Genomic DNA, 57,671 nt, shown 5'->3' with positions numbered 1-57,671 from the left:
ATTGAAAGAAAAAGGAGAAGATGTCATTGGATTAGGGGCAGGGGAACCTGACTTTAATACGCCCCAGCACATTTTAGATGCAGCTGCAAAATCGATGAACGAGGGGCATACAAAGTACACTCCTTCGGCGGGCCTTCCTGCCTTAAAAAAGGCCATCATTAATAAGTTTGAGGCAGACCAAGGATTAAGCTATAAACTTAATGAAGTTATCGTAGGTAATGGAGCAAAACACATCCTTTATACATTGTTCCAGGTTATCTTAAACGATGGTGATGAAGTAATTATTCCAACACCTTATTGGGTCAGCTATCCCGAACAAGTAAAGCTCGCAGGTGGTGTACCTGTTTATGTCGAAGGGTTGGAACAAAATAATTTCAAAATTACTCCCCAACAATTAAAAGAAGCAATAACTGATAAAACAAAAGCTGTAATCATTAATTCACCAAGCAATCCCACAGGAGTTTTATATACGGACCAAGAACTTATAGAGCTAGGAAAGATTTGTTTGGCAGAAGATATTTTAATTGTCTCAGATGAAATATATGAGAAGCTTGTCTACTCTGGTGCCAAACATGTTTCCATTGCACAGCTTTCTCCAGAATTGAAGGAGCAAACTATTGTCATCAATGGTGTATCAAAATCACATTCTATGACAGGCTGGAGAATTGGTTATGCTGCGGGTAATAAACAAATCGTTGAGGCCATGACGAATCTTGCCAGCCATAGTACCTCCAATCCAACCACAACTGCCCAATATGCTGCGATTGCGGCTTACAATGGTTCACAGGAACCTGTTGAGGAAATGAGACAAGCGTTTGAGAAAAGATTAGAAATTATCTATAAAAAGTTAGTTGCTATCCCTGGATTTACCTGTGTGAAACCGCAGGGTGCTTTTTACCTTTATCCAAATGTCAAGGGTGCTGCGGAGATGACTGGATTTAGTAACGTTGATGACTTCGTCGAAGCATTGCTTGTAGAAGCTAAGGTAGCCGTTATTCCAGGTTCAGGCTTTGGAACTCCAGATAATATTCGTCTATCTTATGCAACATCACTTGAACAATTAGAAAAAGCCGTGGAACGAATTGATCAATTCGTTACAGCGAAGGTGAAGAACTGACCTTGGTCTTTTTGCCTAGCACTTAAAAGTCTGCATGATGCAGGCTTTTTGTTTTTCCTTTCCAAAGATGGATTCCTAATACTCTTACTCGAATTGGTGGTTCATGTTATACTAATCTAGAGGTGTAGAAAGATGAAATCAAATATAGTAGCCTGGTTACAGGAAGGGAATATTACGATTCCTTTAATGTTATTTTCAGAATATCGAAATCTGAACTTAAATGAGACGGAACTTGTTCTTTTATTAAATATTATTACTTTTATCGAAAAAGGAAACGAATTTCCTACTCCAGAAGAACTTTCAGCCAGAATGACAGTATCAATTGCTGATTGTCATGACATGCTTAGAAGGCTGATTCAAAGAGGATTTATTGAGATAATGGATCAATATAGTGATGAAGGCATCCGGTTTGAAAAATATTCCGTAAAGCCCTTATGGGAAAAACTAGTTGATCAGTTTTTATTAAATAGTCAAGTAACGAGACAACTTGAACAGAAAACGGAAGAAACAGATGTCTATACTTGTTTCGAAAAAGAATTTGGCCGTCCGCTTTCACCATTTGAATGTGAATCGCTTGGGATGTGGATGGACGATGATCACCATGATCCAATCATCATAAAAGCTGCACTTCGTGAGGCTGTCATGTCAGGAAAATTAAACTTTCGTTATATTGATCGGATCCTTTTTGAGTGGAAGAAAAATGGGATTAAAACAATCGAACAAGCTAAAAATCATGGACGTAAGTTTCGGCAAAAACAAACGGAAAAGACACATAGTAAAAACGATGACCATCAGCCATCAGTTCCCTTTTATAACTGGTTAGAGCAATAATAATTGTAAATAAACGAGGGAAACTTCTCTCGTTTTCTTTTATTTTATAAGTAGGTGATTTCTATGCTAAATAATACTCAAATTCGATATTGCTTAGATGAAATGGGTAAAATGTTCCCAGAAGCACATTGTGAATTGAACCACTCAAATCCTTTTGAACTTGTTATTGCTGTTTCATTATCGGCACAATGTACAGATGCCCTTGTTAATAAAGTAACCAAGGGTTTATTTGAAAAATACAAATCCCCTGAAGATTACCTGAAGGTTTCACTCGAAGAACTTCAAAACGATATCCGCTCCATTGGCCTATATCGAAATAAAGCAAAAAATATTCAGAGTTTATGTCGACTTTTATTGGATGAATATAACGGTGTTCTTCCTATGGATAGAGATGAGCTGACAAAGTTTCCTGGAGTGGGCAGGAAAACCGCCAATGTTGTCGTTTCAGTAGCCTTTAATATTCCGGCCATTGCCGTAGATACCCATGTGGAAAGGGTAAGTAAACGCCTTGGTATTTGCCGTTGGAAGGATTCTGTTCTCGAGGTGGAGAAAACGTTAATGAAGAAGGTCCCTAAGGATGAGTGGTCGCTAACACATCATCGATTAATCTTTTTTGGACGTTATCATTGCAAAGCTCAAAATCCACAATGTCCAAGCTGTCCATTACTAGAACTTTGTCGGGAAGGTAAAAAGAGAATGAAGGGAAAGGCTCCAGTAAATGAATAATCGTGGAGAAGCAGTAGCTGCGATTCTAGCAGAGTGGGAAGGTATCCAAAAACAACTTGCACCATTATTTCGTGCCCGTGATTCAAAAAATACAAAAAAATGGATGGAAAGGGGAATTAACCTATATCTTCAATTTTTATATCTTACCAATCATGAAACATACCCTCCAATTAATCGAAAAAGATATGATCAGTTTTTATTTAAGCCGGTTAATCTGGAAGAGAGAATAGAATTTATTAAGTCAAGACCCGAATTTTACCCTTCATATCGACAGCTTACTGAATTAATGAATGAGCAGGAAAAGCAATTTGCAAAGAGTAACATAAAAAAAAAATCGTCTAGGCAATAACCTAGACGATTTTTTTGTCCTTATTGAGTTGTTTTAGTTTCCCCTTGGTTACCATTTCCAGTGTTTGCACTGCTCGGAGGGGTTACTGGGGTTGTAACTGGTGGGGGAGTATTTCCACCGTTGTTGCTGCCGTTCCTATTGCCATTACCGTTATCGGTACCAGTGTCAGTCCCAGTCCCAGTCCCAGAACCATTTCCAATCCCAGTACCTGTGCCAGTTCCAGTCCCATTGTTAGTCCCTGTGCCAGTGTCAGTACCTGTGTCAGTTCCAGTCCCACTACCTGTGCCAGTCCCACTACCTGTGCCAGTCCCAGTATCTGTGCCAGTTCCAGTGTCAGTACCTGTATCAGTACCGTTTCCCGTGCCTTGGTCAGTTTGTTCTTCGGCTTGTGGAATATCAATTGTAGTATGAACTGCATCACTTTTATTATTTCCACTAAGGGCAAAGACGGAGATAGTATATTTTTCTCCCGGATTCGCCTTAAAGGTAAAGCTATTTCCGTCCTGAACAGAATGATTTGTAGTGGTACCATTTATTGTAATATCAAACTGTACATCTTTGCTTGCGCTATAATTCCATGATACTCCGACATTGCCACTTGTATTATCATATTTAGCAATTAGATTTGACGGAGCTGAAAGTTTGTTATATTTTTCAGACACCTTTTTAGGTGCATGCCCCTTTACCGCGTATTCAATTGAGACCTGACTGCTAGGGGTATATTGACTAGCCAATACAGCCGGCATACTGCCTTTCTCAACCCTGACCTTTTGAACACTATTTGGCATTGTAAAATCAGGGGTTTCAATGTCCTTAGATACATAAGCCATTAAATTTTTAAAAAGAAGCTGAGCAATTCGTTGATTGCTTCCTTCCGCTGTTATTGGGGTTTTCCGGCTCGCATATCCTGTCCAAATGGATGCAGTATAATTTGTTGTATAACCGGTAAACCACGCATCCGGGACAGAACTGCTATCTATATTCCATTCTTGCATTTCCTCATCTGTATAATTGGTTGTTCCTGTTTTACCGGCAATGGGAAGTCCAGGTACTTTGGCCCTTGTTCCGGTACCAGGATATACAAGTACACTTTTTAACATATCCGTAACTATAAAAGCAGTAGAGTCCTTCATGACAACTTTTGGTTTAGGTGAAGTATCAATCATCGTTCCGTCACGCAGTTTTATTTTTCTAACCGCATGTGGTTTGGTATAGAAGCCATTATTGCCAAATGCAGCATATGCTCCGGCCATTTGAAGTGGTGATACTCCTGTTTCAAATCCGCCAATCGCATATGATTCGTAGATTTCTTTTAAAGGGATCCCAAGATTAACAGCAAAGTCCTTCGCTTTATCTAACCCAACCTGTTGTAATGCTTGAACAGCAGGACTATTACGCGATAATTGGAGGGCTGTTCTTATGGTCATTGGTCCTTTATATTTTTGATCCCAGTTACCAAATTTCTTACCGGAAGAATACGTAATGGGCTTATCGTTAATCATTTCATAGGTGCCCCAGTTTAAATATTCAATTGCAGGGCCGTAATCAAGAATAGGCTTGATTGTGGAACCAGGCTGTCGTCTCGTATCGGTGGCATAATTAAAGCCGCGTTGTACCTGTTGGTTTCTTCCTCCGCCAATCGCTCGAATTTCTGAGGTCTTTGTATCAAGGAGGACGATACCGGCCTGAAATTTATCATCGGGGTAAGGGATGATGTTAGCATCCTTGTCATTTAGGATTTCATTTACGTGTAATTGAGCATCTCTGTCTAGTGATGTATAGATCGATAGCCCATCCGTATAAATATCAAAATCAGTTGTATTGTCGACTTCATTAATAACGGCATCCACAAATGAGTCATAAGTTTTATTATCTTTAACCTGACGTTTTTCAATTGGCAGCACATCTTTTGCTACAGAAACCTTTTTAGCTTCTTCCATTTGCTGCTTTGAAATATATCCATGTTCATACATTAATGATAATACGATATTACGTCTTTCTTCTGCTTTATCAGGATAATTAAATGGATTATAGTTATTAGGACTCTGTGGCATTCCGGCAATTTGCGCGGCTTCTGCCAATGTAAGGTCCTTTAACTCTTTCCCATAATAGATTTTTGCTGCAGTTGCAAGTCCGTGACTATTTTCTGAAACATATACTTTATTCACATACATTTCAAATATCTGATGTTTTGTGTATTGCTGTTCTAGTTCATAAGCAAGCCAAGCTTCTTGAACCTTTCGTTTTAAAGTCTTTTCTTGAGTGAGAAATGTATTTTTCACAACTTGTTGTGTGATTGTACTGCCGCCTTCAGCACCAAAACCATGTTGGAAATTGGCTAAAATGGCGCCGCCGAGACGAATCGGATCGATTCCATGGTGCTTATAGAAACGGTAATCCTCCGTCGCTAAAACAGCGTCTTCGACAACTGCAGGTATGTCTTTATAGTTTACGTATTCCCTATTTACAGCGCCTACTTCAGTTATCAATTTATCATTTTTATCAAAAATCTTTGAAGGGATAGGATCTTTTAATAATTTCGGATCAAGTTTGGGAGCATCTTTCACTAAATAGGCAAAAGTCCCAACTCCAGTAAGTATTCCAATGATTCCGAGGACAACAAGACTTAGAAAAATTTTCTTGAAAAGTCCACGTGGTTTTTTCTGCTTTTTTTTCTTACCTTTGGATTGGAGTTGCTTCCTGCGCTCCTCTCTTGATTGGTATTGTTCAGACATAATGATTTCCTTCCTTTCTACCCTCTATGAAAAATGAAGTTTTCTATAGTTGCTCTATTATTTTAATATAGTCAATTCTTGGTTGAAATCCAAGCGGTATGTGGTACCCCTTTTGTTCTATCTCTTCTTTCGTAATGGATTTTCTTCCTCCATTCCTCATTCGATCCCAAAAATTTAATAAGTGCTGAGCTTCGAGTAGATAAACCTGTTCAAATTTTGTAAAACGGAGAATAACAAAACAAATAGCTCCTTGACCCATTACTTCTTCCATATGTTCGATTTGGTGTTGATGGAAATTCTTTAATGGAAAGGAGGTGGGATTTTGCGTTTCTTTTGCTTCAAAATCAATATATCTACCTTTATATACCCCATTATAATCAGTTGTAGATGCTAGTTTAAAGTATGCCTCTTTTATTACGGCAGCACTTCTATTTGGATAATCCACCTGAACAATTTGAACCGGAGTAGGCTTTTTATGTATCACTGCAATTTTTCTTTCCCGGTAATATTGATTGGTTTCATTTAAATCTTCCTCAAGTGTCATACCCCGATTACTATAAGATCCATTTTTTCTTTTTCTCAAGGAAGTGTCGATCGGAAGTTCCTGTGGCTTGTACTTTTTTCCATTTGGATAGTTAAGATTCATCGTTTTGCACCTCTCAAGCTAATCCTTATCATACCAAATATTAGCGCTTTTTTGGGGTGTATAAAATAATTTTGCTTACACATTCTAATAATAATTGTATAGTGAAGTTTACATAGATATGGTTCATTTTTGCAAAAGATTGACACGTAAATTAAAACTCTATTAAAAAATAAGGGAAGATGAATATGAATCATCTTACAATACAGGAACAATCAATCATCCGTCAAATTGTAAGTGAAACAAAAAAGAAAAATGTTGATAATATTTCGAGAACGGATGCCTATTTTTCATATTTTAAACAGCATCCTGATATTACTTGGTCTTTTCTTGCAAGTATGGTTTCCCGGAACGGCGGCTGGAATATGTGTGACCTCGAAGGTGACATTTTCCCAGAAATTTTAGAGCCGAAAATGAGAAAACAGCTTTTTTTGACTTATGAGCGTGCTAATTGGCTTATCTTTCATGATGTCTATCCCCAGCTTTTGCTCTATCAATATTCGACGAAATACAATCGGCCAATGTTTCACTTGCTTCCCTTTTTCAATGTCTCAGGATTTATTCAAAGAGAGTGGGATCGCTACTGGAAGGAAACAGATAAGAAAAGATTAACAACAGCTTTAATTATTAATGAACAAAATGTGATTCAAAGCCCTGTCATAGAACACCCTATATATAAGAATAAGGTTTTTCACTCCTTACTCTTTTCTTTTCAAGATTGGCTTCACTTCAGCAGTGTTCTTTTTCCTACTTGTGGTGGAGAGGTTTATGGGGCTAGTGTAAATGGTTTTAGATCTCTATCCAAGCGAATCAATTTAGGGAAGAGATTGGCGAGTATTCTTTTTCATCCCCGGCTGTTTCCTTATTTTTTTGAGTTTGCTGAAAAGACCCCGCATACTGGTTCAAGACACGATTATGAACAATATTTTAAAATAAAGACTGGTCGGAAAACGCCACTGCTAAGAACAACTTTTCCAGTAATTGCCCATCATCAAGATAAATATCAGGATTGGAGCAAACAGCGAATCATTTCCCCAGCATGGTTGTATTCTCCAGCCCGCCATCATCATCCCATTCATCTTACAGACTGGTATTATAATAAATCCAATCAGCTTCATTTACTTCTTTCTCTTCAAAAGTCGCTGAAGTTAAAAAAGTGGAAATGAAAAAGCAAGGATTCCTCCTTGCTTTTTGTAGTAAATTACAGATTTATTACTAAATACAACTTTATCGGAGTGAGATACGTCCAGCTCCAGCACCAAGGGACTCGGGGTCATAAGCTTATCCAGTTGCGGCTCCTTGGAACTCGAGTCATAAGCCACCAAGCGCCTTTTCGCCGGCTCGTCTGTAGCCTTGAGCCCCTGATCAAGGCGCTTCCGCTTTTGGTTTTATTCAGCAGGACGATTTGGTCCTTCAAGCTTTTTATCCCCATAGCCTGTTTTTTGTTCTGTGACAGTTTTTGATTGTTTGCTTGTTGGGTTATTTTTTTTCGCCATTAAAAACACCTCCATTTACTAGCATGTGCGCTTCTGCGATTTTTCATGCGAACTTATGATTATGTCGAAAAAGAATATCTTTATGCTGTATTAACACTTTCTTTGCCGAATTGCTTCTAGTTTTGTCAAGCTGGAAGGAGGCTGGCAAGGGAAGGAGAATAATACGTAATAGATATTCGTGAGGAGGGATTTGTAAATGACAATACCAATGTCCGAAAAAGAAAAAATGCTTACAATGCTAACTGAAATATATGATCAATTAGAAGAATTGGAGTCTGTTTTAGAAGCCTCTTTTTCCGACCACCGCTTTCATATGAATAGTGAAGAACAAGAAAAATTAACGGTAACACTCCATCGCCTTTCAGATATCGGGGTAAAATCAGCACAAGTGAACCCAATGTCTCACGAAGAATTCCTTGATTCCAACCTTGGTGCCGTTCCTAAATCCTTAAAGCTTGAATTAGGTTTTTAAGTAACGCTAAAATAATAATATGGTTAAAAGTAGCATGACTACACTTGCTACTTTTTTATTTTGTACAATAAAAAGGGGACAAAGAGAAACATGTCAGAAGAAATCCTTGATTTAACGGAAAAACTTTTACATTATAATGAATTATTCTTAAAGAACTATCGTGAAGGTAGAGAAACAGGAGTTACTCAGGATTTCCATGGTGTTATAAAACCATTTGCAGATGAGGTAAAGGCGATGAATGATAAATGGAATAAGGCTATGAAGATATGGCTCTCCACAGCAAATACGCAATATCTCCATTTGAAGCAAATTGATACAACATCTGCCCATATTGATCAGCTTTCAGTGCAGTCCTTTTTTCCAGAGACAAGTAAATCAAGGTTTTTAAATACACATCGGGCAATTGAATTTATTCTCTCGGAAGTAGAAAAAGAGGTTAAAAAATAGAAAGAGATGCAATTTTTCGCATCTCTTTTATGATCAAATGATTTAAATTAAGATCTGCCAGCTGCTCATTTACCGCAGATAAACGGCACTGATATGAGCTGCAGCTGATTATCTATGAATGTTCGATGAGGGAGTCTTCATGTATAGCTTCAGGTATAACCGCACCTTGATTTTCAAGCTCGCGGACAAGAACGCGATATTCTTTAATATTAATTTCATTATGAATATACGCTCTCTTTGCAAAATCCAATAAGGCATTAACGTCATCTGTGTTGTAATCCCGACTTTGAATAAATTTGCTTTTTAATTCGTGAATGTCCATATATAGCTCCTCCTTCACCCTTTTAATTATCGTATCATGAAAACATAGGATTCCTAGTTTTTAAAATATTTAAACTTTAGACAAAATTCCTGTGATTATGACATTGACAAACAGACTAGAAGAATCACCATTCATCTCTAACCTTCATAATGTGTAATAGAGAATTATAAAGAGGAGATGTTTGCCCATGTTTGGTAAACCAAGACCAAATCATTTTGCTCATCATGGATACTCGGGGCAAATGATGCACCAAGTACCGATGACACAACAACAATTGAACCCCCAAGCAGATATGAGCCGAAACCAGCCGAGTGCGTATCAAAATCAACCCCAGAACTATAATATGATGCCCTATTACCCGCCCAACCCTTATTACCCGCAGCAAATGCAGACATTTGGTCAAACCTATCAACCGGGCTTTGTACCGCAAAATATGAATTATCAAGCTCAATATACGAAAAAGGATAACCAGTTTCTATTTCAAAACCCGCTTCAGCCGAAGGATGACATGGTTCAACAGTCATTTATGCCGATGAATGGATATCCGGTAATGAATCCCTATCCCAAAAACAGTTTCATGCCAAAACAACCAGGTGGAATGAAATCGCTAATCAATTCCTTCAAATCACAAGATGGATCCGTTGACATTAATAAAATGGTGAATACAGCAGGGCAAATGATGAATGCAGTAAACCAAGTGTCCTCGCTTGTTAAAGGATTTGGAGGAATATTTAAAAGTTAACCCATTTTAGAGGAAAAAAAAGACGGCTATTGGCAGCCGTCTTTTCATATATAAGGAAGCTAAAAAAAATCGGTTATTCTTCTATATCTATTATTTTCCCTTTTTCCTGAGGAATGCGGATTTGCAATAAGCCGTTACGGTACGAAGCCTTAACCAAATTCTCATTGATATCATGTGGCAGGGCGATCGTTCTAGAAGCTTGCTGCCGAACATATTTTCGACGATAAACGTGGGTAAGGTCGTTTTCTTCCGTTTCTAATTCCTTATTTTCGACGGAGATGGTTAAATAGTTTCCTGAAATATTTAATTGGATTTGCTCCTTTTGCACACCAGGGAGCTCTGCTGAAATAATATATTCCGATCCTGTTTCAACTGTATCAACTTGAAAACCTGTACCAACCGGAAAAGGAGATTTGAAAAAATCATCAATAGATTGTAAAAATCCCCGCATTGGTTTATCAGTGAAAAAGTCATTCATTAATTTAAATAAATCCTTGAAAGGTTCTGGCAGCTGGGGTTTATGGTTGTTTTTATCACTCGGAAGCATGGATGACATGATAATTCCCTCTCTTTCCATTAGTTTACTCCATATCATATGCGGAGAAAAATAGGTAGGTGTCGACATAAGTTCGTCACAAGTTATTGAACATTCTGTTACAAACTCAATTGATGTGATTTGAATCACACTAATCATGTGAATAAATTTGTAGTCTAGTTAAGAAGACTTGATGAAAGCGGGGAAGTTACATGTTCTGTTATCAATGTGAACAAACACCTTCTGGCGGATGTAAGGTTATTGGTGTTTGTGGTAAAGATGAAACCATCGCCAGCTTACAAGATACAATTATTTTTGGATTAAAAGGAATCGCGGCCTACAGAACACATGCCAATCAACTGGGGTATACAGACCCATTTGTGGATGCGACAACACATGAAGCACTTTACATGACATTAACCAATTCAAACTTTAACGTACAAGAACATATTGATATGGCTATGAAGGTAGGCAAATCTGCTGTCCGTGTAATGGAAATGCTCGATGAGGCCCATACGAAACGGTTAGGAATTCCAGAACCAATTCGCGTTAGTCAAAATAAAATTGAAGGCAAGTGTATTGTTGTTACGGGGCATAACCTATTCGCCTTAGAAGAATTATTAAAACAAACAGAAGGAAAAGGAATTAATATTTACACCCACTCTGAAATGCTGCCTGCTCATGGCTATCCTGCCCTGAAAAAATATGCGCATTTAAAAGGTAATATAGGTAAAGCTTGGTACGACCAACGCCGTCTATTTGAAAAGTTCCCAGGAGCTATTCTTGCTACAACTAACTGTGTAATGCCAATTAAGGGTACATATGCTGACCGGATGTTCTCCTATGAAGTTGCTGGTCTTGAGAATGTTGAAAAAATTGTGAGTGATGATTTTACCCCATTAATTAACAGAGCATTGGAGCTTCCTGAAGCAGCGATAGAATCTGAAGAAACATTACTCACTGGATTCCACCATGAGACTGTTTTAGGTTTAGCACCAGAGGTGATTGATGCAGTGAAAGCAGGTAAGATTAAACGCTTCTTTGTTATTGCAGGATGTGACGCACCTGGAAAAGGCGGGGAATACTACCGAGAGCTTGCTACATCACTTCCTCCAGAGACAGTTATATTAACGACTTCCTGCGGTAAATTCCGCTTTAACGATGTTGATTATGGTGTTGTACCGGGAACAAACATCCCTAGGTATATTGATTTAGGTCAATGTAATAATTCCGGCTCGACTGTGAAAATCGCTTTAGCATTAGCAGATGCGTTCGGATGTGAAGTCAATGAATTACCAGTAAGTATCGTCTTGTCTTGGTTTGAGCAAAAAGCAGTAGCGATTTTGTTAGGACTATTCAGTTTAGGAATTAAAGATATCAGAATTGGGCCAAAGCCGCCTGAATTTATCTCAGAAGGAGTTCTTCAAGTTCTTCAGGATACATTTAATCTTAAATTAATTGGTACAGCGAAAGAAGATATGGAAGACATGCTTCAGCTTCATACTAATTAACAGAAACACCGCAGCTTACAAAAGCTGCGGTGTTTTTATTATATTAAATTCAATTCCTGCATTAAAATAGTGATATCAAGAATCATGTTCCCTTCAGGATCCACTTCGATTAATTCGTCTTTTTTCATTTTAGTTAATGTCCGGCTAATGGTTTCTCTTGTTGTACCAATCATATTGGCAAGATCTTTGTTAGTAAACTCTGATTTTAGAAGAATCGTCCCATTTGCCTGTTCAACTCCATGTTTCTGAGCCAGACGAATAAGAAGTTTAACGATTTGTTCATATGTATTGTTTAGAATTTGTTCCTCCAAGCGATTTTGTAAATCGACGATTTTCTCTCCAAGTACCTTAAACACTTTAATACAAAGCTCAGGATTTTCAATCAATACCTTTTCAAATTTTGAAATAGGAACTGCAATCAGTGTAGAGGGTTCTAGCACTTCAGCATAGGCAGGATAATCCCCTTTTCTAAAGAACCCGACATGAGGGAACATTTCTCCTTTTTTTGCAATCGCAACGATTTGTTCTTTACCACTAATATCACTTTTATAAATTTTTATTCTTCCATCGAAGATAAAATAGACGTTTTCGAGCGGATCACCTTGGAGAAAGACATGACTATGTTTCTTCCACTCTCTGGCGATCGAAATATTAGCTATTTTAGTTAATTCAAAATCGTTTAATTCGCGGAAGAGGGTAAAATCACCTAGTACCCGTTTAATATCATCAATTTTCATATAGACCCCTTTCAAGTCCAGTGAATTTTTTATATTGTAACAAATTTTGCTCCTATCGTTTACTCTATCATAATGGAAAAAGGTTTCAATCTTGTTAATGTATTAAATTTTGTTTTATATCTTTAATAACGAACGTTTATTCGGTAAAATAGGAGTAATGAGGTGAGAACATGAAGCTGAAAAAAAACCTGCAGGAAATCCTTTCTGATCTAAAAATAAATCATGAGTTTAAAGAAAATATTGTCACATGGCATACAATTGAGAAGCAGCCTGCCCAAACTGTAGAATTGCCAGAGAATCTACATCCCGTTTTAAAGAAATCGCTAAATACCAGAGGAATTGATCATCTTTATACACATCAAAAATCAGCTTATGAGGAAATTAACTTGGGTCATAGTATTGTGGCAGTTACTCCTACTGCCTCTGGGAAGACACTTTGCTACAATTTACCGGTATTACAAACCGTTTTTGAAAATCCAAGTGTAAGAGCACTTTATATCTTTCCAACTAAAGCACTTGCACAAGACCAAAAAAGTGAGATAAATGAAATAATTGAAGCTTCCGGCGCTGATATTAACAGTTATACGTATGACGGGGATACACCAGCAAACATTCGGCAAAAGGTAAGAAAAGCAGGGCATGTGGTGATTACCAACCCAGATATGCTGCATTCCGCTATTCTGCCGCATCATACAAAATGGGTTTCATTGTTTGAAAATCTTAAATTTGTTGTCATCGATGAGCTCCATACCTATCGGGGTGTTTTTGGCAGTCATGTTGCCAATGTAATCAGAAGGTTAAAGAGAATTTGCCATTATTACGGAAGCAGTCCTGTATTTATTTGCACCTCTGCTACTATCGCCAATCCTCTAGAGCTTGCGGAGAGATTAACGGAAGAGAAAATGACCCTGATCAATAATAATGGTGCTCCAAGTGGAACCAAGCATTTTCTCTTCTATAACCCTCCTATTGTTAATAAGCCATTAAATATTCGTAGAAGTGCAACACTTGAAGTTCGTAAAATAGCCGGCGAGCTCTTGAAAAATAAGATCCAAACCATCGTATTTGCTAGAAGTAGAGTGAGAGTGGAAATCATCTTAACTTACTTGCAGGAATTAGTTAAAAATGAGTTGGGAGCAAAATCGATTATGGGGTATCGCGGCGGATACTTGCCAACAGAACGAAGGAAAATCGAAAAGGGCTTGCGATCAGGGGACATTTATGGAGTTGTCAGCACGAATGCGCTTGAACTGGGAGTCGATATTGGACAGCTGCAGGTTTGTATTATGACTGGTTATCCCGGGACAATATCGAGTGCATGGCAGCAAGCAGGAAGAGCTGGCAGGAGACATGGCGAGGCATTAGTGATAATGGTTGCTAGTTCCAGCCCGCTTGATCAATATATTATCCAAAACCCTGATTACTTTTTTAATAAAAGCCCTGAAACCGCTAGAATCAATCCTGATAATCTTATTATTTTAATCGATCATATGAAATGTGCCGCCTATGAACTACCATTTAAGACGGGTGATAGATTTGGAAATGTAGAAACAGATGAGTTACTCGAATACTTGTCAGAGGAACGTGTTCTTTACCGAAATGGGGATAAATTTTTTTGGATGAATGATTCTTTTCCCGCTCATAATATTAGTTTACGTTCGGCTTCACAAGAAAACGTAATAATCGTCGATCAATCTGATATATCTCATGTTAAGGTCATTGGTGAGATGGATCGTTTTTCTGCAATGACGCTGCTTCATGATGAAGCCATATATTTGCATCAAGGGACACAATTTCAAGTTGAAAAGCTTGATTGGGATGAGAAAAAGGCATTTGTTCGGGAGGTTGACGTAGACTATTTTACGGATGCCAACCTGGCAGTTCAATTAAAGGTTTTAGAAGTAGATAAACTTCAAACACTCCCTGAGGCAGAAATAGGCTATGGCGATGTCAGTGTCAGGGCGATGGCTACTATTTTTAAAAAAATAAAATTTGAGACACATGAAAATATTGGATCCGGTCCGATTCACCTCCCTGAGGAGGAGCTTCATACGAATGCTGCCTGGATGTCATTAAATAAACCATTAGCTGAAATGGGACAGGAACGTCTCGAGCAAGGTCTGATTGGCGCTGCGCATGCTCTAAATCATATTGCTCCCTTATTTGTCATGGCTGATCCTTCGGATATCCACGTTATTCCACAAGTTAAGGCAGATCATAATGAAAAACCGACTATTTTCTTTTATGATCGTTATCCGGGCGGGATTGGTTTGAGTGAAAAAATATATACAGGAATGTCAGAGGTTTTTCATGAGTCATTAAAAATGATTCATCAATGTCAATGTCAGTCAGGATGTCCATCGTGTATTGGCGCTGATACTGTTGGTCAAACGGTCAAAAAAGATACAGTTAACATTCTTGAGACGTTCCTGTACACTCCACTTTCAGGTGAGGAAGTGGAGTCATGTCTTTAAAAAATAAATTGAACCGTTTAAAACCGCATCTTTCAATTAGTACTCATTCTGAAGAACCAAAACTTCTTTCGGAAGTAACTGCCATTGAAATCCCATTTCTTGATAAATGGGAACAAGAGAATGTCACTCCGTATTTTTTAGATGGAAATTATTGTTTCATTCGAGAAGTAAGATACCCTCTTGCATATCAGCATGGTCTTTATTGTTTTGATGAATTTCGAACTGCGGTCAATAGCTGGAATGAAAGCGAAATTATCCATCCATTATCATCTAAAGGGCATAGAGTAGAAGAACTATTCTTTTTTGACACAGAAACGACCGGGCTTGGCGGCGGGGTAGGAAATACTATCTTTATCCTCGGTTATGCTAGTGTTTTAGGTGATGAGCTTATATTAAGGCAGCACATTTTGCCGAATCCAGGTGCTGAGGTCCCTCTTTATCAAAGTTTTTTGGAAAAAGTGAACTATCGAACCCTTGTCACATATAATGGCAAATCGTTTGATTGGCCGCAAGTAAAAACACGACATACGCTAGTTAGAGAACATGTCCCAAAACTGCCTGCGTTCGGCCACTTTGATCTTTTTCACGCGGCTAGAAGACTTTGGAAGCATAAATTAGACAGATTGAAGTTGTCCATTGTTGAAAAAGAGGTATTAGGGGTAGAAAGGTTGGATGATATTCCTGGATATCTGGCTCCTATCATATATTTTGACTTTATAGAAAGCAAACGACCTGATGGAATGATTGGTATCCTTAAACATAATGAAATCGACATCTTATCGCTTGTAACGTTATATACTCATCTGACATTCCAGATCACCGGAACGGACCGGAATCAATCACGCCCTGAAACGTATGAAGTAGGACGTTGGTTTGCCAGTTTAGGAGAAACGGAACAAGCGAAAAAGGTTTTAACGAGCTTAACTAAAGAACAGGATATAACATCAACAAAGGCAAAACTAATTTTAGCTTATCAGCAAAAAAAGGAACGTAATTGGAAACTCGCGAAAGAATTGTTTTTGGAGGTTGTTGAATCCGAGGATCTACAAATCAGGACAGAAGCTTGTGTAGAGCTGTCCAAAATATTTGAGCATAGGCTCAAAGACCTTTCAAAAGCAATCAGGTATTGCCAAGAAGCCATTAACTCAGTCACTGTTGACCCAATAAACATGCACAAACCTATATTTGACCAGCTCAAGACTCGGCTTAGGCGCTTGGAACAAAAATATGCAAAATATCATAGATAAACGCATCGTTCGCACATTTCAATTTAGTCATTTCATGATTTTAGAATATTTGATTTTGTGACACAAAATTTTAACATATTTATTAAGAAAACCAGCATTTCCATATTGTTTATCATAGTTGAAAAAGGTAAAATTGAAAATTGAGTTGAGAAAAAAAACGACTATAAATCATATGGAGCTGGTAGTATGTATAAAGCAATTCTTTTCTTATTTTTTATTGTCGTCTGTTTGACTGCCGTTGTGTTTACAAGCCTAAAAGACAGTTTTTATACTATGTTATAAGAAATATAGCTTCCATAACGAAAAATAGGTATTTTCATTAGTACAAGAGTAGCTCCTTTTACATAGGCTGTTAATGTAAACAGAATATTTGAAGGGAGATTATTATATGTATCTAGGAACTAATTTTTTACCTCCAGTCATTCATCCGACACAACAAATCGTGAACCATACGTTTTCAACAACGGTGGTGCCGCATATTCATCCGGTTCATACAACCACAGTGAACCACCACATGTATCAACATAAACATTACTGTCCACAAACCGCATCATGTGCAGAAGAGTGCTGCAATCAGCACATCAACTGCTGTAACACATGTGCACCTGCTGCGGTGCCGCCAGTTATGCCTGTGTCAAATGCACTGCCTAATGCAGTACCAAATGCGCCAGGTTTTGGCGGAATGGGAGGCCCCGGCTTTGGTGGAATGGGAGGTCCTGGCTTTGGCCCAGGCGCACCAGGATTTGGCCCTGGACCTGGACCATATATGGGCCGCAGACGATAGTATTAGGGATGTCATCGCAAGGGCTTCTTAGCCCTTGTTTTTTATTTCTTTTTATTATATGTTATGTTCTTTATAATAAAATGTTTGTCCCATTTTTAAAATTTATTTAAAAGGAGAACTAGTTTGCTAAAAGTTTTAGCCATTTCAGGTTATAAACCTTTTGAATTAGGTATATTTAATAAGGATCATACATCTGTTCTATATATCAAGGCAGCCATAAAGAAGGCTCTATTGCCAATGATTGAAGAAGAAGAATTAGAGTGGATATTAATCAGTGGTCAACTAGGTGTAGAACTTTGGGCGGCCGAAGTGGTCTTTGATTTACAATCTGAATACCCCAAATTAAAGCTTGCAGTGATTACTCCGTTTTTAGAACAGGAATCGAAATGGAATGAAACTAATAAAGAGTGGTATGAAACGATTTTAATGCAAGCGGACTTTGTTGATTCTGTAACCAAAAAAGTCTATGAAAAGCCATGGCAATTCCGCTTGAAAAATCAATTCTTTGTTGAAAAAAGTGACGGCTTACTAATCATGTATGATCATGAAAAAGAGGGAAGTCCTAAATATTTATACGAATTAGCATTACAGTACAAAAAAAAGCACGACTATCGAGTAGAATTAATAACTTTTTACGATTTGCAAATGATTGTTGAGGAAGAGCAGTTCAAGCACTCTGACTTTTAAGGAATATTTATAGTCTCTCCCCATAGTATAAAATGACTTCAAAAATCCTGAATGTAAAAGAAAATTGACAAAAGGACATATTTTTGGAAAAATAAAAGGTAATGATTGGCTAAACTTGAGGTGATTTGAATGTTGGCTGATAAGGTCAAATTAACAGCTAAGGATATTTTAGAAAAAGAGTTTAAAACAGGTGTTCGGGGTTATAGGCAAGAAGATGTGGATAAATTTTTAGATTTAATTATTAAAGATTATGAAACGTTCCATCAAGAAATTGAGGATCTACAGCAGGAGAACCTAAGGCTTCGTAAGCAGCTTGAAGACACTTCCAAAAGGCAGCCGGTGGCGCAGCCAGCTGGTACGACCAATTTTGATATTTTAAAAAGATTGTCTAATCTAGAAAAGCATGTATTTGGTAATAAACTTTACGATTAACATTTTGTACCGCTGTTTCCTAATAAAAACCATTGTATAATGAACAAGAAATACATATAATAAAAAGGTATCATTAATAACGTTCGGGTAATCGCTGCGATGAGCGTTTCGCAAATCGTTGAGGAAAGTCCATGCTCGCACGAGCTGCGATGCTCGTAGTGTTCGTGCCTAGTGAATTCATAAGCTAGGGCAGCTGAGTCTAGCATTCAGTTGACGGCCGGGAAAATACCTAAGTCCCATGCGGATATGGTATGAATACCTATAAAAGTGCCACAGTGACGTAGCCTTTCTGGAAACAGAAAGGGTGGAACGGGTAAACCCCACGAGCGAGAAACCCAAATTATGGTAGGGGCGTTTTCTCTGAGGAATTGAACAAGGAGAAAGACAGGTTCTTTCTGAATCTGTAGATAGATGATTACCACCTAAGTACGAGACCTAACAGTCGCTTGCAGTACTATGGTACAGAACATGGCTTACAGAACGTTATTAATGTCAAGAAATGCTGGATATTAAGGGCTCTCCTAATATGGGGAGCTTTTTTATTGCAAATTACTGCATTCGTTTCCTTGATTTTGTCAATAATGTAAGCGACAAGTTGAACGATTAGCATGATTTTACATACATATGAAATATTTAAGGGTGAAGACATGGGAAAATATCAATTAATAGCAACTGCAGCGATGGGATTAGAAGCCTTAGTAGCTAATGAGGTTCGATCACTTGGCTATAAATGTGAAGTGGAAAACGGTAAAGTAACTTATACAGGTGATGAGGCAGCCATTGCACGTAGTAATTTGTGGCTGCGAACAGCCGACCGCATTAAGATAAAGGTTGGAGAATTTAAGGCCTTTACCTTTGATGAACTATTTGAAAAAACAAAGGCGCTTCCTTGGGAACAATTTTTGCCTGAAGATGCAGAATTTCCAGTAATAGGAAAGTCTGTTAAATCAAAGTTGTTTAGTGTATCTGACTGTCAGGCTATTGTTAAAAAAGCTGTGGTTGAACGTTTGAAAAAACATTATAATCGTAATTCTTGGTTTGAGGAAAATGGTGCTCTATACCGGATTGAAGTGGCATTGTTAAAGGACGTTGCGACCATTACCATTGATGCGAGTGGCAGAGGTCTTCATAAACGAGGATATCGAGTTGATCAAGGTGAGGCACCGTTGAAGGAAACATTGGCGGCTGCACTCGTAATGCTTACGAATTGGCAGGCGGACCGACCCTTTATTGACCCTTTTTGTGGATCAGGAACTATTCCGATTGAAGCAGCTATGATTGGGCAAAACATTGCACCCGGATTTAACAGAGAATTTGTTTCTGAAGCTTGGAAATGGATGCCGGAAAAAGTGTGGCATGATGCACGAATGGAAGCGGAGGATCTGGCAAAATATGACCAGCCGTTAGACATTACCGGCTCTGACATCGATCATCGCATGGTTAGAATTGCGGAAGGCAACGCTGTAGAAGCTGGTTTTGGAGATCTAATTAATTTTAAACAAATGCAGGTTCGAGACATATCCTCTAATAAGGAGTTTGGTGTCATTGTAGGAAACCCTCCATATGGTGAGCGGCTAGGGGATAAAAAGGCAGTAGAGCAAATGTACAAGGAAATGGGACAGGCTTTTAGTAAGCTCGATACCTGGTCCATTTATATCATGACTTCGAATGAAGATTTTGAGCAACTTTACGGTAAACCTGCAACCAAGAAACGGAAGCTGTTTAATGGATTTATTCGAACGGACTTATATCAATATTGGGGTAAAAAACCCCCGCGGCAATAATGTTTTGAAGTAGATAATGGGGGAGGGGTTTTCATGCAAAATCGGATGCCGTTTGAAATTTCCAAAACTGAGTCTTTTTATGACAAGTTAGGGGAATGGATTGGCGACCTATTTTATGATATTTTACCTGAAGCGGGTTTTGAACTGCGAGATGAGCAGATTTATATGGCTTTTCAATTAGAAAAAGCCTTTAAAGAGAAAAAAGTAATGTTTGCAGAGGCAGGAGTAGGAACGGGGAAAACGATTGTTTATTTACTTTATGCCATAATGTATGCCCGTTATACGAATAGGCCTGCAATAATTGCTTGTGCTGACGAGACCTTAATAGAACAGTTGGTAAAAAAAGAAGGCGACATTGCAAAACTAGAGGGTATTTTAGACTTACAGATTGATGTTCGTTTGGCAAAATCGAGGGACCAATATCTCTGTCTAAAAAAGCTTGATCAGGTTAAAAATAATGATTTTTCAGATGAGATTTCAGAGGTGTTTCAAAAACTTCCTGATTTCGTTCATTCTGTTGGATCAATGCAATCTTTTGAAAGATATGGTGATAGACGGGATTTTCCTTCTTTGTCTGATGAAGTATGGGGTAATGTGAATTGGGATGAACTGCAGGATTGCTTTTCTTGTGATAAACGTCATCGTTGCGGCTTAACATTACACCGTGATTTTTATCGACATGCAACAGATTTAATTATCTGTTCACATGATTTTTATATGGAACATATCTGGACTAAGGAGTCACGAAAGAGAGAAGGCCAGCTTCCTCTTTTGCCGGATCATTCTTCAGTCGTGTTTGATGAAGGCCACCTGCTCGAATATGCTGCACAGAAAGCTTTAAGCTACCGTTTTACAGATTATACATTAGATACCTTATTAACAAGATTAATGGAAAATGAAGTACGCGAAAAAACGTTGTATACGATTGAAGAGGCACTTTTAGCAAATGAGGCATTTTTCGATGCCATCTCTCAATTCTCTTCTCAATCAAAAGGTTCAGAAAAACAAGTCATTACCAAGCATCCGCTAGTGATGAAAACCTGCCGAAAGCTGTTGTCAATGCTACAGGCACTTGAAGAAGAACTTGTCTTTGAGAGTGAGTTATATGTTATTAATGAGTATGATTTAAAGATCGTTGAGGAGTATTTAGAACAAATAACGTATTCACTATCTTTATTTCTTCAAGAACTAAACGGGATCACCTGGTTTGAAGAAAAGGGTGGAGAACGTACCCTAGTTATCATGCCTAAAATGGTTGAGGAAGTCATGCGGGAAGAAGTATTCTCACAGAAGAAGCCTTTTATTTTTTCCTCAGCGACACTTTCAAATCATAAGTCCTTTGATTATATGGCAAATAGTCTTGGTGTTAGCGAATACTTATCCTTTTCAGTTGCCTCTCCGTTTGATTATGATGAAAAGATGAAAATATATTTGCCTCGTTTTCCGCAAGAAAGCCTTGAAGAGAGAGTTAAATATGTAATCAGCAAAATTCACCAATCAGAGGGTCGGGCGTTAATCCTCCTTAATAACAATGAAGAAATGTTATACCTAAAGAAACGGCTGCCAGATTTAATTCCTTACCAGGTCTATTTTGAAGGGGATGAGGAGATTAGCACGCTAGTTTCGAAATTCCAAAATGAGGAACATGCTGTGCTTTGTTCGATCCATTTATGGGAGGGGCTTGATATACCAGGCAGGTCGTTAGAAAATGTAATTATTTTTTCTCTTCCGTTTCCGCCCAATGATCCAGTCTTTACCGCAAAAAAGAATGGGCTTAACAATCCATTCTTGGAAGTAGACTTACCCTATATGCTTCTTCGGCTTCGTCAAGGAATTGGGCGGTTAATTAGGTCTGAAAAGGACGAAGGAACCGTTTATATTCTTCTTGATAGCGATATTGAATTAAATGTATTACAAGAAATAAAAGCTGTTTTGCCGACTGAGCCAATTGAAAATTAAAGAAAAGTAAGTGGAAGATATGTTTTCTTCCACTTACTTTTTTAATTGAATAATTCCTGTTCGAGAGCTTCTCGATTTATTAAGTAACACCCATCCTCATCTTGGGAAACAAAAGATTTCTTCTTTACTTGAGTAACCGTTCTGCTGACGGACTCTCTTGAGGTTCCAATCATATTGGCCAATTCCCGATTGGTAAATTGAGTAGTTAATTTATAGAGTCCTCCAACCTTTTCCCCGTTAATTTACATAACCTGATAAGCAATAATATAATTTGTTCATAAGTATTATGAAGTACCTGCGCTTCAAGCCTTCCTTGCAGGTCCACAATCTTTTCGCCTAATACCTTAAAAAGCTTAATACATAATTCCGGATAAGATATTAATATTTTTTCAAATCCAACAATAGGAATTACAATAAGCTGGGCATCCTCCAATACTTCTGCATACGCAGGGAAATTTCCCTTCCTAAAAAAACCTGCATGAGGGAACATTTCACCTGGCTCTAAAACAGAAATTAATTGTTCCTTCCCCATAAAATCTGATTTATAGATTTTAATTTTACGAGAATGAATAAAGAACACCCGATCCAGAGGGTCATCCTGCATAAAGACATACATTTTATGTTTATAGAAACGCGTTTGGGTAATTTTTACGATTGAATCAAGTTCTTTAGCAGATAACTCTTTAAAAATCGGCACTCTTGATAATCTTCTTATAATATCTTCATGTTCCATTAATTTCACCTCATAAGAAATTCATTTCAATTAGTTACATTTTAGCAGTATTTATTTAGCGATTATGTGACCTCCATCATAGTAGCTGAAATTATTGAAAGCCATTCTCATTAGTGTGGGAAAAATCACTTTGAGTTGATGAGGTACTTCACTTTAAAAGTTAGCTTTCAACGTTACAATACGAAATGTGAAGAAACAAGAGAGGATGAATAGAAATGGAAATACAACGGGGGACCACATTGAATAAAGTGATAAAGACCAATCGGAATGGTCTATTAAAATCAATTTTAATGGTTACTATTCTTTTAAGCTTTACTGTCTTGCTTGCCGGAGGTTATTGGATTTTTAAGGAACAGGCGCCGAGACCATTAAAGGTAACAAATGAAAAGGGTGAGGTTCTTTTTACAAAAGAGTCGATAATGGGGGGGCAAGCCGTTTTTCAAAAGTACGGTTTAATGGATTATGGAACAGTACTGGGACATGGTTCATATATGGGGCCAGATTATACGGCTGAGGCCTTGAAAATTTATACAGAGGGCATGCAGAATTTTAAAGCCAATGAACAATACGGTAAAAATTTTAAAGCAATTTCCGCTGACGAACAAACAATCATCAAAACTAATGTGATTAAAGAGATGCGGAAAAATCGCTACGACAGTGCTAAAGATACAATGAAATTAACGAATGCCCAAGCTTTTGGCCTTGAGAAAGTAAGAGAACATTATCAAGAAGTATTTACAAAAGGAGACGGCTGGGGGCTTAAGGCTAATTTAATTAAAGAAACAGATATGCCAGAAAACAACCGTGCTTATGTTGCTAAAGGCGACCAAATTACACAAATATCAGATTTCTTCTTTTGGACTGCCTGGTTATCTAGTACAGTACGTAAAGGCGATACCATTACGTATACGAATAACTGGCCATATTATGAAGATGCTGGAAACCATCTGTCCTTTTCTGCAGTTTGGTGGAGCGGAGCCAGCATCACATTATTCGTGTTAATGGTTGGGATTATTTTATTTGTATTCTACCGTTATCAGTTTGGGATGAAAGAAGCATATAAAGAAGGACATTTCCCTAAAATCGATTTAAGGAAAATTCCTGTGACAAGCTCACAAGTAAAGAGTGGAAAATATTTTGTGATTGTTACTGCATTGTTTTTTGTCCAGTGTATGTTTGGTGCATTACTAGCACACTATTACATTGAACCGGATAGTTTCTTTGGCATTAAGTGGATCCACGATATTCTTCCATTCAATATAACCAAAGGCTATCATCTGCAGCTGGCCATTTTCTGGATTGCAACCGCTTGGCTCGGAATGGGGATCTATGTTGCACCTTTGGTGGGAGGTTATGAGCCAAAGAAACAGGGTCTTTTAGTGGATATCTTATTCTGGGCCCTTGTTGTTCTCGTAGTCGGCAGTATGGCGGGAGAATGGCTTGGAGCCAATGGGTATTTAGGGAACAATTGGTTCCTGCTTGGACATAATGGCTGGGAATATATCGAACTCGGACGGATTTGGCAGCTAATTCTTATCGTCGGAATGCTTATCTGGCTGTTTATCGTTTATCGTGGAATTCGCGCAGGCCTTAAACGGGAAACAGATAAGGGTGGACTCATTCATTTATTATTCTACTCCGCCATAGCGGTTCCTGCTTTCTACATCTTTGCTTTGTTTATTAATCCTGGTACAAGTTTTACGTTTGCTGATTATTGGCGCTGGTGGATCATCATTTATGGGTAGAAGGAATTTTTGAAGTATTTGCAGATGTAGTCATCGGATTCTTAATGGTTCAGTTAGGCCTTGTAACAAAAAAATCAACAGTCAGACAGCTGTATTTCCAATTGATACTATTATTAGGCAGCGGGGTTATTGGGATTGGCCACCACTATTATTATAATGGCTCTGCAGAGGTTTGGCTTGGTCTTGGGGCTGTTTTCTCGGCCTTAGAAGTTATTCCATTGACATTATTGATTCTTGAAGCGTACGAACAATATAAAATGATGCGAGAAGGCGGGATTGATTTCCCTTATAAAGGGACATTCTGGTTCTTAATTTCAGTCGCAATCTGGAACTTAGTAGGCGCAGGTGTTCTGGGATTCTTAATCAATCTGCCGGCAGTAAGTTATTTTGAACATGGACAATTCCTAACCCCAGCACATGGTCATGGTTCCATGATGGGGGTTTACGGAATGTTTGCCGTTGCCGTTCTACTGTACTCACTGCGTAATATTGTTAAACCTGAATTCTGGAATGACAAATGGATTAAAGTTAGCTGCATTTTGTTCAATGTCGGATTGGCAGGTATGGTCTTCTTATCCCTACTTCCTGTCGGCTTCATTCAAATAAAAGAAGCCTTCCATCATGGATATGCAGCATCCCGCTCAGCATCCTTCCTCCAAAAGGATCTGGTCCAGACACTATTAACCTGGCGTGCGGTGCCTGACACCATATTCCTTATTGGGGTTGTGATATTGTTGGTATTCTGTATTAGAGCACTATTTCATTTACGTAAACCGACACACAAAGAGGGAGAAAAGCTTCCTGTAAAGGACTTAGCGCTGGACGAAGATTAATATATAGAAAATCCGCAGAGCTAGCTTTGCGGATTTTCTTTTTCAATTACGAGTTTTTCAAAGCATTTGAAACAATAGATTTCCTTTTTGTCTTTATGAACACCATTTAAAAAACCATCTAAACAGTAAACCTCTTTGCTGCAACTGCAACAACAACCCACCAGCTCCATCATATTTTAAGCCCCTTTTTCACAATTTCTTAATAAAATTATATTAAAGGTGTGATAAACAGCACAATAGTATTTTACTTTTTTCATCTATAATAAAAATGAAGTAAACAAACTATAGGAGGTGCAAATATTATAAACCTTAAATGGTCAATGGACACGGTTTTTTGTCTAAAAACCTCGCTCACACCCTTTAACGGCATTATTATTTTCCAAAAAACATCTCTATTCTTTAACAACAGATATCCTATTCTGTTGTTTTTTTTATCCACTTCAACGACAGCTATTCATAATAGTATGTTAAAATTTAACTAATAGGGAGGTTTTAATATGAATATGAAACAAATTGAAAAGGAATTTTTAGACTTTGTAAAAAAAATCTCCGCTTATAATGAAGCACTTGGACTAATTTATTGGGATTTAAGAACCGGCGCTCCAAAACATGGGGTTGAGCAGCGGTCGGAAGTAATTGGCCTGCTTTCTTCTGAAGTATTTAAAATGTCTACTTCGGAGGAAATGGCAGCATACATAGCTACCCTTTCAAAACAACCACTATCAGAAAAGACAAGTAAAATTCTGCACGAATGCAAACGGGAATATGAACGAAATAAAAAGGTACCAGAAGAAGAGTACAAAGAATATGTCATCCTCCAATCAAAGGCTGAAAGTGTATGGGAAGAGGCTAAAGAAACCGATAATTTTGCTTTGTTTAGTCCTTACTTAGAAAAGCTAGTCGATATGACAAAAAGATTTATCAGCTATTGGGGTTATCAAGAAAATAAGTATGATGTGTTATTAGATATGTACGAACCTGGGATGACAGTTAGTGTATTAGATCAGGTATTTCATGAACTTAAAGACAAGATTGTCCCCTTAGTTAAAGCCGTTTCGAAATCTTCCTATAAGCCAAAAACCGATTTTCTATTTGAAAGGTTTCCAAAGGAGTTACAACGTGAGGTTAGTTTAAAAATTCTAGAAAAAATGGGTTATAACTTTAATGCAGGGAGATTGGATGAAACAGTCCATCCTTTTGCCACCGGACTCAATCCGGGTGATGTCCGTGTTACCACAAATTATAATGAAAATGATTTCCGAACCGCCATTTTTGGTACCATTCACGAAGGTGGGCACGCATTATATGAACAAAATATCTCAAAGGATTTGATTGGTACACCACTTTGTACCGGAACCTCAATGGGCATCCATGAGTCACAATCCCTTTTCTATGAAAATATTTTAGGCAGAAGCTATTCTTTTTGGAAAAACAACTTTGAACTTTTGAAGAAATATGCAGCAAATGGCCAGTTTGATGGAGTAGAACTGGAGGATTTCTATCGAGCTATCAATGAGACAAAGCCATCCTTCATTCGAATTGAGGCAGATGAATTAACCTATCCGCTCCATGTAATGATTCGCTATGAAATTGAAAAAGGGTTATTCAATGGTGAAGTGGAGGTGAAAGATTTACCAGAAATCTGGAATGATAAATATGAAGAGTACCTTGGAATCCGTCCGAAAAGTAATGCAGAAGGAGTCCTGCAGGACGTTCACTGGGCCGGAGGCAGCTTTGGTTATTTTCCGTCCTATGCATTAGGCTATATATATGCAGCTCAATTTAAACATAAAATGCTTGAGGAATTTCCCGATTTTAATCGCATGGTGGAAAGTGGAGAACTTTTACCTATTCAAGAATGGTTGACTGAGAAGATTCATCAATACGGAAAATTAAAAAAACCGCTTGAGATTTTAAAGGATGTCACTGGTGAAGGGTTAAATCCAAATTACCTAATAGATTATCTATATAAAAAATATACAGATGTTTACAAACTGAAATGACAATAAACAGGCTCCAATCACAAAGATTGGAGCCTGTTAAAATCCAATGAACCGTCACCATTTACCCCAAGTTTGGAATCCCTTTGAACCAGGAGGGGCATTCTGAATAATATCAATAAACGGTATAGTGTAAGCAAATAGAATAAGTGCTGCTGTAATGCCAAGCCATAATTTCCAATTTTCAAATACCATTGGGGCTTGTTCCTCACTATTTTCCGCTTCTGCCACGGGAAATTCCTGTTCTCCTTTAGGAGCAAAGAAAGCAAGATTAACAAAGATAATGATGACTAAGATGATCCCAAGGAATAAAATAGTTCCGCCTACTGCTTGAGCAATTTGGTAAGGAATCCACTCAGCAGCCTGCTTTGATCCACCATAAGTTGAGAAAGCAGACCGTCTTGGTCCGCCAAGGAGACCTTGAATATGCATGGCTCCGGACATGAATACCATACCGATAAACCAAACCCATGCCTGGATTATTCCCAATTTATTCATGGCTTTCGTTAGTTTACGCCCAGTTAAATGTGGTACCAGCCAATAAGAGATGCCAAAGAAAGTTAACACAACAGATGTGGCGGCAGTTAAATGGAAGTGACCTGTTACCCAAATTGTATTATGAACAACTTGGTCCATTTGATTAGAGGCATTAATGATTCCGCCTGCACCAGCTGGTATAAATGAAGCCATGCCTATAAATGGAACAGTAAATCGGGCATCATTCCATGGCAGTACCTTAAACCAGCCAAAAAGCCCAGTTGCCCCTTTGGAGCGGCCATACCTTTCAAAAGTCGCAAATAATGAGAAGGCTGTCATTAAAGATGGAATAATAACCATAAATGTTAAGATAACCTGTAAAAACTTCCAAGCTGGATCAATACCTGGCTCTGTTAATTGATGGTGAAAACCAACCGGAATGGAGAATAGTAAAAATAAAATAAACGAAAGTCGTGCTAATGAATCTGAGAAAATTTTTCCTCCAATTACTTTTGGGATAATAGCATACCAGCACATATACGCTGGAAGGAGCCAGAAATAAACTAATGGGTGACCGAAGTACCAGAATAATGTGCGGCTGACTAAAACATCAACAGTATCAACTAATCCCAGTGACCAAGGCAGCAGCTGGAATAAGACTGTTGCTGCTACACCTAATGTAGCAACAATCCAAAGGACTGTATTAATGACAGCCATAAAGCTTAATAAAGGACTTGGTTTACCGGTGTTATTCCTGCGCCATCTAGCATAAGTCATAATTTGCGCCGCACCGTCAACCCAGCTTCCTACTACCACAAAGGTTAAACCTAAGTAAAAAATCCAATGTGCTTTAAGGGGTGCATAAAAAGTATATAGAACGGATGCTTCTTTTAGTAAAACCATTGTTGCGGCCATTAAAGTACCAGCTAACATAACCCAAAAACCAACCCAGCCGGTACGTCTGGCAGCATTTGAATGACCACCGGTTGTTCTGCTTACAGCAGCATATTGAAATCCCATAATAAAAAAGGTTGTTAATACAAGACCCATTAAAACCCCATGTACGGTCAAAATTTGATAATAATCAATTCCCCAAGGAAGTTCCCATTTACCGGATCTCACAAGGGTTTGCAGGAGTCCCATTAATCCGCCTAAAGCAAGTGCCGAAAAAGCAACGAAAAAGTGTGCCATTGAAAGCTTTGCATCACGCGGGTCTACTTTTACTTTTGCATTATCGTTAGCCATTATTTAACCACCTCAATCTTTGCACTCATTAAGTGGTGTCCTGAACCACAGTATTCATTACAAACAACTAAATATTCGCCTGTTTTGTCAAATGTAGTCGTATACTCACTGACATACCCTGGCTCAAGCATCATATTTATATTGGTACCAGCCATTTCAAAGCCGTGAATAACATCCTTTGTTGTAGCAATAACCTTCACCTTCGCTCCGAGCGGTACTTTTACCTGAGCAGGATTATATGAGAAAGTGGATGCTACAAAAACTAATTCATAGTCCCATTCTTTTCCCTCCACCTTATGTAAACCAGGTTTATCAAAAGGCTTAGTCTGATCAACTTTTTCAGAATTAATCGTAGTTAAACAACTTGCCGGTTTGTTGCCAAGATAGAAAGCGCTGACACCAACCACCGATAGGAAAATGACGAGGCAGCTAATACCAAAGGTCAACCAGATTTTTTCAAATTTATGCATGTGCATAATATCTTCCCCCTTCCATCAGTTAAAAACGCTCGACGAATAGATAATAGACACCTACCCAAGTAACAATAATAAATGCTCCCAAAAAGAAAACGGACGCTAATGTCCCATTAAGAGAAGAGCTATCTTCCACTTCTGTTTTTTGTTTTGTTTTCAGTTCCGCTTTGGCCATCCCCCTAGCACTCCCTTCAGAAAATTAAATGAATTATTTCTCTCTTTCATAATACAAAACAATTGCGAAAGAAAAATAAGAATTTGCCAACTTCACAAATTGTTCATTCCTTATCTAACTACAATGTTAATGGTAAAAACTTGATACAACAGTGATTAAAATCACTAACCCGATCTATAAATATGAATAAACTGTGAACACGTTAAATACTCATGTGATATATGTAATTGATATTATTTTACAAACACTTGGGTGCTTGTTTATAGAACGAGGTAACACTCTTGAATTTAAAAAATAAGCTAATTATAGATTCTTATATTTATTGGAAGTGAGTGATGATGTTGGAGAAATATTATTGTGAGAACTGTCGCCTATTATATGATGAAAAAGAGTATTGCAAGGTGTGTGGTGTATTGGCAAATAACAAAATTAAGATAGAGATACAAAAACAGTCAGAAAAATAAGAAGAGGAGAGAATGATTGAAGGATATATAATTGGAAAAGTTTATCTAATGAAGGAAATCCAAAACCGCGATATAATTTAAGTGCACAGCAACAACCTTCAAAACGTTTGCTTCCCGGCAGTGGGAAGCCTTTTTTTTACTTCTAACTACTGGGAATAATTTCATCTTCAACGGAAAAAATAACCCCATCGATGCTGAAGGAGATAGATAAATGCCTGCCATTATTTCCGTTTCTGAAGTTATTCCATCCTACCAAGTAAATCAAGATCAAGCTTCTTTGTTTGCTCGAGAGCTTTTTGCAGACTCATTTAAGGATATTGAGAGGCTATTAAAAGCCTTTCAAAACGGGCAAATTGAAAAAAGACACTTTGTTCAAGGATTAGAATGGTTTAAAGAGAATCATACCTTTGAAGAAAAAAACAATGCCTACATTGAATCCGCTGTAGCTCTCGGACGAGAGGCAATTGTTAAATGCTTACATAATGACAGTTTTCTTAAAGAGGAAATTTCTTTTGAAGAAATTGACGCCATTTTCTTTATCTCGACAACAGGGTTGTCGACTCCAAGTATTGATGCGAGGATTATTAATCTTTTGCCTTTTAATGCGCATATAAAAAGAATTCCAATTTGGGGATTGGGCTGTGCCGGGGGGGCTGCCGGATTATCGAGGGCTTTTGAATACTGTTCAGCCTTTCCTATGGCAAAGGTACTTGTCCTATCAATTGAGCTCTGCAGTTTGACATTCCAAAAGAATGACCTTTCAAAAAGTAATTTAATAGGCACATCACTATTTGCCGATGGTATCGCCTGTGCGTTGGTGATAGGTGATGAAGTTAGAAAAGACTCATTTAGTAAAAAGGCTGCCGTACCATTCATTGTAGCCACTCAATCAACACTAATGCCTAATTCTTTAGATGTGATGGGATGGGACATACGAAATACAGGATTATTTGTCATTTTCTCTCGAGATATTCCTCACATTATTGAAGCTTGGTTAAAACCAAATGTGATTGGTTTTTTAACCGAGCAGCAATTGGAGCTGGGGGAAATCAACCACTTTATTGCTCATCCTGGCGGTAAAAAAGTATTAGACGCTTATGTTAAATCATTAGAGATTCCTGCTTCAATGAATGAGACCTCCCAAGATATTTTAAAGAATTATGGCAATATGTCTTCAGCAACTATTTTGTATGTCCTAAAGCGTTTTATGGAGCGTGATGTATCTGTAGGTGACTTAGGACTTGCAACAGCCCTTGGCCCGGGATTCAGCTCAGAATTACTTCTTTTGAGGTGGCAATAAATGATAGTCATGACTCCATTTGTTTTGTTATTAACTTTTATCGTTTTTCAACGGATCGTCGAACTTTTTGTTGCCAAAAGGAATGAGATATGGATGAAACAGCAAGGTGCAGTTGAATTCGGAGAGAAGCACTATAAGTATATGGTTCTAATACATATGATGTTTTTTATATCCCTATTGACTGAAACGTTCCTACTTAAGCGTGGAATTTCACCTTTATGGCCTGTGTTCTTAAGCTTATTTGCTCTTGCACAGGTTGTGAGAATATGGGTAATTGCTTCATTAGGAAGATTTTGGAACACAAAAATACTTGTCTTAGCAAATGCAAGTATCGTGAGGAAAGGACCATACCGTTTTTTAAAACATCCCAATTACATGGTGGTCGCACTGGAGTTGTTTGCTGTTCCGATGCTGTTTAGCTCTTACTTTACAGCCATTCTTTTTACAGTCTTAAACATTATGATCCTAATGATTCGAATCCCGATTGAGGAAAAAGCTCTTAAAACATTAACTGAGTATGATGATACCTTTCGAGACTGTCACCGTTTTATCCCGAAGATTGTTAAATAATTGTGACAATTACCTATTGTTATTGAAAATCATTATCACCCATGTTAAAATAACGATAATAATGAAAATCATTCTCAGATGATTCTAACAAGGAAGGTGTAAAGAATGACTTTTGCTTTTGTTGGTGGAACGGTGATTATATATGCATTTGTCATGAAGCACGTTTTGAAAAATGTAACTCAATAAATTATTTCAAAAGCCAGGGAGAAATCCTTGGCTTTTGTTTTGATTAAAAATTTTCACCCCAAATGGAGTGTGCATTATAGGAAATATTTGAATTATCGTATAAAATAAAAAATATTACTATGATGCTAAGGGGAATATCAATGGTGCAAACAGCTAGACGGGAAGACACTTTTCTTACACTTAAAAGTAAAATGGTTTCGGTATATGAATATTTAAGAAATCAGCACGATCAAGTCCAAGCCGAAAAGGTAAAACAACTTGCAAGAAAGTTAGAGAATCGAGAGTATTCGATTGCTTTTTGCGGCCATTTTTCAGCTGGGAAATCGACAATGATCAATCAGGTGGTTGGGGAAAATCTGCTTCCATCAAGCCCCATTCCAACAAGTGCAAACTTGGTAAAAGTAAAATCTGGTGAGGATTATGCAAAAGTATATTTTAAAAATGAAAAACCGAGGCTTTATTTAGCTCCCTATGATTATGATTTAGTCAAAAATTATTGTAAAGACGGCGACAAAATCGAGGAAGTGGAAATCAGCCATAGCGACACTAGATTACCGTCCAATACAATGATACTGGATACACCAGGAATTGATTCAGCTGATGATGCTCATCGGATTGCTACAGAATCCGCTATCCACCTAGCCGATGTCATTTTTTATGTCATGGACTACAATCATGTCCAAGCAGAATTGAATTTCTTATTTACAAAGGAGTTAACAGAGGCAGGTAAAGAGGTATACCTCGTTATCAATCAAATTGATAAACATAAAGATGAGGAATTAACTTTTCAAGCTTTTCAAAAGAGTGTTGTAGATTCTTTTGCCTCTTGGGGTGTGAAACCAGCAAGGATCTTTTATACCTCTTTAAAAGATAAAAGATATCAATTTAACCAGTTTCAAGAATTACAAGAATTTATTGCTGATAAACTGGCCGAGAAAGACGAACTGATCGTTCCATCTATTTTCCATTCATTAAAGAAAATTGCCTTTGACCATTTAAGATTTGTAAAAAAGCAGGAAGCGGAAGAAATTGCCTCTTCACTCGAAGTATTGAATGAACTGCCAGATAAGCAGAAAGAAGATTTATTAATAAACTTTCAGACACTTGTATCCGATCTTAATAAAGCTAAGGATGAACCTTTAGAAAAAGAAAAGGAATTTGATATAGAAATTAACCAAATCATGAAAAATTCCTACCTTATGCCATTTCAAACAAGGGAATTAGCTGAAAAGTATTTGGAAAGTTGTCAAAAGGATTTTAAAGTTGGTTTTTTATTTTCGAAACAGAAAACCGAAGAAGAGCGGAATCAAAGGTTAACCAGTTTTTATAATGATTTGCTAGAGAAAACTAGAACTCAGCTTGAGTGGCATTTACGGGAATTTTTACTGTCTACCTTAAAGGTAACAGAACTTGACAAACCTGAACTCCAAGGCATAGCACAGTCTTTTTCTATACCAGTATCAATGGATTTATTGAGGAATACAGTTAAGCAGGGGGCTCGTGTTACCGGGGATTATGTGCTTCATTATACAGAAGACGTGGCGAATGAGATTAAGAGAATTGCTCGGACCCAATTAACAGATTTTAAAGACCAATTAATGGAAGCTTTAAAAGAACAAAGTGCTAACTTAATCAAAAAATATGAACGAGAATTCCAAAAGATTGAAAAGTATGTTAATGCATTAGATGAGCTAAAAAAGCATGAATTAGCACATCTACATCGAGAAAATTTATTAAATGAACTGTTGGCAAACACGAAAACGTTACAGGAGGATGTATATCAGCTTTTTAGTGATGAAGAAGAAGAGTACGAAGTAGTTAACTCCCTTGGGGAAGTCAATATGGTGAAAGAAAAATCCGAAAAAACAAGGAAAACCAAAGCAACCAAGACAGAGTTTAAATCTGAGAGAGAACCAACAGGAGATCTCTTACAGCAAACAACCGCCAAACTTAAACAGGCATCAAACCTTATAAAGGACCTGCCCGGTTTTCATAAAATATCAAAAGAATTAACCGAAAAGGCTGATAGGCTGGCTAATAAGGGGTTTACAGTCGCACTTTTTGGTGCGTTTAGTGCGGGTAAGTCCTCTTTCGCCAATGCCTTAATGGGGGAGAAGGTCCTGCCTGTTTCTCCAAACCCAACCACAGCGGCAATTAATAAAATTAAGCCTGTCACTGCCGAACATCCGCATGGCACGGTTTTAGTGAAGTTTAAAGAGTCAAATACACTGCTTGATGATATTAATCGTTCTTTAAAGGTTTTTGACCTCCATGCAGATAGTTTTTCAGATGCTATAAACTTAATCGAGCAAATTAATCTCGAGTCAGGTGAAGGGGTATTAGAAAAGACGCATATAGCCTTTTTACATGCTTTTCAAAAGGGTTATGACTCCTTTGTTTCATTACTTGGTACAATTAAGACAACAGATTTAGCTGACTTTCATGAGTTTGTCGCACAGGAAGAAAAATCATGTTACGTGGAATGGATTGAGCTTTACTATGATTGTGATCTGACACGAAAGGGAATTACGCTTGTCGATACGCCTGGGGCAGATTCCATTAATGCCAGACATACTGGTGTAGCCTTTGATTACATTAAAAATTCAGATGCCATTCTTTTTGTAACCTATTATAATCATGCTTTTTCTAAAGCAGACCGCGAATTTTTAATACAGCTTGGACGTGTAAAGGAATCGTTTCAAATGGATAAGATGTTCTTTATCATTAACGCGATCGACCTGGCTGAAAATGATGAAGAAAAGGATTCCGTTGTCGATTATGTTGAGGAACATTTAATTAAGTATGGGGTAAGAAATCCTCATATTTATTCCTTATCTAGCCTTTTGGCACTAAAGGAAAAAAACAATCCCAATTTAAATGTGACCTCTGGTATGAAACCATTTGAGCAGGCATTTTATCATTTTATTTCTAATGACCTCACAGAAATGGCGATTTCTTCGGCGGAAAAAGAATTAACAAGGGTCCATGAATTGGTAAAGACACTTATTCAGAATTCCCAACAAGACCAGACCATTAAAGCACAAAAACGAGCAGAAATTGAGAAGCAGCAAGCAAAGGTTAGGATTATTCTTAACAATGAAACTGTTGCTTCTTTACAAAATCGATTGATCCAAGAAGCAGAAGAATTAATTTTTTATATTAAGCAAAGAGTCTTCTTACGGTTTGGTGATTTCTTTAGGGAGGCCTTTAACCCATCTACTTTAAGGGATGATGGCCGTAACTTGAAAAAGGCTCTGCATGCAGGACTTGATGAATTTCTTGAGAGTTTTGGCTTTGATTTTGCCCAAGAACTTAGGGCTACAACTGTAAGATTAGATCGGTTTATTGACAATTTGTTTAGGGATTATCAAGAACGACTCACTCGGAATTTACTTGATGTAAACCAAGATCTTTCTTTTTCAATGTTTGAAAAAAAGGAAAGTAATAAAATTGATTTCCCGATAGCTTTTAAAAACGTAAATCAGCAGCAGTTTAGTAAAGCACTTTCCTATTTTAAAAATCCAAAGTCCTTTTTTGAGAAAAATGAGAAAAAGTTAATGAGTGATGAGTTGTATCATGTACTAAATGCACTTGCGGATGATTATCTAAAGGATGAAGCCGCCCGTTTAAATCAACATTATGATTTAGAGCTGAAGGATAATTTCAGTAAACTAATAAAGAAAATCGATGAACAGACTGAGGAGTTTTACTTAAGTCTGCTTTCAGCCTTAGACGGAGGAGTTTCCGTTGAGCTTTTACTGGAAATAGAGCATAAGCTTTCAGAATAAATAGGGAGGCGAAAGGCATGAAATATGTAAAAGACAGTGAATGGCTATGGAAACATTTAAATGATGTGAATGTAAGAATTGTAGATTGCCGTTTTTCTTTAGCAGAACCACAAAAGGGAAAAATTAATTATCTGCAAAGTCACCTGCCTGGGGCGGTCTACTTTGATTTAGAACAAGATTTATCAGGAACTGTCTGTGAGCATGGTGGACGCCATCCCTTGCCGGATGTTGATGTCTTAGTCAATAAGCTTGAAAATGCAGGTATCAATCATGAAATGACAGTCATTGCTTATGATGATGGGGAAGGCGCCTTTGCAGCTCGTTTTTGGTGGCTTTTGCAATATCTTGGCCACGAAAATGTGTATGTACTGGATGGTGGCTTCAAAAACTGGCATGAAGCAGATTTTCCGGTAACTGCAGATATTCCAACCTTTAAAAGGGAGGATTTCCGCATGGGATTGAGGTCTGAGTTACTTGCAACACATGAAGAGGTGAAGACTGCGGTTGCCAAACAAGACAAGGTATTAATTGATTCCCGTGAAGCCAAACGCTACCTTGGTTTAGAAGAACCGATTGATAAAAAAGCAGGGCATATCCCAGGGGCACTTAATAAACCATGGATGGAAGGATTAAGAGGAGGTCGTTATTTACCAAATTCTGAACAAATGGAGCGATTCTCTGATCTTGACTCAAACCAGCCGATTATCGTGTATTGCGGCTCTGGGGTAACGGCTGTCCCCAATTTCCTCGCACTAAAGGAAGCGGGATTTGAAAACGTGAAGCTGTATGTGGGAAGCTTTAGCGACTGGATTTCGTATGAAGAAAATAAAATTGAATCATCATCCTAGTCTCCTTATGGTATAATGGTAGACGTGCTGTTTTTTTAGTATACCAAGAGGAGGACTAAAAAATTGGAAAATCAAAAGCCTTCATTAATGCTCGTTGATGGTATGGCCTTACTATTCCGTGCTTTTTACGCTACCGCGGTAACAGGCCAATTTATGATAAATTCAAAAGGAATTCCGACGAATGGAATTCATGGTTTCGTTAAACATTTATTTACGGCTGTTTCTTCATTTAAGCCGACACACCTTGCTGTTTGCTGGGATATGGGGAGCAAAACCTTTCGAACAGAAATATTTGCTGATTATAAGGGGAATCGGGGCGAGGCGCCGATTGAGCTTATTCCACAATTTGATTTAGTCAAAGAGGTTGTTGAGTCCTTCGATATTCCTAATATTGGTTTGGCAGGGTATGAGGCCGATGATTGCATAGGTACGATTGCACAGCAAATGAAGGGTACTGCACATGTATCAATCTTAACGGGTGACCAGGATATTCTCCAGCTATTAGATGAGGATATTTCTGTTATATTACTCAAAAAAGGATATGGCAATTATCTTGTTCATACACCGCAAACTTTCTTTGAAGATAAGGGGATCATGCCAAGACAGATGATTGATTTAAAGGCTCTCATGGGTGATCCTAGCGATAATTACCCTGGGGTTAAAGGGATTGGTGAAAAAACAGCTCTAAAGCTTTTAAAAGAGTTCGAACATGTAGAGGGGATTATTTCCAATCTTGACCGCTTATCAAAATCCCATAAATCAAAAATCGAGCAGGATTTAGATATGCTCCATTTGTCTAGGACCTTAGCCGAAATAAAATGCGATGTTCCCATAACATGTCAACTTGACCAGGCTGGATTGTCCATTCCAAGGGAAAGGGCGTTAAATAAATTGAAGGAAGTCGAGCTTCGAGGTATTCAGCGGCTGTTTCCGCTTGATGAGGCGATTATTTCCTAAGTATAAAGGGTGTTCCACACGTTGGGACACCCTTCTTTATTACCCGCAAATTGTGCAAAAGTTATATTTTAGTATTACTTTTCTTTGCTCTATTCTCTAACTCGCTTTTTGGATCCTCGGTCATTTCTGCATCCTGCCCATATCCTTGCGGATTGACGCTCGGAGCTTTCACTCCTCGACTAGCGTTGCCTTTTTTAGTCAAAACACTTCACCTCCCACTTTTTTAGTATTTCCACTAGGAATAATAAAACACCACTTTCTGAACAATAATGGGTAGAGGTGATATGATGAACAAAGGTGTTTATTTAGCCCTTTTTAGCATTGGTCTTGCCCAAGGTGTTAAGATTCCCATCCATTATTTCAAAAAGAAAGAATGGCGGCCTGACTTATTTTTTGGAACAGGCGGAATGCCAAGTTCCCATTCCGCTGGTGTTTCCACTTTGACTACGTATATTGCACTGCAAAGGGGATTGACAACCTTTGACTTTGCTCTTTCGCTTGTCTACGGCTTAATTGTTATGTATGATGCGCAAGGGGTACGGAGGCAGACGGGGGAACTAACTCTAAAAGTAAATTCAATGAATGATTTAATTGAGAAAATTCATAAAGAAGAAAGTCTGGAATATAAACAAGAGGCCCCAAAAAAGCTGAAGGAAATGTTAGGTCACCAGCCAGAAGAAGTAGTGGGAGGGGCCTTGTTAGGAGTATTAGTTGGTGTCATCGGTCATCTTTGTACAAAAAAGGATAGAAAATTTTTAAAATTTAAGTTAAGATTTTAACTGTTCATATGTGTGGGAGAGGATTGGTCTGAACCGTGTTAACAGTTGAAGATTATTTGCACTACTTGAAAGGGAAGGGTTTTCAATTTCAAGAGGATGCGATTGGATTTATTTTCTTCGGAAAACACTATACAAATGCTTCCGATGAAATCATTAATACCGCAATTGAATTGACTTTAAAAGCACAAAAACGTTTTGACGGAAGTTTCTATGTGGCCTTGCTCGAAATGTTAACAGCAAATAATATCAACTCGAGAAAAGCTGCGTTAAAATATTTAAAGGATAGAGAATTACTGGCTATATAATTAAATTAGAAAAGCTCCCAGAAGATAGGGAGCTTTTAACTTTCCAGACTTTTACTTTTTCTAAACCAATCCAGCTTTCCTGCTGGAAGCTCGGCCATAATCATTCCCAGAAAGATCAGAATACATCCAAAAAGGGCACTGATCGATAAACGTTCATGGGCCCAAAAATAACCTGTTATTGCAGCAAAAACTGGCTCCATGGCAAAAATTAACGCAACCCTTGTTGCTGATGTATATTTTTGAAAATTAGTTTGGATAAAAAAAGCAATCGCTGTAGCAAAAACGCTTGTAATGACCAATGCAGCCATAACATCTTTTGACACTAAAATGTCCAGCCCTATTGATGTCCTCCAATCCTCAAAAAAGAAAGAGGAGAAAGTGGATAATAGGCCGACCGTTGCTATTTGAATAACCGTTAATAGCAAAGTAGGGTATTTATTGCTGACCTTACCGGTTATAATAATATGCAAACCAAAACTAATCGCACAAATAAAGACAAACCCATCACCAATATTTAATCCTGAAACATCAGTCAACGTCAAAAAAAATAACCCAAGCGTCGCTGTTATAACACCTAAGACTGCATTTTTACTCGGGTATTGTTTTAGTAACAAAATGGAGAATAGTGGAACCAATACAACGCTGAGTCCTGTAATAAAACCTGTCTTTGATGTAGTGGTATACAAGAGACCAATTGTTTGGGTTACATAACCCAGAAAAAGCCAAAAACCGATAAATACTCCTGATGAAAGTAATTTCAAGTTTATCTGCTTTAACTGCTTAAAATCACAAAAGAGCAAGCAGAAAAATAATAGAAGAGCTGCCAGGGAAAAACGGATGCCATTAAAAGCAAATGGCGGGAGAAAATTAATCGCATTTTGGACTAGTACAAAAGTTGTACCCCAAATTAATGTAACAAATAGCAGGCTTAAATCGGCAATTAATGGTCGTTTCATGCTGTCTAGTCCTCTCTGATATTTTTTTGAATCGCCAATCTAGCCAGTTCATCTGCAACTTTGTTTTCGGCACTTGGGATCCATTTCATAAAGAATAAATCAAATTTTTTGGTAAGTTTTAATGCCTTTTCAAGTAAGGGTGCATACGATTTATTTTTAGTAAACTCTCTATCCATAGCCATGTTTACTAATTCAGAGTCTGTTCGAAATGAGATAATGGAATGGACTAATCCTTTTTTATAACAAATGTCAAGAGCTTCAATTAAAGCAAGAAATTCTGCTTCATGGTTCGACATGCTTCCAAGCGGTATGGAGTATTTCTCCAAAGTACCATTTCCTTTAATGAATATCCCGGCTCCACTTGGTCCAGGATTACCAGCACTAGCCCCATCAATATAGACTTCAATCAATGATGAACCCTCCTCGGTGATAATAGTTACACCTTAACATAGAAGAGTTTAACATATTTTCACAAAGACATGCAGGGAATTATTTTTTCTAGGGGAGAAGTGGGCAGAATAAAATTATCGATATTTTTATTCTAACTGAATAAGCTAATTGGTAAGACGATGAAAACGATCATGAAAGGCTGAAAAGAATGAAATATAAGCTTGAGTGGATATATAATGTAAAAAGTAATGAAAAGGTTCAATGTTCTTCAGATTGGTTAACAGGTGAATTAGCTGTTAAATTTGCTGAGGAGATTGAGTCTAGCGGAAAAGTAACCGAGTTATACTTTTATGATGAAGCAGGTACATCTTGGATATTGAAGGAAATGAAAAAGCTGCTAACAGAAGTTGAGGAGGACCCCCATGAAATTACGGTCTTTTTTGACGGTGGTTTTCAAAAGGAAAGTAACCAAGCTGGACTTGGAGCTGTTATCTTTTTTAAACAAGGAAAGAAGAAATATCGTATTCGAGCAAATCAACGTTTTGATGAAATGGAATCCAATAATGAAGCAGAATATGCTGCATTTTATTTTGCATTAAACATCTTAGAAGACTTAGGGGTACATCATTTATCATGCGAATTCAAAGGTGATTCACAAGGGATATTAAAGCAGCTTGAAGGAGAATGGCCGTGTTACGAAGAAACCCTTAACCGCTGGCTTGACCGAATTGAAGGAAAAATAAAGACTTTAGGTATCCACCCGAAATTCACGGTAATCCCTCGTAAAGATAATAAGGAAGCCGATAAATTGGCCACCCAAGCATTAGAAGGGAAAGAGATATTTGCTAAAACATTAATACTATGAGGAGAGGGTGTCTATCATCATGAAGCCTTTAGTCAGAAAGGAATTATTGAGCCAGGTAGAAGGCTTAATGAACCAATATTGTAATGGCTGCTTTTTGCATAAATATTTAAAAAAGGCAGACGGGCGGAGAGCCGCACATCGTTTTTGTATTTCTCAATGTACAGTCGGAGAACAGATTCGGGATTATGGAGAAAAATTAAAGTGAGAATATTAAAAAGGCTGACAAATCTCGTCAGCCTTGAATGGTTATTATTTGAAATGATTATAGTTTTACTACGTTAGCAGCTTGTGGTCCACGGTTTCCTTCAACGATTTCGAAAGAAACTTCTTGACCTTCTTCTAATGATTTGAATCCGTCGCCTTGAATCGCACTGAAATGTACGAATACATCGTCTCCGCCTTCAACTTCGATAAAACCAAACCCTTTTTCGTTGTTAAACCATTTTACTTTACCGTTTTGCATGTACTTCTTCCTCCTAAGCCTATCGTGGCACCTATTTGGTACCAAGTTAAATATTATCATGTATCGCTTACATGATGCTTTAAATATACAATAATGAAAAAAGACAGTCAAGGAATCACAGGTGATTTTTTCCTGAAAAAAGCATTGTTTTGAATAATTTATTAATATAAGTGAATATAATATTTTGATGAATATATTATAGGCTCTTCCTCATATGTTTATTAATAACATTTCAATTCGAGGTGGGGGAGCCCATGTACCGATTTTCAATTGAAGGAGAAGAGTGGATTTTAAGATTCTCACCCAAAGTTTTAATTGAAGCAGATGAAAAGCAGGCTATACTCATGTCATTGCTGCAAATAGGAAATACTTTAGCAGATTTTTCTCATGGAAATGGTTTTATCATGTTTACTAAGAAAATTGGGGCTATTGTCTTTGATGTGGAGCGGATTCCCTCTTTCATTTTAACTGTCTCTAATATTGTTCCTGAAGAGAATTGGTACGTTCAAGATAAGAACTCTTTTAAGCCAAATAACTAGTTAAACAAACTATAGTTTTTAAAACCTGCCAATTATTGAGCAGGTTATTTTTTATTTTTCTGACTATTATATTAAACTATTGAGATATTTAACTTCATTTGGTTTGCCCAAATTCTGCCTTATTTTTTACCTTTACGAAATAGATTTGAAGTGGGAAAATGAATCAGGGATGCTTTAAAAAGGAGCAAATTTAGATGAAATTAATTATTGCTGAAAAACCCGATCAAGGTTCAACATTAGCTTCGATTTTTAAACATAAAAAACAAAACGGTTTTATTGAAATATTTCCGAATGAAACATTTATAGGAGGGGCATATGTGACATGGGCAATTGGACATCTATGCCAGCTGGTTGCCCCTGAAAAATATGAACCTGGTTGGAAAAAATGGTCTTTAGACACTTTGCCCATCATACCCGAACACTTTCAATACGAAGTAACAAAAGATAAGGAAAGGCAATTTACGGTTATAAAAAAACTAGTATCTGACCCGAATGTAACGGAAATTATTCATGCAGGTGATGCCGGGCGTGAAGGTGAATTGATCATTCGCAATATCCTCCGTTTAACAAACTGCAAAAAACCGATGAAACGACTTTGGATTTCGTCCTTAACGCCAAATGCAATCCGAGAAGGGTTTAATAAATTATTGGATGAACAGGATACAAAAAGCTTATACTTTGAGGCATATACTCGTGCGTGTGCAGATTGGATTGTCGGTATGAATGGCTCAAGGCTTTATAGCTTGCTTCTTCAGCAAAAAGGATTCTCAGATGTATTCTCAGTTGGAAGGGTCCAAACTCCAACCTTAGCCCTTATTGTAAAACGAGAACTAGAGATTGAGAATTTTAAGTCTGAACCATTTTGGGAGGTTACTGCATCCTTTGCAATCAGCGGGAAAAAATACAGTGGAAAGTGGCAGAATGAAGGAGAAACCCGTGTGAAGACGAAAGAGTTGGCTGAAAAAGTAGCCGCTTTTTGTCGAGACAGGCCGGCTGAAGTTACAGAGGTACTTTCGGAAAGAAAAGAATTTTTACCGCCGCTGTTATATAATCTTTCAGCTTTACAGGCGGAAGCCAATAAACGTTACAAGTTCTCTCCAAAGAACACATTAGATATGTTGCAAAAACTCTATCAAAAAGGGTATGTTTCCTATCCCCGCTCCGATTCGAGGTATGTTACAAAAGAAGAGGCTAATACCTTTCCAGATATTTTAAGTCGATTAAGTCATCTAAAAGACTACGAAAGTTATTTCCCACTTCCGATTGATTCTATCGCAGATAACAAACGATACGTGAATGAAAAAAAGGTAACCGATCACTATGCCATTATTCCAACTGAGCAAATCCCAAATTTGGATAGGCTTGGTTCTGATGAGCGCAAGATTTATGATTTAATTGTGACTAGCTTAATTGCTGCCCATTATAATAAGTCTGTCGCAGAATATACAACCGTTACTACGTTAGTAGATGGCAGAGCAACTTTTATTTCAAAAGGAAAGGTGCAACTAGAAGAAGGATGGAGAAAAGTCCTAAATCATAAGGAACGTGAGGATGTTCCTGAACTGCCTGCTTTAACAAAAGGAGAACAGGGTAAAACGGTGAAAGTAGATGTGAAAGAAAGCCAGACACAACCGCCGAAGCGGTATACTGAAGGCCAGCTGATTACATTGATGAAAACCGCCGGAAAACATATAGATGATAAAGAGCTCGAGAAAATCCTTACTAAAACGGAAGGATTAGGAACGGAAGCTACGCGAGCTGGGATTATTACTATGCTTAAGGACCGTTTATACATTGAAGTGAAGAAAAACTTAGTTTATGCAACTGCCAAAGCTAAAATATTGATTGAAGCGATAGGTCAAGAAATTCTCGCTTCACCTGAAATGACAGCAAAATGGGAGCAAAAACTAAAGGAAATATCGGAAGGTTCTGCCGTGCCAAAGCATTTTATGGAGCAAACGAAAAAAATGGTTCTCCATCTAATTTCCTCCAGTTTGGAACAATCTGCAGCGTGGGTCTTTTCTGAAGATATTACTCAAAACTTCACTCCTGGAAAACAAAAAGGAAAGAGAAGAACTTCGACTAAACTAGGGCCTTGTAAAAAATGTGAAGGTGATATCATTGATAAAGGCAACTTCTACGGCTGCAGCAATTATAAAAAAAATCAGTGTAATTTTACAATTTCAAAGAAAATCCTTGGGAAAAATATTACTCAAAAAAATGTAAAACTTCTGCTGTCAGGTGAAAAGACAGAACTAATCGAAGGATTTACGAATAAGGACAAAACCTTTAATGCTAGACTATTCCTTGATGGACAGGAAAATAGAATAAAATTTTTATTCGAGGAGACTGCCGTAAAATAATTCCTCACTTGTCACTCATTTTTTAATATAGTAAACTTTTAGAAGAGTAATTTTTTGGAGGTTAAGGGATGCCAACACCTAGCATGGAAGATTATATCGAACAAATATATATTTTAATTGAAGAAAAAGGTTACGCTCGGGTATCGGATATTGCCGAAGCGTTATCCGTCCATCCCTCCTCAGTAACAAAAATGGTGCAAAAGCTTGATAAAGATGAATATTTAGTTTATGAAAAATATAGAGGACTTAGCTTAACATCCAAGGGTAATAAGATTGGTAAACGCCTAGTTTTTAGACATGAACTACTTGAACAATTTCTCAAAATTATTGGGGTAAAGGATGAAAACATCTATCATGATGTGGAAGGAATTGAGCATCATTTAAGCTGGGACTCTATTGATCGGATTGGCGATCTTGTTCAGTTCTTTGAGGAAGACCAGAATAGGATTGACGCGTTAAAAGAAGTTCAAAAACAAAATGAACATGAATAGAGAAGATCTTCTCATTCTCAAATGGGTATACAGAAAGCACCTAGCAATCAAGCTAGGTGCTTTTAAAATAAATTTGGATAATGGTCAAAGGATTGTTCGAGTTCCGGCATAAGAGATATTGCTCCATTTGTATCCCGGACTGTTTGAAGACCTTGAATTAAGCCCTGTTCAACATCCAATAGTGCCTTGCGGTAAGATATGACCCGCCCTTCGGAAGTAACAAAATTGATAATCTCTCCATTGTAATTTCGATGGATTGCAGTAATTGTTTCCATAGGGACACTCCTTTCCTATGTATTATAGCTATAAATAGCGAATAATAAACAAAGCTGCAATTGAAAAAGCATCGGTAACCGATGCTTATTGACCCCAATTGAAAGGTGTTTCCTGGTAAACATAGTAATTTAACCAATTAGAGAAGAATAAATGACCATGTGAGCGCCACCGATTTATTGGTGGTTGTGTTGGGTCATTGTTTGGAAAGTAATTTTCAGGCATATGAATCTTTAGACCTTTTTTTAAGTCTCTCTCATATTCCTGTGCCAATGAATCGGAGTCGTATTCCAGATGACCTGTGATCATGACATGTTTTCGATCCCTCGAGGCAATCAATAATGCCCCGGCTTCTTCTGAGGCAGCCAATAATTTTAATTCTGGGTTTTTCATAATGGATTCAATTGCTATATCTGTGTAACGTGAATGTGGAGCATAAAACTGATCGTCAAACCCTCGCAATAAAATATCATTTTGCTCAAAGATTTGATGGGCATAAATTCCGGAGCATTTACGCTTTAATTCAAATTTGCCGATCCCATAGTGATAATATAAGCCCGCCTGTGCACCCCAGCAAATATGTAAGGTCGAGGTGACATTTTGATCGGCCCAATCCATGATCTCTTTTAATTCAGACCAATACTTCACTTGATCAAATTCTAATAATTCAACCGGTGCACCAGTAATAATCATTCCGTCAAATTTTAAGTTTTTAATTTCCGGAAACGTGGTATAGAACTGTTCTAAATGCTGCTTACTAGTATGGGTTGACTCATACGAATCGGTTTTTAAAAAATTCACATTAACCTGTAATGGAGAGTTTCCTAATAAGCGCAATAACTGTGTTTCAGCTTTTTCTTTTTCAGGCATTAAATTTAATATTAAGATATTTAAAGGCCTGATATCCTGAGTGATGGCCCTCTCATCATCCATGATGAAAATATTTTCCTGTTCAAGTATCTCCCTTGCAGGTAATTGCTTAGGTATGTTAATAGGCAAGTGACCGTCCCCTTTCTTAAATCCGTAAAATATAAAGGTAATTTTTGAATGACTTGCGGATGGAGTCATTGAATATTTAAAAAATTCGATAATTACATTATAAACATTATTATAATTTCAGGAAAGATTTTAATTTCGATATAATAATAATCGGAATAAAAAAAACTTATTTGCTACAATGGTAGTGCTATGGAAATTAATGCTGAATGTGGGGGTTTAACGTGAAGATGAAAACATCAGTGGAGTCAGACATTGAAATTGCACAAGCATCCAAAATGAAGCCGATTGTCGAAATTGCGGAAAATATTGGTTTACTAGAAAGTGATTTGGAGCTTTATGGAAAGTATAAAGCTAAAATTTCCAATGAGGCACTAAACAAAATAAAGACAAACAATGATGGAAAAATTATCCTTGTTACCTCAATTAATCCAACTCCGGCGGGTGAAGGGAAATCTACTGTTACAGTCGGTCTTGCGGATGCATTTAATAGAATTGGGAAAAAGGTAATGATTGCAATGCGTGAGCCCTCGCTTGGCCCAACTATGGGTATAAAAGGCGGAGCAACTGGCGGCGGTTATTCTCAAGTTCTTCCAATGGAGGACATTAACCTCCATTTTACTGGAGACATTCATGCAATTACAACTGCAAATAATGCTCTTGCTGCCTTAATTGATAACCATCTACAACAAGGCAATGAGTTAAATATAGATCAGCGAAGAATCGTTTGGAAACGGGCCATAGACTTAAATGATCGTGCGTTACGAAAAGTAATTATTGGTCTTGGAGGTCCACTTCAAGGTGTCCCCCGTGAGGATGGTTTCGACATTACAGTTGCCTCAGAAGTTATGGCCGTTCTTTGTTTAGCAACTGACTTAAAGGATTTAAAATTACGATTGTCACGAATGGTAGTTGCTTATAATGTAAATAAACAACCAGTGACAGTTGGAGACCTTGGTGTGAAGGGTGCATTAGCGCTATTGTTAAAAGACGCGGTTAAACCAAATCTTGTTCAAACCATTGAACACACACCAGCGCTGATTCACGGAGGTCCGTTTGCAAATATTGCACATGGCTGCAACAGTGTCATTGCTACTAAGGCAGCTCAAAAGTTAGCCGATTATGTCATCACTGAGGGTGGCTTTGGGGCTGATTTAGGTGCAGAGAAGTTTTTACATATCAAAGCACGCAGTGCAAGAATTAAACCAGAAGCTGTAGTAGTGGTCGCTACCATCCGTGCCTTAAAAATGCATGGTGGTGTCGAAAAAAAGGATTTGACAAGTGAGAATATCACAGCACTTACGCTTGGTTTTAGTAATTTGCAAAAACATATTGAAACAATAAAAAGTTTTGGCCTTCCGGTGGTCGTTGCCATCAATAAATTTATTACCGATACAAGTTCAGAGGTTCAAACATTACTTGACTGGTGTGAAAGGGAAAATGTACCAGCGGCATTAACAGAAGTTTGGGAAAAAGGCGGGGAAGGGGGGATCGAGCTTGCACAAACACTCTTGTCAGTGATGGAAAAAGAGGAAAATCATTTTCAACCCTTATATGAACTTTCTAATTCAATTGAACAAAAAATAAGAACTATTGTCCAAGTTGTATACGGCGGGAAGGACGTAGAGTTTTTACCGAAAGCCAAAAAACAATTAGCTGATTTTGACAGGTTCGGCTGGTCTCATTTACCCGTTTGCATGGCGAAATCACAATATTCACTATCGGATGATCCTTCAAAGCTGGGCAGGCCGACTGATTTCATCGTAACGATTAGAGAATTTAAACCTTCAATAGGGGCAGGCTTTATTGTGGCCTTAACAGGAGAGGTCATGACGATGCCGGGACTCCCTAAAAATCCAGCCGCTCTTAATATGGATGTGGACGATCAAGGGAATGCGCTAGGACTTTTCTAAAGGAGTGGAGTATTCAATGTTTGACCCAACAGCCTTTGATAATATGAAAGTAGTGATTGAAGGGGCCCTTTATGATTTAGATATAAAGGGTGATATTATCATTACTGATCGAAATGATTTAATAAACCTAGCAAAAATGTCCCGCTCTTTTGACGTATCCTTTCAGTTGCCTGATGGTAATTGTATTGCAAAAGTAGAATTGAAGTCGACATTGTTAAATTTGGCTGCTGAGCTTTTACCCTCTATGCAATCGGAACATCAGGCTGGATGTTATGTAAGATTGGAATTTTTCCTTGAACAGGAAAAAGAGCCAAATTTTAATGAACTAAAAAATATCCTTTTAGATATATGGGGGGATTCTCGGAATTTTTCATTAACAAGCCATTTTCACCCGTTAGATAGAGAACAAAATTTTTCAACAAGTCTTGCTGTGGAATTTGGCCGCTTGGTTACCGAGGATCAGATGGATGATTTGGTCAATATGACTGATTTTGTAGTTAATACTCTTGAGCGGTTGAACATTAGATAATTATAATAACCAGCTATTCAGTTAGCTGGTTATATTTATTTTTTTAATATTTACAATATTCAAATTTGAGGTTACAGTTAGATTAGCGTGATATTATGACCTCATACTAATAGCAGGGGGAGAGACGCATGGTTAAGATCGCATGGGTAACCGATAGTACAGCTTATTTAGATGATGAGCTAAGCAATCATCCAGATTTATATACCATCCCGTTAACTGTTGTTCTGGACGGGGAGGAATATTTGGATGGAATAGACTTAACCCCAAAGGAATTATTTGGCCGTTTAAAGGAACTAAAAAACCCGCCGTTAACCTCGCAGCCATCGGTTGGTTCTTTTCAATCTTTATATGAACAATTGTCAAAAGAATATGATCAAATTGTAACCATTCTTATCTCAGGAAAGTTAAGTGGGACGGTCTCCTCAAGTAAGCAGGCAGCAGCACTTGTCGATATTCCGGTCACTACCTTTGATTCAAACATCCTTACTTTTCCGATGTCCGCATTAATTAAAAAAGGGATGGAACTGGTTAAGGATGGTAAAAGTATTGAATCGATGGTAGAGCAGCTTGAAAAAATTCGGGAAACGTGCGAGACATATGTTCTTGTCGGAAGTTTAGAGCAGCTCCATCGAGGCGGGCGTATGACAGGGCTGCAATTTTTCCTTGGAAGTATGCTAAATGTCAAACCAATTATTTCAATTGAAGATGGGGCACTTAGCGTGAAAGAAAAAGTTAGAGGCGAGAAAAAGGCTAAAGAAAAAATTCTTGATTATTTTCGAATGTCATATGAACAGAATCGATTTAAAGAAGTATACCTATTGTACGGATTACATGAAGAACAAGCCAAAGCTTGGCAGATTGAATTGCAGGAGAAGTATCCTGATGTTAAAATTTTCAGCTGTCCATTAGGGGCTGTAATCGGCGTTCATGCTGGCGAAAACACCCTTGGAATTAGTTGGTTTAATGGCTTAAAATAACTTTACCTCCGATTGTGCATACTATGAATGCAGTCAATATGAAGGAGAGGGGTGTGCACATGAGTAAGCAAGGAAGACAAAATGCAAACCAGACGAGAGAACAAATTGAAAAACAGGATATTAGTAATGATGTGGAACTAGGCAGTGAATTTCAAATTGGCAATAATAAGTCTCAGAGTCAGAAAAAAAGCGGCCGTCAGGCAAACAAAAAATAACCTCGAAACATCGGGGTTATTTTTTGTTTGCCTTTCATGTTAAAATAACAAGGGGTAAAGGCAGGTGCTTGAAAATGAAGGACTTATCAATTAAACAAACAGAGAAATTTGTCCGAAATGAACTAGGTGAAGATGCTACGGGCCATGATTGGTACCATGTTGACCGTGTCCGGCGTAATGCCTTACATATTTGCAAAGAAGAAAGGTTTGGAGATCCGTTTGTCATTGAAATGGCAGCACTTCTTCATGACATACCAGATGAAAAACTAAACAAAACAGCGGAACTAGGGAAGGCCAAGCTCGAATCTTTTTTCAAAACCATTTTAGTTCCAAATGAGGTCAAAGAACATATTATTCAAATCATTGACACGATTTCATATAAAGGCGGCAGGAAAACAGAGCTTAAAACCGTTGAAGCAAAAATCGTACAGGATGCAGATCGTTTAGATGCAATTGGAGCCATTGGGATTGCAAGAGCCTTCGCTTATGGCGGTAAAAAAGGCCAGCCTATCTTTGATCCTGCTGTCCAAGTCAGGGAAGAAATGAGCTTGGAAGAATATCGAAAAGGGAAATCAACAAGTATTCACCATTTTTATGAAAAATTATTAAAATTAAAAGATTTATTAAATACAGATACAGCTAAGAAAATTGCAGAGAAAAGGCAGGAAATGATGCTTAGCTTTTTAGAACAATTTTATCAAGAATGGGATGGACAAGATTTATGAAGATGCTCACAGTAGAAAATGTTTCAAAAACGTATGGTGAGAAGCAGCTCTTTGACCATATTTCTTTTACAATTAGTGAAAAGGAGCGGGTGGGGTTAATTGGCATAAATGGGACCGGGAAATCTTCCTTGTTAAAAATAATTGCGGGGTTAGATGTACCTGATGATGGGAAAATTCTCTCACCTAAGGAGTACACCATTTCGTTTTTATCCCAACAGCCGGAATTAGATTTAGATAAAACAGTACTAGAACAAGTCTTCCGCGGCGATGCGCCGATTCTAAAACTGATGCGTGGATATGAAGAGACCCTATTAAAACTGAATATCTCCCCATCTGATACAAAAGTTCAAGAAGAGCTTTTTCAATTACAAAAGCAAATGGATGCTATAAATGCCTGGGATGCCAGTACAAATGCCAAGTCTATATTAATGAAATTAGGAATTGAGGATTTTACAAAGAAAATTGGCGAACTTTCAGGCGGTCAAAAAAAGCGTGTCGCACTTGCGCAAGTATTAATTGCTGAGCCGGATTTATTAATTTTAGACGAACCAACCAACCATCTTGATTTTGATTCCGTTAAGTGGTTAGAAGATTATTTAAGCCGATATAACGGTTCGATTTTGCTTGTTACGCATGACCGTTACTTCCTTGACCGTGTTGCTAATCGGATGTTTGAATTAGATGGTGGTAATCTCTACAGCTACAAAGGAAACTATGCTGCCTTTTTGGAAGCAAAAGCGGTTCGGGAGGAAAACGAAGCAGCAACCTATGAAAAAAATAAAAACTTATTTCGCAGAGAACTAGATTGGATTAGACGCGGCGCCAAGGCGAGGTCGACAAAACAAAAAGCTAGAATTCAGCGTTTTGAAGATCTAGATGACAAGCTTACAACCGGAAAGCCATCCGGTGAAAAATTGGATATTACCTTAAATGGAAGCCGGCTGGGTAAGCAGGTTTTCGAATTGAAAAATGCATCGAAACGATATGACCAAAAAGTAATCCTTAATCATTTCGATTTATTGGTTAAGCCGGGAGACCGGATTGGGATTATTGGTAAAAACGGTGCCGGTAAATCGACATTACTGAATATTTTAGCAAAGAAGATTCCGTTGGATGAGGGTGAATTTAACATTGGGCAAACAGTAAAGCTTAGTTTTTATACCCAAGAAAGCGAAGATATGGATGACAATAAGCGGATGATTGAATACATCAAAGAGACTGCTGAAGTTGTCGAGACATCGGATGGTAAGACTATCTCGGCTGCACAAATGCTTGAACGTTTCCTATTTCCACCTTTTACCCACGGGACTCCGATTAGAAAATTATCTGGCGGAGAAAAACGTCGTCTTTACCTTTTAAAGCTGTTAATGACAGCACCAAATGTTCTCTTGCTGGATGAGCCAACGAATGATTTAGATACACAAACCTTAACCGTTTTGGAAGACTATTTGGAAGATTTCCCAGGTGTTGTTATAACGGTTTCCCATGATCGCTATTTCCTAGATAAAGTGGTGGAACAGCTGCTAATTCTTCGTGGGGAAGGTGAAATAGGCTCTTTCTATGGGAATTACAGCGATTATCTTGAAAAAGAAACAGCGCATGAAGTACAAACAAACGCGGTATCTAAGCCAATATCTCCAACTAAAGCTCCAGAAAAGGAAAAAAAGAAGCGGTTAACGTTTAAGGAGAAAAAAGAGTGGGAAGAAATTGACGCGGTGATTTCCAATACAGAGGCAAAAATTGAAGAAGTAGCTGCGGATATGGCTGCAACCGGCAGTGACTTTACGAAAGCACAGGAATTAATGAAACAGGAAAAGGAATTAAACGAAAAGCTAGAGTATTTAATCGAGCGCTGGTCCTATCTGGCAGAGATAGCTGAACAAGAATAAGAAAACAACAAGAATTAGGTGATTGTGTTGAAAATAAAGGCGATAGAACCAACGCCAAGTCCAAATACAATGAAAATTAATTTAGACCAAGAACTTCCAATGGGCAAAAGCCATAATTATAAAAAAGAAACTTCTTCAGACGCCCCCCCTATTATTCAAGCAATCCTGCAAATTGACGGAATAAAGGGTGTATACCATGTTGCCGATTTTTTAGCCGTTGAGCGAAACGCAAAATATGATTGGAAGGAATTATTACCTCAAGTCCGCCGGGCGTTTGGTGAAAAAATAGAGGAAACGGCCAATATAAACAAGCTAGACAAGCATTTTGGCGAAATTAAGGTAGAAATTCAAATGTTTAAAGACATTCCTCTTCAGGTTAAACTGACCGATAGTTCCACGGAACGAAGGTTTGGAATGCCAGATTACTTTTTAAAAGCAAGGGAACAGGCACAGCTTCCCGGGGATAATTATATCCTTTTGCGTAAGTGGAAAAATCAAGGAGTCCGCTATGGTGATTTTGATCAGATTGGTCAAGAGGTTGTCGAGGAACTAATTGCAGCCTATCCAAAGGAGCGCCTTGAAGCACTTGTAACAAAAGCACAAAGCTCAGGTACACCAATTGTCCAGAAAGCAAAGCGAACTCGTAAAAAAGTAACAATAGAGGATTTAAACAATCCTGACTGGCAGTTACGCTATCAGCTGTTAGAACAAATGGAAGACCCTGAACTCGAGGATTTACCTATGCTTAAAAAAGCAATACAAGATGAAAAGCCTTCCATCCGCAGACTAGCAACAGTATATCTTGGTATGATTAAAGATAAAGGAGTTCTGCCGTTATTATATAAGGCCTTAAAAGATAAAACTGTAACCGTGCGCAGAACAGCAGGTGATTGCTTATCCGATTTAGGCTTTCCTGAGGCAGCTGAGGAAATGGCAAAAGCATTGAGGGATACCAGTAAACTCGTACGTTGGAGAGCTGCTATGTTTCTTTATGAGGCAGGCGGTGAAGAGTCACTGCCAGCCCTTAAAAAAGCTGAAAATGACCCGGAATTTGAAGTGAGTATGCAAATCAAAATGGCGATTGAAAGAATTGAAGGCGGAGAAGAAGCGAAAGGTTCAGTCTGGAAACAGATGACGGAAGCAAGAAAGTCTGACCAGTAATTTTGTAAATTAGCCATGATTATAGTATTCTATATGGAGAAGAAATGGAGTGAATGTGATGTCAAATGCGTATGAAGAATATATGAAACAAATGGTTTTACCAATGCGTGAAGAATTAACAAGAGCAGGGTTCAAGGAATTAAATACAGCGGAAGAGGTCGAAGATTTTATGGAAAAAGCAACGGGTACTACACTTGTTGTAGTTAATTCCGTTTGCGGCTGTGCCGCGGGATTAGCAAGACCTGCAGCAACCCAAGCTGTGTTAAATAGCGAGAAAAAACCAGAGCATTTAGTAACTGTTTTCGCTGGACAAGATAAAGAAGCGACAGCGAAAATGCGTGAGTACTTTGAAGGAATCGAACCTTCATCACCATCGATGGCATTACTAAAAGATAAACAGGTAGTTCATTTTATTCCTAGACATGATATTGAAGGTATGCCGATGGAAGTTGTTATGCAAAACCTAATGGGTGCATTTGAAGCTCATTGCTAAAGGGATGTCATTAGACATCCTTTTTTTAATAAATAAAAAGAGATGATCGTATGTTTGTAACAACAGCAGGAAGAACAAACGAGGAAATGATTGAACGCGCACTGCAAATTTCTGAATTTTTACAGGTTCCTTATCTCCCGCGCAAAAAGAAATCGATTTACCATGTGCAACAACAGGCTGACAGTGACTGTATTGTGGTGGGGAAAGAACGATTGGAGCTTTTTGAGAAAAATAGTAACCAGCCATTTTTCTTCCACCCTAATTCAGCGATGTTTCGGATTAAGCGGCTAATCAGTGGTGACTACGACCCATTTTCCGATGCCGTAAAACTTACAAATGGTATGACATTTCTTGACTGTACACTTGGTCTTGCTTCAGATGCGATAATTGCAAGCTTCCTCGTTGGCCGGGAAGGGATGGTAACCGGTATAGAGGGGCAGAAATACTTGGCATTCATTGTTCAACAGGGACTGCAAACTTGGGACTCCGGACTTCCTGTCATGGATGAGGCCATGAATCGCATCCGTGTTATTCAAATGAACGCCCGCGATTATTTAAAAAGTCAACGAGATTCATCAGTTGACTGTGTCTATTTTGATCCAATGTTTGAAGAAAAGATTCTTGAATCTGATGGGATTAAAGCTTTAGGCCATTTTGCTATTCATGATAATCTGACTGATGAAATGATTACCGAGGCCATCAGGGTAGCTAAATATAGAGTAGTCTTAAAAGATCATTACAAAAGCTTGCGCTTTGAAAAATATGGCTTTCAAGTCATGCACCGAAAAACCGCAAAATTTCATTTTGGAGTAATAGAAAAAAGCTGAAAGCTCTTTCTTTCAGTTTTTTTCCATTTTGCCCAAAAAAGAAGTATAATAATTTGTAAGAAACTTAAATTCAGAAATCTCTTACAATAAAGGTGTGAACCGATTATGAACAAGTGGCTGCGTAAATCACTTTTTGTCACCATATCGATTTTAACATTTGGTCTTGTAACTCCATCACAACTAATAAATCAAGCGAATGCAGAAAAAATTAATGATCGAGACGGTTTCGAAACTTCAGCACCTGAAAGAAGTTTCGTTCAGGCAAATAGTTATTTACTAGAAACAGAATTTAATAGAGAAAAGTTTATGCAGGAACTAATTAAACAGGCAGAAATTCAATCCTATCAAAAGTTTGGGGCTAGAATAAAGCCAGTCATCGAAAGTGAATTCCGAGAAATAATTTTACCGAATATTGAAAAGGCAATCGAAGAAACCGCTTCTCAGTTTCCAGAGGATCGTGTTAAGAATCTGACCATAACAGAACAGCCTGGTTACGGGCTTTCTGAGAAAATTTTTAATATAAAAGATAGTGTTTCAGGGAAAGATATTATACGTTTCCATGTAAGACGCGATAATCCGCCTCAGGCAGGCTACTGGTTTAATTTTCATTATCATACCTATCATGATGATTTTCATACCCATCATGAGCTGGGTTCCATTTATTGGGACAGAAATACTCCGCCAAAATGGATGAGCTAGTCCTTCATAAATTTTTTTATAATAAATGAAACCTTTTTAAAAGAAACTCGTAAATAATCTATCACCAAAATTGGAGGAATGTAAAAATGGCAGTAAGTTTATCTAAAGGTCAAAAAGTTGATTTAACAAAAACCAATCCTGGTTTAACAAATGTTGTGGTTGGATTGGGATGGGACACTAATAAATATGATGGCGGTAATGATTTTGACTTGGATTCATCGATATTCCTTTTAGGAGAGAATGGCAAAGTAACGAATGAATCAGACTTCATTTTCTACAATAATCGTGAAGGAGCAGGCGGTGCTGTCGTACATACTGGAGATAACCGCACGGGTGCTGGCGACGGTGATGATGAACAAGTCAAAATTAATCTGACTACTGTTCCAGCTAATATTCAGAGGATTGCATTTACCATTACCATTCATGACGCGGACAGCCGGAACCAAAACTTTGGTCAGGTCAGTAATTCGTATGCGAGAATCTTCAACGAGGCAACTGGCGAGGAATTAATCCGTTATGATTTAGGGGAAGATTTTTCGATTGAGACTGCCATTGTGGTTGGAGAATTATATCGCCACAACGGTGAATGGAAATTTAGTGCGATTGGCAGCGGATACCAGGGAGGATTAGCTGCGTTAGCAACAGATTTTGGCTTATCAATTGGTTAACAATTTAAAAAAAGTCTGTGTTAAAGGTCATTGTTGATTTTATAACGATGTTGATAGGAGTGGAAATCAACATCCAAGTTTAACATTGTCAAAAAAAGACCCAGTTAGATGGGTCTTTTTAAAAAATCATGTTTACTATCTAGGAGGAATTCTTTTAATGTCAGTTTTACAACATATATTAGATACATACTCACAGTTTTTTAACTGGGAAATGTGGGGAGAGGTGTTAACAAATCCTGTCAGCTGGGGATTGATAGGTACTCTTGTTATTTTAGAAGGGTTACTTTCTGCAGATAATGCCTTAGTTTTAGCCGTCATGGTTAAACATCTGCCACCCGAAAAACGGAAGAAAGCTCTGTTTTACGGTTTATTAGGTGCCTATGTCTTCCGGTTTATAGCGATTGGAATCGGGGTATTCTTAATCAAACTATGGTGGGTAAAAATATTAGGTGCAGGTTACTTGGCATGGTTATCCATTAAGTACTTTATGGATAAGCGAAAAGGTGCTGAGGAAGAAGAGCAGCATGAGGAAGGTATCAATCAAAAAGGATTCTTAATTCGCTTATTTGGAACATTCTGGGGAACAGTTGCTGCTGTCGAATTGATGGATATTGCTTTTTCCGTTGACAGTGTTTTGGCAGCATTTGGTGTTAGTGAAGAAGTTTGGGTTTTATTAATTGGCGGTATGCTCGGCGTCTTAATGATGCGGGGGGTAGCAGGTGTTTTCTTAACACTAATTGATCGCGTGCCAGAACTTGAAACAACTGCTTATATCTTAATCCTAATCATTGCGATCAAAATGCTGCTCGCAGTATTTCATATTGAAATGGGACATATTACATTCTTTATTATCTTACTATTAACCTTTGGTGCTACTTTTATCGTTCATTATAACAATAAGAAAAAGGAAGGCAGCAGGGAAAATAATTCATAATGTTTGTCAAAGGGTGGGGAGCTGACGAAAGTCTGTTTCCCTCTCTTTTTTACCATTCACAGAGGAGAAACGGGTTATGGAATTTTTTACATACTTTTACGAAGCTGAAATTGAACGGTTTTTCTTCCGAAGACCAGGGACATTTACAAAATACACAAAACGAGATCTTTTGTCCTATGGCTTAGGTGCAACACTCTATATGCCAGCTACCCGCCCGAATATCCATCAGGAAATCCTTTCAAAAAAGTATGAGGGTTTAACCTCGCTTGTCATAGATTTGGAGGATGCAGTAAGCGATCATGAAGTGGATACCGCTGAAAATTTGCTTGTTGGGGAATTATTAAAGTTACAAGAGGAATGTAGTAAAGGATTTTTGAGCTTCCAGGATTTACCACTA

The 57,671-nt window shown here is 37.9% G+C and carries 56 protein-coding genes, 1 other RNA gene and 2 pseudogenes (2 of these 59 running past the window's edge); 44 read left to right on the top strand and 15 right to left on the bottom strand.

All coding sequences use genetic code 11. The features are described 5' to 3' along the window. The 4 genes from M3226_RS01485 to M3226_RS01470 form a co-directional block, all read left to right on the top strand. Positions 1 to 1,117 carry the 3' portion of a pyridoxal phosphate-dependent aminotransferase gene (locus M3226_RS01485; protein ID WP_251562335.1) on the top strand. 71 nt of this gene lie to the left of the window's left edge, so 1,117 of the gene's 1,188 nt are visible here — the last part of the coding sequence; its start codon lies off the left edge, out of view; it ends in the stop codon at positions 1,115 to 1,117. Between the two features lie 132 nt (positions 1,118 to 1,249). Beyond that, a complete protein-coding gene (locus M3226_RS01480; protein WP_251561923.1) occupies positions 1,250 to 1,948 on the top strand; it encodes a DnaD domain-containing protein in 699 nt (232 codons plus the stop codon). Positions 1,949 to 2,011: 63 nt separating this feature from the next. Beyond that, a complete protein-coding gene (nth, locus tag M3226_RS01475; RefSeq protein ID WP_251561922.1) occupies positions 2,012 to 2,674 on the top strand; it encodes an endonuclease III in 663 nt (220 codons plus the stop codon). Further along, positions 2,667 to 3,023 (top strand): YpoC family protein, encoded by a 357-nt coding sequence (locus M3226_RS01470; RefSeq protein ID WP_251561920.1) that lies wholly within the window; start codon positions 2,667 to 2,669, stop codon positions 3,021 to 3,023. Before nth ends, M3226_RS01470 begins: the two co-directional genes overlap by 8 nt. Positions 3,024 to 3,043: 20 nt before the next feature. Here M3226_RS01470 and M3226_RS01465 read toward each other — a convergent pair whose 3' ends face one another. Both M3226_RS01465 and recU read right to left on the bottom strand, forming a co-directional pair. Further along, the gene (locus tag M3226_RS01465) at positions 3,044 to 5,758 is read right to left on the bottom strand and encodes a transglycosylase domain-containing protein (RefSeq protein ID WP_251561918.1); all 2,715 of its coding nucleotides are present in this window, start codon (positions 5,756 to 5,758) and stop codon (positions 3,044 to 3,046) included. Positions 5,759 to 5,801: 43 nt separating this feature from the next. Continuing rightward, entirely contained in the window at positions 5,802 to 6,404 is a 603-nt protein-coding gene (gene recU, locus M3226_RS01460) for a Holliday junction resolvase RecU (RefSeq protein ID WP_251561916.1), read from the bottom strand. 185 nt (positions 6,405 to 6,589) lie between these two features. On the opposite strand from recU, the gene M3226_RS01455 reads away from it, so the two are divergent. The 3 genes from M3226_RS01455 (at position 6,590) to M3226_RS01445 (ending at position 8,816) form a co-directional block, all read left to right on the top strand. Further along, positions 6,590 to 7,567 (top strand): DUF2515 domain-containing protein, encoded by a 978-nt coding sequence (locus tag M3226_RS01455; protein WP_251561914.1) that lies wholly within the window; start codon positions 6,590 to 6,592, stop codon positions 7,565 to 7,567. 526 nt (positions 7,568 to 8,093) lie between these two features. After that, complete coding sequence (locus M3226_RS01450) at positions 8,094 to 8,369, top strand: hypothetical protein (RefSeq protein ID WP_251561912.1); 276 nt, start codon at positions 8,094 to 8,096, stop codon at positions 8,367 to 8,369. Positions 8,370 to 8,459: 90 nt separating this feature from the next. Continuing rightward, the gene (locus M3226_RS01445; protein WP_251561910.1) at positions 8,460 to 8,816 is read left to right on the top strand and encodes a DUF1798 family protein; all 357 of its coding nucleotides are present in this window, start codon (positions 8,460 to 8,462) and stop codon (positions 8,814 to 8,816) included. A 112-nt stretch (positions 8,817 to 8,928) separates the two neighbouring features. On the opposite strand, the gene yppF is transcribed toward M3226_RS01445, so the two are convergent. Further along, positions 8,929 to 9,138, bottom strand: coding sequence for a YppF family protein (gene yppF / locus M3226_RS01440; RefSeq protein WP_144562963.1), 210 nt, complete (start codon positions 9,136 to 9,138; stop codon positions 8,929 to 8,931). A 187-nt stretch (positions 9,139 to 9,325) separates the two neighbouring features. Between yppF and M3226_RS01435 the strand changes: the two genes are divergently transcribed. Beyond that, positions 9,326 to 9,880 carry a YppG family protein gene (locus M3226_RS01435; RefSeq protein WP_251561909.1) on the top strand — a complete coding sequence of 185 codons (555 nt, stop codon included), beginning with the start codon at positions 9,326 to 9,328 and terminating at the stop codon, positions 9,878 to 9,880. Between the two features lie 73 nt (positions 9,881 to 9,953). Here the strand turns inward: M3226_RS01435 and M3226_RS01430 are convergent, their stop codons facing one another. Then, positions 9,954 to 10,457 (bottom strand): Hsp20/alpha crystallin family protein, encoded by a 504-nt coding sequence (locus M3226_RS01430; protein ID WP_251561907.1) that lies wholly within the window; start codon positions 10,455 to 10,457, stop codon positions 9,954 to 9,956. Positions 10,458 to 10,627: 170 nt separating this feature from the next. Between M3226_RS01430 and hcp the strand changes: the two genes are divergently transcribed. Beyond that, a complete protein-coding gene (gene hcp / locus M3226_RS01425; protein WP_251561905.1) occupies positions 10,628 to 11,926 on the top strand; it encodes a hydroxylamine reductase in 1,299 nt (432 codons plus the stop codon). Between the two features lie 38 nt (positions 11,927 to 11,964). Here hcp and M3226_RS01420 read toward each other — a convergent pair whose 3' ends face one another. Further along, positions 11,965 to 12,663: a Crp/Fnr family transcriptional regulator gene (locus tag M3226_RS01420; RefSeq protein ID WP_251561904.1), complete on the bottom strand. Its 699-nt coding sequence runs from the start codon at positions 12,661 to 12,663 to the stop codon at positions 11,965 to 11,967. Between the two features lie 170 nt (positions 12,664 to 12,833). On the opposite strand from M3226_RS01420, the gene M3226_RS01415 reads away from it, so the two are divergent. The 8 genes from M3226_RS01415 to M3226_RS01375 all read left to right on the top strand — a co-directional run bounded on the left by M3226_RS01415 (position 12,834) and on the right by M3226_RS01375 (position 22,030). Beyond that, positions 12,834 to 15,137: a DEAD/DEAH box helicase gene (locus tag M3226_RS01415; protein WP_251561901.1), complete on the top strand. Its 2,304-nt coding sequence runs from the start codon at positions 12,834 to 12,836 to the stop codon at positions 15,135 to 15,137. Beyond that, a complete protein-coding gene (locus M3226_RS01410; protein ID WP_251561899.1) occupies positions 15,128 to 16,384 on the top strand; it encodes a ribonuclease H-like domain-containing protein in 1,257 nt (418 codons plus the stop codon). Before M3226_RS01415 ends, M3226_RS01410 begins: the two co-directional genes overlap by 10 nt. Positions 16,385 to 16,772: 388 nt before the next feature. Continuing rightward, positions 16,773 to 17,168 carry a CotD family spore coat protein gene (locus tag M3226_RS01400; RefSeq protein ID WP_251561897.1) on the top strand — a complete coding sequence of 132 codons (396 nt, stop codon included), beginning with the start codon at positions 16,773 to 16,775 and terminating at the stop codon, positions 17,166 to 17,168. 123 nt (positions 17,169 to 17,291) lie between these two features. Beyond that, on the top strand, positions 17,292 to 17,855 hold the full coding sequence (locus M3226_RS01395; RefSeq protein ID WP_251561895.1) for a DUF1273 domain-containing protein: 564 nt from the start codon (positions 17,292 to 17,294) through the stop codon (positions 17,853 to 17,855). Between the two features lie 129 nt (positions 17,856 to 17,984). Beyond that, positions 17,985 to 18,287: a cell division regulator GpsB gene (gene gpsB, locus M3226_RS01390; protein WP_098530451.1), complete on the top strand. Its 303-nt coding sequence runs from the start codon at positions 17,985 to 17,987 to the stop codon at positions 18,285 to 18,287. A 79-nt stretch (positions 18,288 to 18,366) separates the two neighbouring features. After that, positions 18,367 to 18,768, top strand: an RNA gene (gene rnpB / locus M3226_RS01385) — RNase P RNA component class B. A 166-nt stretch (positions 18,769 to 18,934) separates the two neighbouring features. Beyond that, complete coding sequence (locus M3226_RS01380) at positions 18,935 to 20,071, top strand: THUMP domain-containing class I SAM-dependent RNA methyltransferase (RefSeq protein WP_251561893.1); 1,137 nt, start codon at positions 18,935 to 18,937, stop codon at positions 20,069 to 20,071. A gap of 33 nt (positions 20,072 to 20,104) precedes the next feature. Beyond that, complete coding sequence (locus M3226_RS01375) at positions 20,105 to 22,030, top strand: ATP-dependent DNA helicase (protein WP_251561892.1); 1,926 nt, start codon at positions 20,105 to 20,107, stop codon at positions 22,028 to 22,030. Positions 22,031 to 22,071: 41 nt separating this feature from the next. On the opposite strand, the pseudogene M3226_RS01370 reads toward M3226_RS01375, so the two are convergent. Then, positions 22,072 to 22,763 (bottom strand): annotated as a pseudogene (locus M3226_RS01370) (Crp/Fnr family transcriptional regulator). 215 nt (positions 22,764 to 22,978) lie between these two features. On the opposite strand from M3226_RS01370, the pseudogene M3226_RS01365 reads away from it, so the two are divergent. Both M3226_RS01365 and M3226_RS01360 read left to right on the top strand, forming a co-directional pair. Beyond that, positions 22,979 to 25,341, top strand: a pseudogene (locus M3226_RS01365) (nitric-oxide reductase large subunit). A 497-nt stretch (positions 25,342 to 25,838) separates the two neighbouring features. Beyond that, positions 25,839 to 27,344 (top strand): carboxypeptidase M32, encoded by a 1,506-nt coding sequence (locus M3226_RS01360; protein WP_251561890.1) that lies wholly within the window; start codon positions 25,839 to 25,841, stop codon positions 27,342 to 27,344. Positions 27,345 to 27,398: 54 nt separating this feature from the next. Here the strand turns inward: M3226_RS01360 and M3226_RS01355 are convergent, their stop codons facing one another. The 3 genes from M3226_RS01355 to M3226_RS01345 are packed head-to-tail and all read right to left on the bottom strand — an operon-like array spanning position 27,399 to position 29,711. Beyond that, the gene (locus M3226_RS01355) at positions 27,399 to 29,063 is read right to left on the bottom strand and encodes a b(o/a)3-type cytochrome-c oxidase subunit 1 (protein WP_251561888.1); all 1,665 of its coding nucleotides are present in this window, start codon (positions 29,061 to 29,063) and stop codon (positions 27,399 to 27,401) included. Then, a complete protein-coding gene (locus M3226_RS01350) occupies positions 29,063 to 29,539 on the bottom strand; it encodes a cytochrome c oxidase subunit II (protein WP_251561887.1) in 477 nt (158 codons plus the stop codon). The genes M3226_RS01355 and M3226_RS01350 overlap by 1 nt, the downstream gene beginning before the upstream one ends. A gap of 22 nt (positions 29,540 to 29,561) precedes the next feature. After that, the gene (locus tag M3226_RS01345) at positions 29,562 to 29,711 is read right to left on the bottom strand and encodes a cytochrome c oxidase subunit 2A (RefSeq protein WP_251561884.1); all 150 of its coding nucleotides are present in this window, start codon (positions 29,709 to 29,711) and stop codon (positions 29,562 to 29,564) included. 675 nt (positions 29,712 to 30,386) lie between these two features. Between M3226_RS01345 and M3226_RS01340 the strand changes: the two genes are divergently transcribed. The 5 genes from M3226_RS01340 (at position 30,387) to M3226_RS01320 (ending at position 37,824) form a co-directional block, all read left to right on the top strand. Beyond that, entirely contained in the window at positions 30,387 to 31,475 is a 1,089-nt protein-coding gene (locus M3226_RS01340; RefSeq protein WP_251561882.1) for a type III polyketide synthase, read from the top strand. Beyond that, positions 31,476 to 32,045 (top strand): isoprenylcysteine carboxyl methyltransferase family protein, encoded by a 570-nt coding sequence (locus tag M3226_RS01335; RefSeq protein WP_251561880.1) that lies wholly within the window; start codon positions 31,476 to 31,478, stop codon positions 32,043 to 32,045. It abuts the gene before it with no gap. 326 nt (positions 32,046 to 32,371) lie between these two features. Continuing rightward, the gene (locus tag M3226_RS01330) at positions 32,372 to 36,019 is read left to right on the top strand and encodes a dynamin family protein (protein WP_251561878.1); all 3,648 of its coding nucleotides are present in this window, start codon (positions 32,372 to 32,374) and stop codon (positions 36,017 to 36,019) included. 17 nt (positions 36,020 to 36,036) lie between these two features. After that, entirely contained in the window at positions 36,037 to 36,867 is an 831-nt protein-coding gene (locus M3226_RS01325) for a sulfurtransferase (RefSeq protein ID WP_251561876.1), read from the top strand. Positions 36,868 to 36,930: 63 nt separating this feature from the next. Beyond that, on the top strand, positions 36,931 to 37,824 hold the full coding sequence (locus M3226_RS01320) for a 5'-3' exonuclease (RefSeq protein ID WP_285857684.1): 894 nt from the start codon (positions 36,931 to 36,933) through the stop codon (positions 37,822 to 37,824). A 61-nt stretch (positions 37,825 to 37,885) separates the two neighbouring features. On the opposite strand, the gene sspL is transcribed toward M3226_RS01320, so the two are convergent. Continuing rightward, the gene (gene sspL, locus M3226_RS01315; protein ID WP_251561874.1) at positions 37,886 to 38,026 is read right to left on the bottom strand and encodes a small, acid-soluble spore protein L; all 141 of its coding nucleotides are present in this window, start codon (positions 38,024 to 38,026) and stop codon (positions 37,886 to 37,888) included. Positions 38,027 to 38,111: 85 nt separating this feature from the next. On the opposite strand from sspL, the gene M3226_RS01310 reads away from it, so the two are divergent. Beyond that, a complete protein-coding gene (locus tag M3226_RS01310; RefSeq protein ID WP_251562332.1) occupies positions 38,112 to 38,603 on the top strand; it encodes a divergent PAP2 family protein in 492 nt (163 codons plus the stop codon). A 35-nt stretch (positions 38,604 to 38,638) separates the two neighbouring features. Beyond that, the gene (locus tag M3226_RS01305) at positions 38,639 to 38,908 is read left to right on the top strand and encodes a DUF6123 family protein (RefSeq protein WP_144562943.1); all 270 of its coding nucleotides are present in this window, start codon (positions 38,639 to 38,641) and stop codon (positions 38,906 to 38,908) included. Positions 38,909 to 38,943: 35 nt separating this feature from the next. On the opposite strand, the gene M3226_RS01300 is transcribed toward M3226_RS01305, so the two are convergent. Both M3226_RS01300 and M3226_RS01295 read right to left on the bottom strand, forming a co-directional pair. Next, a complete protein-coding gene (locus M3226_RS01300) occupies positions 38,944 to 39,864 on the bottom strand; it encodes a DMT family transporter (protein WP_251561872.1) in 921 nt (306 codons plus the stop codon). 5 nt (positions 39,865 to 39,869) lie between these two features. After that, entirely contained in the window at positions 39,870 to 40,274 is a 405-nt protein-coding gene (locus M3226_RS01295; protein WP_251561870.1) for a reverse transcriptase-like protein, read from the bottom strand. Positions 40,275 to 40,462: 188 nt separating this feature from the next. On the opposite strand from M3226_RS01295, the gene M3226_RS01290 reads away from it, so the two are divergent. Both M3226_RS01290 and M3226_RS01285 read left to right on the top strand, forming a co-directional pair. Continuing rightward, on the top strand, positions 40,463 to 41,119 hold the full coding sequence (locus tag M3226_RS01290; protein ID WP_251561868.1) for a reverse transcriptase-like protein: 657 nt from the start codon (positions 40,463 to 40,465) through the stop codon (positions 41,117 to 41,119). A 19-nt stretch (positions 41,120 to 41,138) separates the two neighbouring features. Continuing rightward, positions 41,139 to 41,324, top strand: coding sequence for a zinc-finger domain-containing protein (locus M3226_RS01285; RefSeq protein ID WP_251561866.1), 186 nt, complete (start codon positions 41,139 to 41,141; stop codon positions 41,322 to 41,324). A gap of 57 nt (positions 41,325 to 41,381) precedes the next feature. On the opposite strand, the gene cspD is transcribed toward M3226_RS01285, so the two are convergent. Next, positions 41,382 to 41,582, bottom strand: a complete 201-nt coding sequence (gene cspD, locus M3226_RS01280; RefSeq protein ID WP_071459908.1) for a cold-shock protein CspD — start codon at positions 41,580 to 41,582, stop codon at positions 41,382 to 41,384. A gap of 254 nt (positions 41,583 to 41,836) precedes the next feature. On the opposite strand from cspD, the gene M3226_RS01275 reads away from it, so the two are divergent. The 3 genes from M3226_RS01275 (at position 41,837) to mntR (ending at position 44,975) form a co-directional block, all read left to right on the top strand. Continuing rightward, positions 41,837 to 42,121, top strand: a complete 285-nt coding sequence (locus tag M3226_RS01275) for a hypothetical protein (RefSeq protein WP_251561863.1) — start codon at positions 41,837 to 41,839, stop codon at positions 42,119 to 42,121. Between the two features lie 194 nt (positions 42,122 to 42,315). Then, entirely contained in the window at positions 42,316 to 44,484 is a 2,169-nt protein-coding gene (locus M3226_RS01270) for a DNA topoisomerase III (RefSeq protein ID WP_251561861.1), read from the top strand. Positions 44,485 to 44,552: 68 nt separating this feature from the next. Then, positions 44,553 to 44,975, top strand: a complete 423-nt coding sequence (mntR, locus tag M3226_RS01265; RefSeq protein WP_251561859.1) for a transcriptional regulator MntR — start codon at positions 44,553 to 44,555, stop codon at positions 44,973 to 44,975. Positions 44,976 to 45,037: 62 nt separating this feature from the next. Here the strand turns inward: mntR and M3226_RS01260 are convergent, their stop codons facing one another. Continuing rightward, positions 45,038 to 45,250, bottom strand: coding sequence for a DUF3892 domain-containing protein (locus M3226_RS01260; RefSeq protein ID WP_251561857.1), 213 nt, complete (start codon positions 45,248 to 45,250; stop codon positions 45,038 to 45,040). Positions 45,251 to 45,335: 85 nt separating this feature from the next. Continuing rightward, positions 45,336 to 46,247, bottom strand: a complete 912-nt coding sequence (gene metA / locus M3226_RS01255; protein ID WP_251561855.1) for a homoserine O-acetyltransferase MetA — start codon at positions 46,245 to 46,247, stop codon at positions 45,336 to 45,338. A 227-nt stretch (positions 46,248 to 46,474) separates the two neighbouring features. Here metA and M3226_RS01250 point away from each other — a divergent pair, with 227 nt between their 5' ends. From M3226_RS01250 to M3226_RS01190, 13 genes are all read left to right on the top strand, one after another. Further along, positions 46,475 to 48,157, top strand: a complete 1,683-nt coding sequence (locus M3226_RS01250; protein WP_285857700.1) for a formate--tetrahydrofolate ligase — start codon at positions 46,475 to 46,477, stop codon at positions 48,155 to 48,157. Positions 48,158 to 48,173: 16 nt separating this feature from the next. Beyond that, complete coding sequence (locus tag M3226_RS01245) at positions 48,174 to 48,686, top strand: hypothetical protein (RefSeq protein WP_251561852.1); 513 nt, start codon at positions 48,174 to 48,176, stop codon at positions 48,684 to 48,686. 128 nt (positions 48,687 to 48,814) lie between these two features. Then, positions 48,815 to 49,663 (top strand): DegV family protein, encoded by an 849-nt coding sequence (locus tag M3226_RS01240; protein ID WP_251561850.1) that lies wholly within the window; start codon positions 48,815 to 48,817, stop codon positions 49,661 to 49,663. Between the two features lie 59 nt (positions 49,664 to 49,722). Beyond that, positions 49,723 to 49,878 carry a hypothetical protein gene (locus tag M3226_RS01235; protein ID WP_180960284.1) on the top strand — a complete coding sequence of 52 codons (156 nt, stop codon included), beginning with the start codon at positions 49,723 to 49,725 and terminating at the stop codon, positions 49,876 to 49,878. A gap of 74 nt (positions 49,879 to 49,952) precedes the next feature. Beyond that, a complete protein-coding gene (locus M3226_RS01230; RefSeq protein WP_251561848.1) occupies positions 49,953 to 50,603 on the top strand; it encodes an HD domain-containing protein in 651 nt (216 codons plus the stop codon). Continuing rightward, positions 50,600 to 52,492: an ABC-F family ATP-binding cassette domain-containing protein gene (locus M3226_RS01225; protein WP_251561846.1), complete on the top strand. Its 1,893-nt coding sequence runs from the start codon at positions 50,600 to 50,602 to the stop codon at positions 52,490 to 52,492. The genes M3226_RS01230 and M3226_RS01225 overlap by 4 nt, the downstream gene beginning before the upstream one ends. Before the next feature lie 27 nt (positions 52,493 to 52,519). After that, complete coding sequence (locus M3226_RS01220; protein ID WP_251561844.1) at positions 52,520 to 53,653, top strand: conserved virulence factor C family protein; 1,134 nt, start codon at positions 52,520 to 52,522, stop codon at positions 53,651 to 53,653. A gap of 58 nt (positions 53,654 to 53,711) precedes the next feature. Beyond that, positions 53,712 to 54,146 (top strand): BrxA/BrxB family bacilliredoxin, encoded by a 435-nt coding sequence (locus M3226_RS01215; protein ID WP_251561842.1) that lies wholly within the window; start codon positions 53,712 to 53,714, stop codon positions 54,144 to 54,146. A 50-nt stretch (positions 54,147 to 54,196) separates the two neighbouring features. Next, positions 54,197 to 54,973: a class I SAM-dependent methyltransferase gene (locus M3226_RS01210; protein WP_251561840.1), complete on the top strand. Its 777-nt coding sequence runs from the start codon at positions 54,197 to 54,199 to the stop codon at positions 54,971 to 54,973. A gap of 105 nt (positions 54,974 to 55,078) precedes the next feature. Further along, positions 55,079 to 55,672 carry a YpjP family protein gene (locus M3226_RS01205; RefSeq protein WP_251561839.1) on the top strand — a complete coding sequence of 198 codons (594 nt, stop codon included), beginning with the start codon at positions 55,079 to 55,081 and terminating at the stop codon, positions 55,670 to 55,672. An 86-nt stretch (positions 55,673 to 55,758) separates the two neighbouring features. Continuing rightward, positions 55,759 to 56,340 carry a TerD family protein gene (locus M3226_RS01200; protein ID WP_251561836.1) on the top strand — a complete coding sequence of 194 codons (582 nt, stop codon included), beginning with the start codon at positions 55,759 to 55,761 and terminating at the stop codon, positions 56,338 to 56,340. Between the two features lie 157 nt (positions 56,341 to 56,497). Beyond that, complete coding sequence (locus M3226_RS01195) at positions 56,498 to 57,274, top strand: TerC family protein (protein WP_251561834.1); 777 nt, start codon at positions 56,498 to 56,500, stop codon at positions 57,272 to 57,274. 76 nt (positions 57,275 to 57,350) lie between these two features. Beyond that, positions 57,351 to 57,671 carry the start of an HpcH/HpaI aldolase/citrate lyase family protein gene (locus M3226_RS01190; RefSeq protein WP_251561832.1) on the top strand. It continues 867 nt past the right edge of the window, so the window shows 321 of its 1,188 coding nt (coding positions 1-321); the start codon lies at positions 57,351 to 57,353; its stop codon lies beyond the right edge, outside the window.

The sequence above is a fragment of the Neobacillus cucumis genome (genome assembly GCF_023715505.1).
Note: the sequence above shows the minus strand (reverse complement) of the source record. Positions and strands in the feature narration are given on the sequence as shown.

What these genes read in the sequence shown, in the direction of transcription:
- M3226_RS01480 (WP_251561923.1), top strand. Translation starts at nt 1,250, where the DNA reads ATGAAATCAAATATAGTAGCCTGGTTACAGGAAGGGAATATTACGATT.
- nth (WP_251561922.1), top strand. Translation starts at nt 2,012, where the DNA reads ATGCTAAATAATACTCAAATTCGATATTGCTTAGATGAAATGGGTAAA.
- M3226_RS01470 (WP_251561920.1), top strand. Translation starts at nt 2,667, where the DNA reads ATGAATAATCGTGGAGAAGCAGTAGCTGCGATTCTAGCAGAGTGGGAA.
- M3226_RS01465 (WP_251561918.1), bottom strand. Translation starts at nt 5,758, where the DNA reads ATGTCTGAACAATACCAATCAAGAGAGGAGCGCAGGAAGCAACTCCAA.
- recU (WP_251561916.1), bottom strand. Translation starts at nt 6,404, where the DNA reads ATGAATCTTAACTATCCAAATGGAAAAAAGTACAAGCCACAGGAACTT.
- M3226_RS01455 (WP_251561914.1), top strand. Translation starts at nt 6,590, where the DNA reads ATGAATCATCTTACAATACAGGAACAATCAATCATCCGTCAAATTGTA.
- M3226_RS01450 (WP_251561912.1), top strand. Translation starts at nt 8,094, where the DNA reads ATGACAATACCAATGTCCGAAAAAGAAAAAATGCTTACAATGCTAACT.
- M3226_RS01445 (WP_251561910.1), top strand. Translation starts at nt 8,460, where the DNA reads ATGTCAGAAGAAATCCTTGATTTAACGGAAAAACTTTTACATTATAAT.
- yppF (WP_144562963.1), bottom strand. Translation starts at nt 9,138, where the DNA reads ATGGACATTCACGAATTAAAAAGCAAATTTATTCAAAGTCGGGATTAC.
- M3226_RS01435 (WP_251561909.1), top strand. Translation starts at nt 9,326, where the DNA reads ATGTTTGGTAAACCAAGACCAAATCATTTTGCTCATCATGGATACTCG.
- M3226_RS01430 (WP_251561907.1), bottom strand. Translation starts at nt 10,457, where the DNA reads ATGGAAAGAGAGGGAATTATCATGTCATCCATGCTTCCGAGTGATAAA.
- hcp (WP_251561905.1), top strand. Translation starts at nt 10,628, where the DNA reads ATGTTCTGTTATCAATGTGAACAAACACCTTCTGGCGGATGTAAGGTT.
- M3226_RS01420 (WP_251561904.1), bottom strand. Translation starts at nt 12,663, where the DNA reads ATGAAAATTGATGATATTAAACGGGTACTAGGTGATTTTACCCTCTTC.
- M3226_RS01415 (WP_251561901.1), top strand. Translation starts at nt 12,834, where the DNA reads ATGAAGCTGAAAAAAAACCTGCAGGAAATCCTTTCTGATCTAAAAATA.
- M3226_RS01410 (WP_251561899.1), top strand. Translation starts at nt 15,128, where the DNA reads ATGTCTTTAAAAAATAAATTGAACCGTTTAAAACCGCATCTTTCAATT.
- M3226_RS01400 (WP_251561897.1), top strand. Translation starts at nt 16,773, where the DNA reads ATGTATCTAGGAACTAATTTTTTACCTCCAGTCATTCATCCGACACAA.
- gpsB (WP_098530451.1), top strand. Translation starts at nt 17,985, where the DNA reads ATGTTGGCTGATAAGGTCAAATTAACAGCTAAGGATATTTTAGAAAAA.
- M3226_RS01380 (WP_251561893.1), top strand. Translation starts at nt 18,935, where the DNA reads ATGGGAAAATATCAATTAATAGCAACTGCAGCGATGGGATTAGAAGCC.
- M3226_RS01375 (WP_251561892.1), top strand. Translation starts at nt 20,105, where the DNA reads ATGCAAAATCGGATGCCGTTTGAAATTTCCAAAACTGAGTCTTTTTAT.
- M3226_RS01360 (WP_251561890.1), top strand. Translation starts at nt 25,839, where the DNA reads ATGAATATGAAACAAATTGAAAAGGAATTTTTAGACTTTGTAAAAAAA.
- M3226_RS01355 (WP_251561888.1), bottom strand. Translation starts at nt 29,063, where the DNA reads ATGGCTAACGATAATGCAAAAGTAAAAGTAGACCCGCGTGATGCAAAG.
- M3226_RS01350 (WP_251561887.1), bottom strand. Translation starts at nt 29,539, where the DNA reads ATGCACATGCATAAATTTGAAAAAATCTGGTTGACCTTTGGTATTAGC.
- M3226_RS01345 (WP_251561884.1), bottom strand. Translation starts at nt 29,711, where the DNA reads ATGGCCAAAGCGGAACTGAAAACAAAACAAAAAACAGAAGTGGAAGAT.
- M3226_RS01340 (WP_251561882.1), top strand. Translation starts at nt 30,387, where the DNA reads ATGCCTGCCATTATTTCCGTTTCTGAAGTTATTCCATCCTACCAAGTA.
- M3226_RS01335 (WP_251561880.1), top strand. Translation starts at nt 31,476, where the DNA reads ATGATAGTCATGACTCCATTTGTTTTGTTATTAACTTTTATCGTTTTT.
- M3226_RS01330 (WP_251561878.1), top strand. Translation starts at nt 32,372, where the DNA reads ATGGTGCAAACAGCTAGACGGGAAGACACTTTTCTTACACTTAAAAGT.
- M3226_RS01325 (WP_251561876.1), top strand. Translation starts at nt 36,037, where the DNA reads ATGAAATATGTAAAAGACAGTGAATGGCTATGGAAACATTTAAATGAT.
- M3226_RS01310 (WP_251562332.1), top strand. Translation starts at nt 38,112, where the DNA reads ATGAACAAAGGTGTTTATTTAGCCCTTTTTAGCATTGGTCTTGCCCAA.
- M3226_RS01300 (WP_251561872.1), bottom strand. Translation starts at nt 39,864, where the DNA reads ATGAAACGACCATTAATTGCCGATTTAAGCCTGCTATTTGTTACATTA.
- M3226_RS01290 (WP_251561868.1), top strand. Translation starts at nt 40,463, where the DNA reads ATGAAATATAAGCTTGAGTGGATATATAATGTAAAAAGTAATGAAAAG.
- M3226_RS01285 (WP_251561866.1), top strand. Translation starts at nt 41,139, where the DNA reads ATGAAGCCTTTAGTCAGAAAGGAATTATTGAGCCAGGTAGAAGGCTTA.
- cspD (WP_071459908.1), bottom strand. Translation starts at nt 41,582, where the DNA reads ATGCAAAACGGTAAAGTAAAATGGTTTAACAACGAAAAAGGGTTTGGT.
- M3226_RS01275 (WP_251561863.1), top strand. Translation starts at nt 41,837, where the DNA reads ATGTACCGATTTTCAATTGAAGGAGAAGAGTGGATTTTAAGATTCTCA.
- M3226_RS01270 (WP_251561861.1), top strand. Translation starts at nt 42,316, where the DNA reads ATGAAATTAATTATTGCTGAAAAACCCGATCAAGGTTCAACATTAGCT.
- mntR (WP_251561859.1), top strand. Translation starts at nt 44,553, where the DNA reads ATGCCAACACCTAGCATGGAAGATTATATCGAACAAATATATATTTTA.
- M3226_RS01260 (WP_251561857.1), bottom strand. Translation starts at nt 45,250, where the DNA reads ATGGAAACAATTACTGCAATCCATCGAAATTACAATGGAGAGATTATC.
- M3226_RS01250 (WP_285857700.1), top strand. Translation starts at nt 46,475, where the DNA reads ATGAAAACATCAGTGGAGTCAGACATTGAAATTGCACAAGCATCCAAA.
- M3226_RS01245 (WP_251561852.1), top strand. Translation starts at nt 48,174, where the DNA reads ATGTTTGACCCAACAGCCTTTGATAATATGAAAGTAGTGATTGAAGGG.
- M3226_RS01240 (WP_251561850.1), top strand. Translation starts at nt 48,815, where the DNA reads ATGGTTAAGATCGCATGGGTAACCGATAGTACAGCTTATTTAGATGAT.
- M3226_RS01235 (WP_180960284.1), top strand. Translation starts at nt 49,723, where the DNA reads ATGAGTAAGCAAGGAAGACAAAATGCAAACCAGACGAGAGAACAAATT.
- M3226_RS01230 (WP_251561848.1), top strand. Translation starts at nt 49,953, where the DNA reads ATGAAGGACTTATCAATTAAACAAACAGAGAAATTTGTCCGAAATGAA.
- M3226_RS01225 (WP_251561846.1), top strand. Translation starts at nt 50,600, where the DNA reads ATGAAGATGCTCACAGTAGAAAATGTTTCAAAAACGTATGGTGAGAAG.
- M3226_RS01215 (WP_251561842.1), top strand. Translation starts at nt 53,712, where the DNA reads ATGTCAAATGCGTATGAAGAATATATGAAACAAATGGTTTTACCAATG.
- M3226_RS01210 (WP_251561840.1), top strand. Translation starts at nt 54,197, where the DNA reads ATGTTTGTAACAACAGCAGGAAGAACAAACGAGGAAATGATTGAACGC.
- M3226_RS01205 (WP_251561839.1), top strand. Translation starts at nt 55,079, where the DNA reads ATGAACAAGTGGCTGCGTAAATCACTTTTTGTCACCATATCGATTTTA.
- M3226_RS01200 (WP_251561836.1), top strand. Translation starts at nt 55,759, where the DNA reads ATGGCAGTAAGTTTATCTAAAGGTCAAAAAGTTGATTTAACAAAAACC.
- M3226_RS01195 (WP_251561834.1), top strand. Translation starts at nt 56,498, where the DNA reads ATGTCAGTTTTACAACATATATTAGATACATACTCACAGTTTTTTAAC.